Genomic DNA, 52838 nt, shown 5'->3' on the forward strand with positions numbered 1-52838 from the left:
GCCAACGCGTCCAGCGGCTCGCTGGCATTGGCGTGGCGCTGCAGCACCTGCCGCAGCAGCGCGATTTTGCGCGCCACCCCGTCGGCGTCCAACCCGCTGCCGGCGCCGGTGCAGTCGGCGATGTCCAACCCGGTGAGCCGGCTCATCAGCAGCGATGCGGCCGAGGTATTGCCGATGCCCATCTCGCCCAGCAACAGCGCGTTGCCGGGCAAACGGCGTACCAAATCCACCCCGTTGGCCAGCGCCTGCGCGCACTGCGCAACGGTCATCGCCGGTTGCTCGCTGCTGTCGGCCGTGCCCCAGCCGACTTTGGCGTCCACCAGGCCGGGGCGGGGCGCGAAGGTGCGGCGCACGCCGCAGTCCACCACCGTCAGCGCCAGGCCGTGCTGGCGCGCCAAGACACTGACCGCCGCGCCACCGGCTAAGAAGTTTTCCACCATCTGCCAGGTCACGTCGCTGGGGTAGGCCGACACGCCGCGCGCCGCCAGGCCGTGGTCGGCGGCACACACCAGCAGCTGAGGATCGCGCAGCAGCGGCGCCTCACTGCCCAGGATCAGGCCCAGACGCTGCGCCAGCGTCTCCAGCCGACCGAGCGAGCCCAGCGGCTTGGTTTTGTCGTCCAGCAGAGCTTGCAAGCGCTCGGCCAAGGTCGGATCGTGTATGTCGGGCACGTCGGGCAAGGTATCGAACATGGCAGGGACTCCTCGTCGTGGGTGGGAAAAGGCTGACTCAAGGGGCGCTCAGCGCATCGAGCGCGCCCGCGGTGAAGTGGGCCTCGACACAATCGGCCAGGGCATCGAACACCGCCTGCAGCGGGCGGGCACGCGCCCCGAAGAGGGCGTGCAGCACGCCCGCGTCTTCGAACAGCCCGTGCAGATACAGACCCAGCACGTTGCCGGCGGCGTTTTGCCAGGCCAGCGCGGGGATGACCTCGTGCGCGCGCTCGCCGCGCCCCCACAGCGCCGGGTGCGGCACGGTGCGGCCGTGGTGGATCTCGTACCCATGCACGGGCAGCCCGGACAAGGCGGCCCACGGCCCATGACAGACGCCAAAGCGCGCCGTGCTGCGACGCACGGTCTTGTCCGGCGCAAACGCGGTCACCAGCGGCAGCAGCCCCAAACCGGGGGCATTGCCATCGATGCCGTGGACATCGACGAGCGCTTCACCCAGCATCTGCAGGCCGCCGCATATGCCCAGCACGGGCCGGCCGCACGCGGCGTGCTGGGCAATCGCCGCATCCAGCCCCTGCGCGCGCAGCCAGGCCAGATCGGCCGCCGTTGCCTTGGAGCCAGGCAGGATGATCCAGTCGGCGCCCACGCAGTCGGCAGGGCGACGCGCCCATACTAGGCGCAACCCCTCGACGTTTTTCAGCGGCTGAAACTCGTCCAGATTGCTCAGACGCGGGTAGGCGATGATGGCCACGGTGGTGTGCACGGCGCCAGCGGCGCCGCAGCGGTCGTCGAAGACACCGTCTTCTTCCGGCAGACCATGCTGGCGCAGCAAGGGCAAGGTGGCCAGAGTAGGCACGCCGGTGAGCGCCCGCAGTTGCTGCGGCCCCGGGGCCAGCAGCGCCGCGTCACCGCGAAAACGGTTGAGCACGAAGCCGCGCAGCAGGGCGCGCACATCGTCGGGTAACAAGGCCCACGTACCGTACAGGTGGGCAAAGGCGCCGCCGCGGTCGATATCGGTCACCAGCAGGCAGCGCGCCTGGGTGTAGCGGGCCACGCGCAGATTGACGATGTCGCTGGCCTGCAAATTGATCTCGGCAGGCGAGCCCGCGCCTTCGACGACGATGAGGTCGTACTGCACGCGCAAGTCGTCCAGCGCCGCGGCAACGATGGGCCAGACGCGCTCGCTGCGCGCATGCCACGGCAGCGCGGCCAAGTCGGGCTGCATGCGCCCGAGCAACACCACCTGGCTGCGCGTGTCGGCCTCGGGCTTGAGCAACAGCGGATTCATGCGCACGTCCGGGGTAGCGCCGGCGGCCAGTGCCTGGAAATATTGGGCCGAGCCGATTTCGCCCTCACCACCACTGCCGGCAGCAATGCCCACAGGGCCAGTGCCCCCCGTGTCGCCACCCGCACCCCATTCCGAACCGACGCCGCCGGGCAGGGGCACCACGCGCGCGTTGTTGCTCATGTTCTGCGCCTTGAAAGGGGCCACGCGCAGTCCTTGGCGCGCGTAGTAACGGCACAGCGCGGTGGCCAGCCAACTTTTGCCCGCGCCACTGGAGGTCCCCAGCACCATGACGCAGCGTGCGCTCACGCCCGGCCCTCCCCGCGCGCATGCTGGACGCAATCCATGGAGACGCGCGCGCCACCCGCATCGAGGTGCGCCCGGGTCGCACACGCCTCGCGCGGCGCAGACGATATTGCGGCCTGCCAAGCAGCAACCAGGGCGTCGACCGCCTGCGGCGGCTGCGCACTCATGCGCCACCAGCCCGGCAGGCCAAAGGACGTGGCATCGCGCAAGCGCACACCATGGGTACGCAGGGCGGCGGCGTCCAGCGGCTGCGGCGGGCGGGCGCAGAAAAAGGGGGTCACGCTGGGCGCACAGATCCAGCCCAGTGGCTCCAATCGGGCACGCAGAGCCTCGGCCCAAGCAGCCAGGGTTTGGCGGCTGTCGGCCAGCCAGCGCTGCGTCTGCGGCTGCACCCAGGCGCGCAGCAGCGCGACGCCATGAGCTCCCACCGGCCACGATGGCGCCAGTGCCTCCATTCGGGTGACGTCCTCCTCAGCACCCTCCGGAGCGATGGCGTACGCGGCGCGCACCCCGGTCATGCCGAGGGCCTTGTTGGGAGTCCAAATTTGCCACACTCGCCGCAGCTCGTCCTTCGTCAGCGCGTCCGCCCCATACAAGCGCAGCGGCGCGTACGCGGCATCCAGCACCACACTGCGTTCGCTGGGGGCCTGTAGCGCCGCCTCCACGACGTCGCGCTTCTGCGGTTGCCCTTGTGGGCTACCCGGGTCACACAACCAAACCAGGTCGGCGTGCGCCGGTTGCTTGACTTCGCACAGGCCCCAGGCGCGAGCGGCATGACGGTAGTCGCCATACCCGTGCCGGGGCAGGTGCACATGCCGCGCCCCCCGCAGGCGAAAAGCGGCCGTCAGGCGCTGAATGCCCTCGCTGGCGCTGCCCAGCACCAGCACACGCTCAGGGATCACGCCGTGCCAGTCGGCCAGCGCACGGCGCAGCTCGGTGTAACTGGGGTCGGGATAGCGCGTGGCGTCGGCCTGTTGCACGGCCTGCCACGCGGTGGGGCACGGCCCACAGGCGTTGGCGTTGGTGGAGAAATCCCACGGCACGGCACCATGGACGTCGGGGCCGCCGTGTATGCGCACCCACGCTTCGCGCCCTCTCACGCCTGCCCTCCTGAGATTGCCGACGTTGGGCCAGCCACCAGCACCACGGCGGCTGCCGCTGCGGCAAGGACAGCGACCACCGCCGCGCAGCGCCGGATCGCCAGTGGCGTATCGGCCGGCAGTGGGGGCCGGCCACTGGGGTTGAGCGCGTACACCCCGCGCTTGCGCAGGCACACCCCTAGGGTCAGCGCCAAAGCTGCCATGGGCCAGCCCCCGTTGGGCGAGGGGGTTCGCGCCGACTCTGTACACAGGCGTGACCAGCGCATGCCCCACCACCACGCCGGAGCCAGCAGTAGCGCGGTCAAGCGTGCCGGCAGCCACGACAGCACATCATCCGCCCGCGCGGCCCAGCGGCCCGCCCACGTCCAGTCGCGACCATGGCGCGCGCCCAGGTAGCCCCACATGGCATCGGCCGTGTTGGCAAAACGGTACAGCGCGGCTCCGGGCAGGCCCAGCACCGCGAACCACAGCAACGGTGCCACGACCGAGTCGTTGAGATTTTCGGCCAGGGTCGATAGCGCTGCCTCGCGCACCGCCCCCTCGTCCAGCGAATCGACATCGCGGCTGACCAGCCGCGCCACCTGCGCGCGTCCTGCATCCAGCGACTGTGCAAGGGCAGCCTCCACCGCCGTGACCTCGTCGCGCAGCAGACGCCAAGCGAACAGTGGCTTGAGCCACAGCCCCAGCCACGCCGCCTGCACCCATGCCGGCCAGTCGCGCGCCAGGGCCTGCAGCGCGCCTGCCATGGCCACCACCACAATCGCTCCCATCAACCACGCCAGAACGCCGCGCAGCAAGGGGCCAAGAGATGATCTCCCCGTGGTCGCTTGCATGGTTGCCAGCGCGCGTGCCGCTGCTGATCTGTCCTCCGCGACTGCGGGGGGCGCTGCCCAGCGCCCCGCAGCGGCCAAAAAACGGCCCATACCAACCACGGGGTGCAGCCAGGCGGGAGGCTCGCCGCAGCAGCGGTCGATGGCCAACGCAATCAGCACGGCCCCGCCGATCACTGCGGGCGACAACGCTGCCCAAACTGCCATGGTCGCCGGGTCGGATATTCCGGCCTCCGCGGGTACGGACGCCAGCCACTGGCTCACGCTGCCCCCATGGAAGTGTGCATACCCAACCGCGCCAGCAGTGCCTGGTCGGCCTGCACGTCGGCGTTACCGGTCACCAGCAACTTATCGCCGTAGAAGATGGAGTTGGCACCTGCCAAAAAGCACAGCACCTGGGTCGATTCGTCCATTTGGCGCCGGCCGGCCGACAGACGCACCTTGGCGCGTGGCATGGTGATCCGCGCCGCCGCCACGGTGCGCACAAACTCCAGTGGGTCGAGGTCTGGCTGGTCGGCCAGCGGCGTGCCGGGCACCTTCACCAGGTGGTTGATGGGCACCGACTCCGGGTAGGGGGCGAGGTTAGCCAGCTGCGCAATCAGCCCGGCGCGGCCGGTGCGTGTTTCGCCCATCCCCACGATGCCGCCGCAACAGACGTGAATGCCGGCGTCGCGCACGTGCTGCAGCGTTTGCAGCCGGTCTTGGTAATCGCGCGTGGTGATGATGTTTCCGTACATCTCGGGTGCGGTGTCCAGGTTGTGGTTGTAGTAGTCCAACCCCGCCTCTTTGAGACGTTGCGCCTGCTCACGGCTGAGCATGCCCAGGGTGCAGCAGGCTTGCAGCCCCTCGTCCTTGACCACGCGCACCAACGCTTCGACCTTTTCGAGATCGCGGTCGTTGGGCGCGCGCCACGCTGCCCCCATGCAAAAACGCGTTGCCCCGGCCGCCTTGGCGGCCCGTACGGCTTCGAGCACCTCTTGCGGCGACATCACCTTGGTAGCCTTGACGCCCGTGTCGTAGTGCGCCGATTGCGGGCAATAGCCGCAGTCCTCGGGGCAGCCACCGGTTTTGATCGACAGCAACGTCGCCAGCTCCATGTGCGTGGGGTCGTGGTGCTGCCGGTGCACTGTCTGGGCACGGTACAACAGCTCGGGCAGAGGCAGATTCAGCAACGCAAGCACGTCTTCGACGTGCCAGCGCTGGGGCCTATCAGCTGCGGTGGCGGTGTCCGTCTCTGTCGCCTCTGACATCTCAGCCACGGTCGGTCGAAGCGTTTGCCGACAAAACACCGTTACTGGTTTTTCAATCGTTTCAGACATATGGGCAATCTCCTTCTCGGCAACAACCTTGCCTGCGTTCCGCATCCTCGGCGCACGGTCAATCTTCAATCCCGCGCTGTGCCGGGATACCGGCCTGGAAAGCGTGCTTGATCAGTTTCATCTCGGTCACGGTATCGGCCACCTCGATCAGCTCGGACGGGCAACGCCGCCCCGTCAGGCAAACGTGCACATCGCGAGGGCGCTTGCACAAGGTATGCAGTACCTCATCGAGCGACAACCAGCCGTATATCAGCGGGTAGGTAATCTCGTCCAGAACGACCAAAAAATGGTTTCCGTCGAGAATGGCCGCCTTGGCGCGCAGCCAGCCATCCCGGGCCAGTTGAGCGGATCGCTCCAGATCGCGGCTTTTCCAACTAAAGCCATCGCCCAGCCCCTCGATCGGCAAGCCAATTTGTTCGAACATGCGATGCTCTCCAAAGCGGGCTGTGGGCACCTTCATGAACTGGAAAATGCGCACCTTCCGCCCGTGCACATGGGCGCGGCCCAGCGCCCGCAACGCCAACCCGAAGGCCGCCGTGCTCTTGCCCTTGCCGTCGCCAGTATGAACGATGAGCAAACCTCGGCGTTCGCCTTCGGGCTTGTCGTAACGTTTTTCGGTAGGTGGAGACTCGAGCTGCATAAGGCAAAGCCTTTCCATTCACTGCAGCAGCGCCACCCAGCGGCCATCGACGGCCTGGATGCGCAGTCGGTGGTCGAAGACGGCCGACAACGCCTCGTGCGCCCGAGCATCGTCCACCGGCCCAGCGTACGCCACTGCACCCTCGCGCATCACCACCAGATCGTTGGCCATCAGGGCCAGAGAGACCTCATGCAGCACGCTGACGACGGTGCGTCCTTCGGTCACCAACGCCCGCACCAACGCCAACCAATCGGCCTGATGAGGCGGGTCCAGATGAGACAGCGGCTCGTCCATCAACAGCACCGGTGCCTGCACTGCCAGCAACCGTGCCAACAGCACGCGTTGCCGCTCGCCACCGGACAGCGTGCCGAACGCGCGCTCGCGCCAGTCCCACGCGTGGGTTTGACGCAACGCCGCCTCCACCGCAGCGTGATCAGCCGGGCTGGGGGCTGCCAACCACCCCTGGTGCGGCAGACGGCCCAGCATAACCACATCCCACACCCGTAAATCGTCAGCGCCTGCGTCGGCCACGCCACCCTGGGCCAGCCAGGCCAGCGAGCGCGCACGCTCACGCCAAGACCATTGCTCCAATGGCCGCCCCAGCAAAACGATCTCCCCGTGAGCCGGCGCCAGCCCTGCCAAGGCCCGCAGCAGGGTGGATTTGCCGGCACCGTTCGGGCCCACGATGGCGGTCCAGCGCCCGGCGGCAATGGCCACATCCAGCCCCGACACGGCCACCCGCCGGGCGTGAGGCGGCCCCACCGTGACAGTTAGCCCGCGCGCTTGCAGTGCCACCGGCCCCGCCGCAGCGCGGCCAACCGCGGGCGCAGCGGTTGCAGGCTGACGGGTCTGGGTACTCATGCCGCTCGCCGGTACATCAACCACAGCAAGTACCCTCCGCCCAGCACGGCGGTCAGCACACCCACCGGAATCTCCTGCGGGGCCAACAAACCACGCGCGAGCAAATCGGCCGCCAGTAGCAACACGCCGCCCATCAGGCTGGACAGCGCGAGCAGCCGCGCATAGGTGGCTTTGATGAGCGCGCGCACCATGTGCGGCGCGGCTAAACCCACGAACGCGATCAGCCCGGTCTGCGCCACCGCCGTGCCGGTGGCCAGCGCCAGCACCGCCACCAATGCGGCGCGTAACGCGGCCAGCGGCACCCCCAGGCTCTGCGCCGTGGCCTCGCCCAGCGTCAGCGCATCCAGCCCCCTGGCCAGCGCGGCCGCCGCCAGCAGGCAGACCACACCGGTCGTCATCATGATGCCCCAGGCCGACCACCCCACGTAGCCGGTAGAGCCGAGCAGGAAGGCCTGCATGGCCTGCAACACCTCCGGCACCAGCAGGGTGACCAGCGAGGTCAACGCCCCCAGCACCATGCCCACCACCACCCCGGCCAGCAGCAGCCGGTAGGTGTGCTGCACGCCACGCGCCAGGGTCAGCGTCAGCAGGACAGCGCCCACCGCGCCCACGAAGGCCGCGCCGGTCAGCCCCAGGCGCACCACCCACACCGTGGCAAACGGCGACACCCCTAACCCCACCAAAGCCAGCGCCACCGCCAGCGACGCGCCCGATGCGCTGCCCAGCAAAAACGGATCGGCCAGCGGGTTGCGGAACAGCCCCTGCGCCACCGCCCCCGCCAGCCCCAGCAAAGCGCCGGCCGCCCACGCCCCAAGCGTGCGCGGTGCGCGAATGTCCCATACGATGTGCGTCGCCACCGGATCGGCCAGCAGCGCCCATACCGGCTCCACGCCGGTGCTGCCCACCCCCAAGCCCAGCAGGGCCAGCACCGCCGCCACACCCACCAAGACCACGGCCAGCCCCCATCCCAGCCGATGCGCGGCCAGGGCCGCCGGGGCCTGCGACGACAGGGAACATGAGCCGGGCGCACTCATGGCTGGGCGTGCTTGCGCAGACAGTCGGCCAACAGGCGGGCGCCCTCGGCCAGGCGGGGCCCGGGGCGAATGATGGTGTCGGCCTGCTCGTTCGGGAACACACACAGCCGCCCCTCGCGCACGGCGCGAATGCGTCCCCAGCCAGGCCGCTCGGTCAGATCGGGAAAATTGCGCTCGCTGACCAGAATCACGTCCGGATTGGCGCGCACCACAAACTCCGGATTGAGCTTCGGAAACGGCCCCAACTCGGCAGGCACGATGTTTTGTGCCCCCAAGCGGGCCAACGTTTCCCCGATAAATGAGGACGCCCCGGCCGCGTACGGCGCGCGGTTGACCTCGAAGTACACGCGCAAGCGCCGCACTTCGGGCGGCAGCGACTGCGCCGCGGCCGACACCGCAGCGTCGATCTGGCGCCAGATCCGCTGCGCCTGCTGCGGCGGCAGGCCCAGCACCTGCGCCACCTTGCCCATGACGCGCTGCACGTCCGCATGCGTCTTGGGCTCCAGCGCCACCACTTTTACCCCCAGCGCCTCCAGCCGTTCGCTGCCGCGGCTGGACACGGCCACCAGCACCACGTCCGGGCGCAAAGCCACGATGGACTCGATGTTGGGGTCAATCCCGCCGCCCACGCGCGGCAGCGTGGCGATCGCTGCGGGCCAGTTGGAGTAACGGTCCACGCCCACCAGCCGGTGGCATTGCTGCAGCTCGCACACCGTCTCAGTCAGCGAGGGCAGAATCGACACCACCCGCTGCGGCGGCGCGGGCAGTGTCACGGTGCGGCCCCGGTCGTCGATCACCGTGATGGGCTGCGCCAGCGCCCACGCCACCCAGCCCCACGCCAGCAGCGTCAGCACGATGCGCCACAGGCACACCGGCAACAGGTGCCCAACGGTCATGCCGGCCCTCCTTTCGCCGCCAAGGGGCAACCGGCCACCATCAGCGTCACGCGCTCGCAGATCGCCGCCACCCGCTGGTTCAGCCGCCCCAGCGCATCGACGAAACCGCGCACCTCGGGTGCCAGGGGAATGACGCCCAAGCCGATTTCATTGCTCACCAGCACCACTGGGCCGGCAGTGGCGGACAGTGCCTGGACCAACGCCTCGGTGGCGGCTTCCCACGCGTTCGGGTCTGGGCGGTGATACGCTGGGGCGCGTGCAGGCCAACCCAGTTGCGTCAGCCACAGCGTCAGGCAGTCCACCACCAGCAGCGCCTGCGGCGAGCTTTGCCGCAGCAACTGCTCGGGCAGGTCAACCCCCACCTCCAGTGTCTGCAAGCCGGGCACGCGGGCCGCCCGCTCACGTTGATGGCGTTCGATGCGCGCCCGCATCTCCGCATCGCGCGCTTCGGCCGTGGCCAGCAGTAGCGCGCGCCGTCCACCGCCGGCCGCCAGCCACTGGGTGGCCAGCTGCTCGGCGCGGGCCGACTTGCCGCTCTTCTGTCCACCGACGATCAGCTCACGCACTGCGCTGTCAGCCATGGCGCACCATCCAGTCCCGCACGATGCGGTGCAGTTGCTCCAGCCCGTCGGTCAACGCCGCGGGGCCCGGCTGCAGAATGTCGGCAGATTTGATTTCAAACAGCGAACCGGTGCGGACTGCGGGCACCTCGGCCCAGCCCGGGCGCGCCGCCACCTTGTCCGGGCGAAACTTCTTGCCACACCACGAGCCAATGACGATATCCGGCGCACGCCGCACGATCTCAGTCGGGTCGGCGACGATGCGCTGCTTGCCCAGCGGCTGGGCCGCGAGTTCGGGGAAGATGTCCTCGCCGCCGGCCACGTCGATCAGCTCCGACACCCAGCGAATGGCACTGATCGGCGGCTCGTCCCATTCCTCGAAATACACGCGCGGACGCCGCCGCCCCTGCGCCAGCAGCGCCGCCACCTCGGCGTGAATCGCGTCGCGCCGCGCTCGCATCGCCGCCAGACGCGCCGCACCCTCCTCCGCACAACCCACCATCGCCGCCACCTGATACAGCATGGACTCGATCTGCGCCACGCTGCGCTGGTTGAACACCGTCACCTGAACGCCGGCGCGGATGAGCGCTGCGGCAATGTCGGCCTGCAGATCAGAAAAGCCGAACACGCAGTCCGGATCCAGCGCCAGGATCTTGTCGATCTTGGCGTTCAAAAAGGCGCTGACCTTGGGCTTTTCCTCCCGCGCCCGACGCGGGCGCACCGTGTAGCCGCTGATGCCCACGATGCGCCATTCCTGCCCCAGCAGATACAGCCACTCGGTGGTTTCCTCCGTCAGACAAACGATGTGCTGGGGGCCCCAGCGCATTTCGCTGGGAGAGTGAGCGCCAACCAAAGCCAGGCCCTCAGCCGCACTCATTGACCGACCTCCGCACCGAACAGCGCAGCCGTCGCTCGGGGCGACGATGCGAACCATGCATGGAAGTAGCTCGCCTGGATACTGCCGTGCCGGTACACCGCCTCCGTCCGACCATGGGCGCGGGCTGGCATGGTGTGGGCCACCGCCGTCAATGCGGTCTGCAATGTCGAGTAGTGAAACGTGTGCCCCCGCAGCTCGCCATGGGGCGTTCGCCACGCTTGCGGCCCCAGGGCCCCCAAGCGACTGTGCATCGACACTTCGCCCGGCAGCAGCCCCCACAGCGGCATGCGTACGCCGTCGACAAGCGTGATGCCGGCGCACAGCGCCAGCATACCACCACACTCGGCCCACACCGGTCGGCCCGCCCCGACGTGCGCGGCCAAGGTTTCGCGAGTACGCGTGGCCGCAGCCAGCGCGGCTGCATGCAACTCCGGATAGCCGCCCGGCAACCATACCGCATCGCACGGCGGCAGCGGCTCGTCGGCCAACGGCGAGAAAAACACCACCTCAGCCCCCAGCTCACGCAGCATCTGCACATTGGCCGGATAGATGAACGCAAAGGCCGCATCACGTGCCACTGCGACGGTGCGCCCGTACAAGAACTGAGGCGTAGGCTCGTTTGCCGAGGGCTCTGACGCAAATTCTGCTACCCAGCGTTGCCAACCTGCCTCGTCCATCAGACCCAACGGGGTGAACGCCAGCGCATCGGCCACCGCATCCAAACGGGCCAAGGCATCGGGCAATTCGGCAGCCACCGTCAGGCCCAGATGGCGCTCAGGCAGCACGAACGCCGCCTGCCGCGGCAACGCTCCCAACCACCCCACAGCTGTCTCACCGTCGGGGGCGGCCTCCACAGCGGCCCGCACCATCGCCGCGTGCCCATCGCTGGCCACCCGGTTGGCCAGCACACCTGCCCAGGGAAGCCGCGGGCGGTAGTGACGCAGACCATAGGCCAGCGCACCTACCGTCCCCACCATGGCACTGGCATCCACCACCGCCAGCACCGGAATGCGCCAGCGCATGGCCAGATCTGCCGCACTGGGTTCGCCATCGAACAGCCCCATTACCCCTTCGATCAGGATCGCGTCGTTCTCGCTGGCGGCAGCGTGCAGCCGCGCAGCCACATCCCGCTCGCCGTTGAGCCACAGATCAAGGTTGTCCACCGGCTGCCCACTGGCCAGCGCCAGCCAGTGCGGGTCCAGAAAATCCGGCCCGCACTTGAACACCCGCACCCGCCAGCCGCGCCGCGTCAACAGGCGCGCCAGCGCGGCCGTCACGGTCGTCTTACCCTGCCCCGAGGCCGGGGCAGCAATGAGTAGCGTGGGACAGCGGGCGGGCACGTTCGGCATCGGGTCAGTCGTTCCAGTTCAGCGAGACGAACAGATTGCGCCCAGGTGTGGTGAACCCATTGGCCAGCGAGTAGGTCTTGTCCGTCAGGTTGTTCAGCCGCGCCTGCAAGCTCAGGTTCGGACGAATGTGATAGGTAGCCCCCACATTCAACACCCCATAGCCAGGCAGCCTCACCCGTCCCGGCCATAAGGTATCCTCACGGTCGCTCGACAAGCGCAGTTCGGCGAAAGACTGCCAGGGCCCCTGCCGGTGGCTGACCTGGGTACGCAACACGTGGCGGGCCACCCGCACCACACGGTCGTTGCTGGGCTTGAGGCGCGGATCGGCATAGTCATAGGATACCGACAGCGCCGTCGCATCCCAGGACTGATCCCACGTCAGCGTCACGCCCTCTAGCACGGCCAAGTTGGACTGCACATTGGTCGAAGGGGTGATGAAGCCTTCGACCCGGTTGCGGTACAGCACGGCGCTGGCCCGGGTGGGTCCCTGCTGATAGCGCAAGCCCACTTCATGTGCCCGGCCTTTCTGAGGCGTCAGTTCGGGGTTGCCAAAGCCAGGGAAATACAACTGGTTGAAGCTGGGCGCCTGAAAGGTCGTGCCCATGCTGCCCACCAGCCGCAGCGACGGGCTGAGCTTGTAACCAGCCGACAGCGCCCAGGTATTGAAGCTGCCGAACTGGGAGTTGCGGTCATGTCGCACGGTAGCCAGTCCATCCCAATCTTGCCCTCTCATCGCATACGAGGCCGCCAGCCCCCGCACAGTGCGTGCCGAAACCGTGTAAAGGGTCGTGCTGTCCACCTCGTCCTCACGCTGCTCGGCGATCAGGCTCAGCGTGTCGCGCCCCCAACGGATGTCGTTTTGCCAGACGAGTTGGGTGCGGGTGGTGTTGAAACGGCTCGCGCCGGCGGGCGCTCCGTCAGCGATGCGCCAGTAGCGGTTGACCGAGACGTCCCGAGAGCGACCGTACGTCAAGGTCGATGTCCAGTCGGCGGTCCAGTCGGCCGTCCATTTCAGCACCTGCTGCTGCAGGCGAGGATGCGCCACGGCCCGGGCGGTGGCAGCATTCAGACCCAGGGGATTGGGTGATGGCGCACCATCGAAATCGTACTCACCGTCGCTGAACAGCACCTGGGCAGACACCGCATGCTGGGCATTGACCCGGTAGCGCAGGCTGGCGTCGAGGCTAGAGAATTTGAACCCGTCCGTATCGGGGTTGAAGCCGGAAGCGCCAGGCAGCTTGACGTTGATGCCCTTGGCCCGCTCATGGGTGGCCCCCAGGCTGTAGCCCCAGTCGCCGGTCTGCCCTTGCAACGAGGCTCCCAGCTTACGCTGCCCATCCGTCCCCGCTCCCACGGAAGCCGAACGCCTCAGTCCTTCCTGGGGCTCGCGGGTGAATACCTGAATCACGCCACCGACTGCATCGGGACCGTACAGCGCCGCAGCCGCGCCGCGCAGTACCTCGACGCGCTCGATCCGATCCAGCGGCAAGTTTTCCAGGGAGTAGCCCCCGGACGTCGCAGAGCCCACGCGCACCCCGTTGATCAGCAGAATGGTCTGGGAGGAGGTAGCCCCACGCAGAAACACCCCCGAATTGGAGCGGTAACTCCCATTGGAGGACACCTGCACGCCAGGCAGATTCGCCAGCACATCGATGAGCGACTGCATCCCGGCCTGTTCGAGTTGCGCTCGGTCGATGATCGACACATCGGCCAGCAGATCCGTCAGCGGCGTAGCCACCCGCGTCGCCGTCACCACCACTTCATCCATCTGCGTCACCTGAGCCGACGCAGACGCGTTAAACCCGCCGCACAAAGCCAACACGGCCGCAGGCACGCACGCCACACGGGCGCGATTCATTCCGTCGCACATGATAGAAACACGTTGCTGGTTACCCTCACTGCCTTCCCCGACAGTGACTGGGCACTACGGCCTCACGCACAGCGCGAGACCACCCCGTTGGCCGGTATCCGGGCTGATGGAAGCGACCTTCGCCGCCTTCCCAAAGGCTGAATGCCTTCAGTGGCGAGGTGGGCGAAAGCGGGGCGACCCGAGGGCCGCCCGTCCACTTACCGTTGCGGGGGCAGCGCTGGTTAGGCCGAGTGCGCGCGGCACCCAGCCCCCCAGCTTCCCGTTTAACTGCGATGCACAGAACGTACGCCGCGAGCACCAACGCCATGTCATTGTAATGAGGCCGCCTGCTGCGCCCGCACGATCGCTACCCCCGACCGCCCAGCCACTGGGCCGTGATCGCCCGCGGTGCGTGGCGGGCGTCCCATCACTCCAAGCCGCGTCGTCAGCCAGGCACGACGACCCGTTACGCACGGCTCACCAGGGCCTACAATCGGCCATCCATGACGCCGGCAATCATCGAACAACTGGCCCAGCGAGTCGAGCGGCTGCTGCTGCGGCACGAAGAGTTGCTGCGCACCCAGGCGCTGCTGCAAGCCGAGGTGGCGCGCCTGAGGCGGGAACGCGACCAGCTGCTGGCCCAATGTCAGCAGGCACGCCAGCGGCTCGACGCCCTCATCGAACGCCTGGACACCGCCGCGGAGGACGCCCCATGAACAAGCCCGCGATCAAACAGGTCGAGGTGCAAATCATGAGCCAGACCTACCTGCTGGCCTGCCCGGTGGACGGCGAGGAGGCGTTGCGCGAGGCGGCGGCCAAAGTGGACGCCGCGATGTGCCGCATCCGTGACGCCGGCAAGGTCAAGGCACGCGATCGCATCGCGGTGCTGGCCGCGCTCAACGTGGCCTTCGAGGCCTCCCAACGCGACCCGGCGTTGGTCTTTCGCAACTCTTCCTTTGGCACCCCCGACGGCAGCGACGGCGTTGCGGCGGACGGTACGGGGGCCGGGCTGCCCGCCGCCGCCGAGGACAAACTGCGCACCTTGATTGCCCGCATCGACGCGGCGCTGGCCGCCGATGACCGTTTGCTTTGACGCCCGATGGGAGGGTGCACCGAGGCATCGGCCGAGGTTGACCGGCCAGGTGCGCAGCGGCAGCGCGCGCGGCGGCAACGTCAGCCGCGCCTCGACACACCGATCGCACAGTCGAGTCGCCGCGAATTTTCGGGCGTACAATGAAGCCGTCTGCCAATCGTCGGGCTTTATATTCCTTGAACCAATGCTCATAGAGCTCGGGCTTGGTACATCGCGCAGTGGGCGTGATCGTCTCGCGTCAGACGAACCCGAAGCTGTGCTGCCCTCGCCCACCTGAACCCCCGCGTTCAGGATGCCGGCTCGGCGGCTTGGCAGACACCCTCATCACACTTCGACGCCGCCCCTCGACATCGTGCGTTTTGCTTTCGGCGTCGGGCGTTGCACGCGCTGTCGAGGCGGCGTCCGTGGCGCTGCCTCGACCGCACGCCCAGGCCTTGCTGCCGATGTTGGGTCGGCGTGGCGTGGTTGACAGCCCGGCCTGCACCGACAGCGACCGCGCCGTGTGTTGCGCCACGTCCGCTCGCTGGCATCGTTCCATCATGCTCGATCCCCTGCTGTTCATCGAATTGGCCGGCATCGGCCTCATCACCGGCTTCTTGGCTGGGTTGCTCGGCATCGGCGGCGGCATGATGCTGGTGCCCGTCATCACCTTCGTGCTCGACGCCCGCGGCGTCGTCCCCGACCTCGCCGTCAAGATGGCCATTGCCACCTCGATGGCGACGATCGTCTTTACCTCGATCGCCAGCGTGCGTGCGCACCACCGCCGCGGCGGCGTGCGCTGGGATTTGGTGGCGCGCCTGACCCCTGGCATCGTCCTGGGAGCCGCGCTGGCCAGTGCGGGGGTGTTTCGGATTTTGCAAGGCCGCTGGCTGGCGCTGCTGTTCGGCGCGTTCATCGGGTTCACCGCTTTGCAGATGCTGCGCGCGCGGCCAGTGGCGCCGACGCGCACCCTGCCCGGCACCGCCGGGCTGGTCGGCGCCGGCAGCGTCATCGGGTTCGCGTCCGGGCTGGTTGGGGCGGGCGGCGGCTTTCTGAGTGTGCCGTTCATGACGTGGTGCAACGTGGCGATGCACCAGGCAGTGGCCACCAGCGCCGCACTGGGTTTTCCGATCGCGCTGGCCAATGTGGTCGGCTACATCTGGGCCGGCGCCGACGTGGCGGGCCGCCCCGCCGGCTCGCTGGGCTATGTCTATCTACCGGCTTTGGTGGCGGTAGCCAGCACCAGCGTACTAGCCGCGCCGCTGGGCGTGCGCGCCGCGCACGCGCTGCCCGTGCCCACCCTCAAGCGCGTATTCGCCGTGGCCTTGCTCTGGGTGGCCGCGGCGATGATTTACCGGGCATGGAGCGGCTGAGCCGCCACCAGGACGCCGTCGGCGTCGGCGTATAACCAATCGCCCGGGCGCACCCACACTCCCTGAATCTGCACGCTGACGTCACGCTGCCCTTGGCCGCGTTTTTCGGTCGGCAGCGGCATGGCCGCCAGCGCCAAAATGCCCACCTCGGCGGCCGCCAACTCGGCCACGTCGCGCACACAGCCATCGACCACGATACCGACCCAGCCGTTGCGTGCGGCGGCCGCAGCCAAATTACCGCCGACGAGCGCGCGGCGCAACGAGGCACCACCGTCGACCACCAGCACCCGTCCCTGGCCGGGCTCATCCAGCGCCGCCTTGACGAGCGTATTGTCCTCGTGACACTTGACCGTGCTCACCGGACCGGCAAAGTACGTGCGCCCGCCGAACGAACGCCACACCGGCGGCAACACGCGCACCGCACCGCTGTCGTCGCCCTTGTGGGCGTCACACAAATCGCAGGTCGAAAAAGCCAAGTTCATGTCATGTGGGCTCCAAAGGTCGTACACGCCCCGGGTTAGGCACCACGGCAGCCACCCCAACCCGGCCTTCGCACAACCGAGCAAGGGGTCACGCCCGGTCGCGCGCTCCCGACTGGGCACCGATGATAGATGATGCGCACCCACCACCCCTTGCCATGCCGCCGACGCCGGCCCGTGCGCCAAACGCGGCCACTGTCGGCCGCGCGCAACGCTGCCGAGCCCACGGGACCGGGAAAACCCGCGCTCTGCCCCAAACCCCCTGCGGCCATCTGGAAAAAGCCGCGCTTTGGGGTTACGATGCTGCCCAACCATGCGAGCGCACGGCGCTCCGTGGCGAGCTTGCAACCAACCAAAGGACGATTCCATGGCCACTGCAAAAAAAGCTGCCACTGCCAAAGCCGCGCCTGCGGCCAAGACGACCAAGTCTGCTGCCCCGGCCGCTGCGGCGCCCAAACGTACCCCGAACGCGGCCTTCATGAAGCCGATGACGCCCAGCGCCGAACTGGCCGCCATCGTCGGCGCCAAGCCGCTGCCGCGCACCGAGGTGACGAAAAAGGTGTGGGAGTACATCAAAAAGAACAAACTGCAGGACGCCACCAACAAGCGCATGATCAACGCCGACGCCAAGCTCAAAGCCGTGTTGAAAAAGCCCCAGGTGTCGATGTTCGAGATGACCAAGATCATCAGCGCCCACCTGTCGTGATGAGCGCAGCCGAGGCGGGCAGAGGCGCCGAGCCCGCCATCGTCTAGATGGCGCCGCGGTTGCCGTTCACCCCGATGGGACACTGCTCAGCCAGCCCATCGGCGTCAGCCACTCAAGCGCCGCTGTCGCACCCCGCCTTGGACGGCGGGGTGTTTTTTTGGCGGTCCACAGACACAAAAAACCCCGCCGCAGCGGGGTTTGAATCAACGCGTCGGGCTGGATCAGCGGATGACCGCGATTTCGGACCGCTGGCCACCCTTGTAGGTATACAGCGTCAGCGCACCGTTCTTGATGTCGCCCTTTTCGTCGAACTCGATCAGACCGGTGACACCCTTGTAGCTGATCGCCTTGAGCGCCGGTAGGTACTTGGCCGGATCGGGCGAATTGGCGTTTTGCATCGCCTTGACCATCACGTGCACGGCATCGTACACATACGGTGCATAGACCTGCACATCGGTACCGAACTTCGCCTTGAAGTCGGCGCGGAACTTCTCCATCGCCGCCTTTTGTTCGCCTTCGACACCGCCGGCCTCGGCGCAGTAGACCTGCTCGTCGGCCATACCGTCGCCAGCCAGCTTGGGCAATTCGCTGGTGCAAATGCCGTCCCCGCCCATGAACTTGGCGTTGATGCCCAGTTGCTTCATCTGCTTGAGCATCGGCCCGGCCACCGCGTCCATACCACCAAAGAACACCACATCGGGCTTCTTGGCTTTGATCTTGGTGAGAATCGCATTGAAATCGGTGGCTTTGTCGTTGGTGAACTCACGATCGACGACTTCGCCACCGGCGGCCTTGACACCCTTCTCGAACTCGTCGGCCACGCCTTGGCCATAGGCGGTGCGGTCGTCGATCACCGCCACCTTTTTGGCGCCCAGCTTCTCGACCGCGTATTTGCCCAGCGTGCCACCCAGGTGCGTGTCGTCGGCCACGACGCGGAACACATTATTGAAGCCCTGACGGGTGTATTTCGGGTTCGTGGCCGAGGGCGAAATCTGCGGAATACCGGCAGCGTTGTACAACTGCGAGGCCGGAATGGTGGTGCCCGAGTTGAGGTGCCCGATCACACCGTGCACCTTGGCGTCGACCAGCTTCTGCGCCGCGGCGGTGCCCTGCTTCGGGTCGGCCGCATCGTCTTCGGCCAGCAGCTCGAACTTCACCGGCTTGCCTTCGAGCTGGATGCCGGCGGCATTGAGCTCCTCGATGGCCATGCGGGCGCCGTTTTCATTGTCCTTGCCCAAGTGCGCGATCGGGCCGCTGGTGGGGCCAACGTGGCCGATCTTGACCACCAGGGTCTCGACCGCCGGCCCCTGCGTGGTGGCTGCTGGTTGTGTTTCTTCTTTCTTGCCGCAGGCCGCCACGGCGAGAGCGGCGGCCGCCACGATGGCGAGTTTGAGGTGCATGTGCATGATGACCCTTCGTCTGGAATGAACGTTACGATGGTTTGCGCAACACGGATTTTTCGCGCAGGGCTTTACGATACACGAAAAAAATGTCCCTTTACGGAACCCTGACGGCGTTTTCCGATCGACCTAGGGTTGTCCCTAATCGATACGGATCACGGCCCGATGAAACGGTGCCCGCAGCCGGATCGATCAGAGGCCGCACCCCGATGCGCCCGCCGATGTCTCGCACACACGCCAGTCACGGCACCCGTGGCGGATCTCGGGTCGGTGCGTCGGCGCCGTTGTGCGCCAACACGGCCTGAATGTCGCGCGCCAGTGCGTCGCGCAAGGTATCGCTGAGGTCGGCCGCCAAGGCAGCGCGCTGGCGCAACCACCAAGCGTCCAGCACGGCCGCCACGCGCGGCTCCAAGGTGGTGAGCAAGGCATCCAGCACCTGCTCGACCCGGTCCGGGGGCACCGACCCATCGCTCGGGTCGTCGACCCCAGCGCTGGCAGACACGACGCGCGGCGAGGACGCGGCAGGGCCGACGGTGTGCCGGCCCGACCACACGGCCGCGGGTTGGGCGGTCGTATCGGCCCCGGACCCCGAGGAGGCCGCCTGAGCCCCACTGGCGTGCGCAGTCGCCGAACTCGCTGGGGCGCGCGACGGCGTCGCCACTGTAGACGGCTCGGGACCCGCCTGCACCACGTCGGTCAGCGTGGGCACGACCGCAGGGGGGACGCGCCCCGTTGGACTCATGTCCCTCCTCCCTCGACCGCCGCGCGCGCGGCCCGGTCGTGGGCCACGGGCTGCAGACCCATGCCCTGAAAGCGCCGCCAGCGCTGCCGCGCCGCCTGTTTGTCGGCTTCATCGGTGGTTACGACATCGATGACACGCGCAAATGGTGGCGCGGCCGCATCCAACACGGGCAGCCACTCCGGCTGGGCATTGACCAACACTTGGCGCGGCCCCACCACCGCATCCTGGGCGGTGGCGATGACGATGGGCGAATGCCGCACCAACAGCTCAGGCCCGCCGCCCACGCGCACATGCGGCACGAAATCGTCGGCCAGCACCGTCCACAGCGCCTCATCCAAAGGTGAGGCTTCGTCTGGCGAGACCACTACCCAAACGCGCGCGCGGGCGGCGTAGGCCTTGGCCAGCAACCGGCACAGATACCGGCTGCGCGCCGGCCAGGCCGCAGGCACATTGAGATGGAACGCCACCTGCATCGCAGGCCCCGGGTTCAGGACGACCGCGCCGCCGCACGGCGTTTGCGCGCCGGGGCTGGACGATCGCTGCCTTCGCTGGCTTGCTGCATCAGAAAGCGCACCAGCAGCGGCACTGGTCGTCCGGTCGCCCCCTTGTCCTTGCCACTGGTCCATGCGGTACCAGCGATGTCCAGATGGGCCCACGGGGTGTCGCCCACGAAGCGCTGCAAAAACTTGGCGGCCGTGACCGCCCCGGCCGCGCGCCCACCGACGTTGGCCACGTCGGCAAAGTTCGATTTCAGCGCCTCGCCGTAGTCATCGTCCAGGGGCATTCGCCAGCACGGATCGGACACTGCTTCGCCAGCCTGCAGCAGTGACTGCGCCAAGGCATCGTCGTTGGCGAACAGCCCCGAGCGCACATGCCCGAGCGCGATCACGCAGGCGCCGGTGAGGGTGGCGACATCGACGATGGCGCGCGGTTGAAAGCGCTGCCGCGCGTAGGTGAGCGTGTCGCACAGAATCAGCCGCCCTTCCGCGTCGGTGTTGAGGATCTCGATCGTCTGGCCACTCAAGCTGCGCACCACGTCGCCCGGTTTGATGGCGCGTCCCCCCGGCATGTTCTCGCAGGCCGGGATCAGGCCCACCACATTGAGCGTCGGGCGCAGGCGTGCCAGCGCCGCAAACGTCCCCAGCACGCTGGCCGCGCCACTCATGTCGAACTTCATCTCGTCCATGTCGGCAGCAGGCTTGAGCGAAATGCCGCCCGTGTCGAACGTGATGCCCTTGCCCACCAACGCCAGCGGTGCGGCGCGCTTGCCCGCGCCCCGGTACTGCAGCACGATCAAGCGCAGCGGCTGCGCCGACCCCTGGGCCACGGCGAGCAAAGCGCCCATACCGAGCTTGGTCACCTCTTTGGGCCCGAGCACGTCCACCTCGATACCGTCGCGGCGCAGCGCCAGCGCGGCGTCGGCCAAATCGGTGGGCGTGGCGTGGTTGGCGGGACGGTTGGCCCACTCGCGCGCCAGCTCCTGACCGTGTACGATGGCCACCGCCTCGTCGAACGCCTGCTGCACCGATGCGGCGTCGGCCACCCCCAATGTGACGCGGCGCAGGCTGCGCGGCTTGCCCTGGGTAAGCGTGGTCACGTAGCGATAGCTGGCGTGTGCAATGGCCAGCACCGCCGCGGTGACGGCGGCCGGCGGCAGCGCCCCCAGATGCAACAGCAACGTGCCCACGGGGCCGCCCGCCTTCAGCGCACCCCACGCCGCCGTCACCGCCTGCCGCACCCGCCGCGCACTGCCGTCGCCGCAGCGCACCAGCACCAAACGGCGCGCGCGCGCCCCTGGCAGACGGTACGCCGCCACCCACTGGCCCGGCTCGGCGCCCAGGTCACCTTCGGTGAGTGCTTGCCGTGCCCACAGCGTCAGCGGATCGGCCACGGCGGCGTCTGCCTGGTCGGCGGCGTCGGTCCACAACAGCATCAGCGCGTCAGCGTCCTGCGACGCGGCATCGTGCACGCTCAGCGTTCGAAGTTCAACGTCCATAATGCAGCCCATCGTCAGTGGTTGCCGTCGATGTTATTCGAAACCTCGCTTCGTCGCGAACTGGGCCGCAGCTTTGGTGCCGCGCTGGTGGTCATGCTCACGGTCGTCATCACCATCACCTTGGTGCGCACGCTGGGGCAGGCCAGCCGTGGCGAAGTCGATCCGCAGGCCCTGGCGCTGTTCATGACGTACGGCATTCTGGGGTCGCTCGACTTGGTGCTGACCATGGCCTTGTTTGCCGCCGTGGTCGGCACCTTGTCGCGCTGGTACCGCGACAGTGAAATGGTGATTTGGCACAGCAGCGGCGTGGCCTTGACACGCCTGCTGGCACCGGTGGCACGCTTTGCCTGGCCCATGTGGCTGGCCATTGCGGCGTTGACCACCGTCGTCGGCCCCTGGGCGCAAGGGCAGCGCGACGCGCTGCGCACCCGCTACGAACAGCGGGGCGATCTGCAGCGCGTCACACCGGGGCAATTCCAGGAGTCACGCGACGGGCGGCGCGTGCTCTTCATCGACCGGCAGGCGGTCAATGCGAACGATGGCCGCAATGTGTTCGTCGCCAGCCACGAGCCCGACGGCGGCGAGAGTGTCGTCTCGGCGCAACGGGCGCGTCTGCATACCCAGGATGGCGTGCTCTACCTGGTGCTGGAAAGTGGCGAGCGCCTGTGGCGTGGCATGCGCGACGGCGTGATCGAGTGGCAATGGAGCCGATTCGAGCAGCACTGGGTGCGGCTGCGCGATGCCGAACCGACCGCCGACGAGGCGCTGCGCTTGGGTGCGCGCTCGACCTGGAGTCTGTGGCACGATCCGGCGCCAGCCAGCCTCGCCGAGCTGAGCTGGCGCATCGGCATGGTGCTGGCGGCCGTCAACCTGGTGGGGCTGGCAGTGGCGGTTTCCTCGGCTCGGCCACGCGCCGGCCGCAGCGGCGCTCAGCTCTTCATGCTGTTGGCGTTCATCACGTATCACAATATGTTGGGCGCAAGCCGCGCCTGGATTGCCAACGGGCGCATCGACGCTAGTGTGCTATTGTTGGCCTTGCACGGCAGCGTGGCCCTGCTGACGGCGCTGTGGTTGTTACACCGCGAGCATCCATGGCCGGATCGGCTGCGCCGCTGGCGGGCCACACCCGCACGGGAGTCGGCATGAAAACGGTGCGCCGCCTGCTCTATGGCGAGGTGCTGGGGGCCGTGCTGCTCGTGCTGCTCGGCTTTCTGGCGCTGTTTGCCTTCTTCGATCTGATCGACGAACTGCGCGCGCTCGGCCGCCCGTCACTGCTGCGCCCGGACCACCGCTACGGGTGGAGTGAGGCGCTGCTGTTCGTTGCGCTGACGCTGCCGGCACGTCTGTACGAGCTGATGCCGTTTGCGGTCCTGATTGGCACGGTCTATGCGCTGGCGCGGCTGGCACAGGGGTCGGAGTTCACCATTTTGCGCATCAGTGGCCTGGGGCCGTGGCGCGCGCTGCGCCTGGTGCTGGGGCTGGGCGCGCTGTTTGCGCTGCTGACCTTCGTCGTCGGCGACTATGTCGCACCGACGGCCACCCGCCAAGCGCAACTGCTCAAAGCCGAGTATCGCGGCGCCCTGAGCATCGGCCACACGGGCGCATGGCTGCGCGAGCGCGACACCCAGACCCTGACGGCGGTGAACGTGCGCGCGGTCGAACCCGACGGATCGCTGCGTGGCGTGCGCTTGTTCGAATTCAGCGCCGACGGTCGCATCCGCGCCACCGTGCAGGCGGCGCGCGGCGATATCGATGCGCGCGCCGGGTTGTGGCGGCTGCACGAGGTGCAGCGGCTCGATGTCGGCGACGCCGAGCGGCTGCTGCCGCAACATCTGCCGCACTGGGACTGGCCGACGACGCTGACGCTGGATATGCTGCATGTGGCGCTGCTCAAGCCCGAGCGCATGCGCACGCTGGAGCTGTGGCAGTACGTCCGGCACCTGCAAGCCAACGACCAGGCCGCCCAGCGCTACGAAATCGAGTTCTGGCGCAAGCTGTTTTACCCGCTCAGTTGCATCGTGATGGTCACCCTGGCACTGCCCTTTGCCTATTTGCACCTGCGCGAGCGCGGCATGTCGGCCTATGTATTCGTCGGCATTTTGATCGGCGTCAGCTTCGTGCTGCTCAACGCCATCTTCGGCCACATTGGCCTCTTGCAGGGCTGGATGCCGTGGGTGGCTGCGGCCGCCCCGTCGGCCCTGTATTGGGCGGCCTCTTTGGCGGCTTTTGCCTGGCGCGTGCTGCGCCGCTGAATCCCCCCACCGATTCTCCGCCATGAACCTGCATCAATTTCGTTTCGTTCAGGAGGCGGTGCGCCGCAACCTCAACCTCACCGAAGCAGCCAAGGCGCTGCACACCTCGCAGCCGGGCGTCTCCAAAGCCATCCTGGAGCTCGAAGACGAACTCGGCGTCGACATCTTCGCGCGCCACGGCAAGCGCATCAAGCGCCTGACGGAGCCGGGCCGCGAGGTGGTGCGCTGCATCGACATCATTTTGCGCGAGGTGCAAAACCTCAAGCGCATCGGGCAGGAATACGCGGCGCAAGACAGCGGCACGCTGTCCATCGCCACCACGCACACGCAGGCGCGCTATGTGCTGCCAGCGCCGGTGGCGCGGCTGCGGCAAACGTACCCGAAGGTCACGGTCAGCCTGCACCAAGGCGCGCCCGACCAGGTGGCGCGTTGGGTATTGGAGGATGTGGCCGACATCGGCATCGCCACCGAGTCGCTGACCCAATACCCGGACCTGGTGACACTGCCCTGTTACGACTGGCAGCACGCCTTGGTACTGCCGCCTGGCCATCCGCTGCTGGCGCGCGAGCGCATCACGCTGGAGGATCTGGCGGCGTATCCGCTCATCACCTACCACCCGACGTTCACCGGGCGCACCCGCATCGATCAAGCCTTTGCGCAGCGTGGCCTGACGCCGCAGATCGTGCTGGAGGCCATCGACTCCGACGTCATCAAGACCTATGTGCGGCTGGGCATGGGCGTGGGCATCGTGGCCGAAATGGCGGTGCAAGGCGATGAGCGCAGCCCCGACCTGGTGGCGCGCCCGGCCGGCCATCTGTTCGGGCACAACGTGGCGCGCGTGGCCTTCAAGCGCGGAGCCTACCTGCGCCAGTTCGTGCTGCGCTTTGCCGAGTTTTTGAGCGAACGGCTCACGCGCGAGCTGATCCTGCGCACCATGGAAGGCGGCGGCCAGGATTATCAGATGTAGTGTCACCCTACAACGTTGCCATGCCAGCGACATCGACCCATACAACCCCATCCGACAGCGGCGGCACGCCGCAGCCCCGCAGCCGTCTGCCCACCGTCGGCACGACGATTTTTAGCGTCATGTCGGCCTTGGCGCAGGCGTGCGACGCCGTCAACCTGGGCCAGGGCTTCCCCGACTTCGATTGCGACCAACGGCTGGTGCAAGCGGTCAGCGCAGCCATGCTCGGCGGGCACAATCAATACCCACCCATGGCCGGCGTGCCGGCCCTGCGCGCCGCCATTGCGGCCAAAATCGCGACACTGTACGGGCGTACCTGCGACCCCGATCGCGAGATCACCGTCACCGCAGGCGCCACCCAGGCCATCTTCACGGCCATCCTGGCCCTGGTGCAGCCAGGCGACGAGGTGATCGTTCTGGAGCCGTGTTACGACAGCTACGTGCCCAACATCGAATTGGCCGGCGCGCGGGTGGTGCGGGTGGCCCTCGATCCACAGACCCTGCGCCCGGATATCGACCGGATCGCTGCGGCGCTGACGCCGCGCACGCGCGGCCTCGTGGTCAACACGCCGCACAACCCCAGCGGCACCGTCTGGCGCGCCGACGACTGGCACGGTTTGGCCGACGCGTTGGCTGGCAGCGATGTGGTCGTCATCAGCGATGAGGTGTATGAGCACATGGTGTACGACGGCCAGCCGCACCACAGCGCGCTGGCGCACCCGGCCATCGCCGCGCGCAGCGTGGTCGTCAGCAGCTTTGGCAAGACGTACCACGTCACCGGCTGGAAGGTGGGTTACGCGGTGGCGCCGGCGGCGCTGATGGCCGAGTTTCGCAAGGTGCACCAGTTCAACGTCTTCACCGTCAACACGCCGATGCAGTATGGTCTGGCCGCGTATATGGCCGACCCGGCCCCGTACCAAACGCTGTCGTCTTTTTATCAGGCCAAGCGCGACCGCTTCCGGGCTGGCTTGGCGCGCACCCGCTTTCGCCTGCTGCCATGCGAAGGCACGTACTTTCAGTGCGTGGACTACGGCGGCTTGGCCGTGCCCGAGCGCACCTTGCCCGAGGCCGCGTTTTGCGAGTGGCTCACGCGCGAAATCGGCGTGGCCGCGATTCCACTGTCGGCGTTTTACGGCAGTCCCACCGAGCAGCAGCGCATTCGCTTCTGCTTTGCCAAGCGTGACGAGACGCTGCAGGCAGCGCTGCAGCGCCTCGGCGCCCTGTAGTGGCGAGCACGGCGCGCACCACGGGCCACGCCACGCGCCGAGCGACGACACACCGATGGGCGCGGCGCGCTGGGCCGTGTGGGCGCTGTGCGCAACGCTGCCGCTGCCCAAGCCGCCAAGCTCAGGCCGCGTCGATCTGCGCCCAGGCTTTCTCCAGCCGCTTGAGGCTGACCGGGTAGGGGGTGCGCAGTTCTTGCGCGAAAAAGCTCACGCGCAGCTCCTCCAACATCCAACGCAGGCTCGCCAAGCGCTCATCCCACTGTCCTTTGCGCTGCGCCACTAGGCGCCACAGACGCTGCTCGTGTGGCTGTAGTTCGGCCAGCCGTGCAGCGTCGCGTGCGGGGTCGGTGCGCGCCTTGTCCAGCCGCAGCTGCACTGCCTTCAAATAACGCGGCAGGTGAGCCTGTTGCGCCCAGGGAATGTCGAGTACGAAGCGCTTGCCCAGCAAGCGCTGCAGGTGCTGCTGCTCGTCGGCCACGGTGGCCGCCGGCGCCTTGGCGTCGCGCAGCTTGCGCTGCGCCGCGGCCCATTCGGTCACGATGGTGGCGGCCTGGCGCGCCACTTCCTGCGCGATCAGCCCCAGGCGCTGGCGGCCTTCGTGCAGCCGCTGGGCGAATGCGTCGGCATCGCGCGGCCAAGGCTCGGTCAAATAGGCGCGCTCCAGTGCCAAATCGAGCACCTGGCCGCGCAATTCCTCCAGCGTACCCAGTGGCATGAACAGCACCGCCGCACGCTGCAAGTCGCTCAAACTGCGCTCCAAACCTTTGAGGGTGTCGCGCAGCTGCAAGGCGAACAGCCGGCGCAAGCCTTGGCGATGCACGCGCAGCGCCTCCTCGGGTTCATCGAACACCGTCACCGTCACGGCGTCACCCGCATCCCGCAAGGCCGGGTAACCGAACAGGGTCTGCCGCCCCTGGCGAATTTCCATCAGCTCCGGCCAGGCCCCAAAGTCCCAGCGCGTGTGGCGCGTACTGGCGTCGAGGACGGCCGCGCCGCCGTCTGCCGCTGCGCTGGCCGGTGCGGCGGCGCTGGCCCTCCCCTGTGGCGCCACAGGCGCCGGGCGATGCGGCGCGGGCGCGTGACCTGCCCCGCCGCCGGCAGCCGTCACTGGGCCGGCAGCCCGGCCAGCGGCGGCGACCGGCGGGCGAGCAGCAGCGCCAGAACCCGCAGCGGCGGCTGGCGCGTCGCTGGCCTGCGCTGGCGCGGCACGCAGCGCCGCCAGCGCCTGAAACGCCCCGCGCGCCTGCGCGCCCCAGGCCGCTTTAAGCGCGGCCAGATCGCGCCCCATGGCCAGCTGTCGCCCGTGTTCATCGACGAGGCGAAAGTTCATGCGCAGATGCGCCGGCAAGGTCTCGAGCTTGAAATCGGTGCGCTGCACCGGCAAGCCGGTGCGCTCGCGCACCGCTGCCAGCACCGCATCGAGCAGGTCGCCCTGGGCCCAGCGCTCGGGCGCACGCAGCGCATCGGCAATCGCCTGCGCCGTCTCCGGCAACGGCACCAAGCGCGCACGCGGCTTCTGCGGCAGGCTTTTGAGCAAGGCGTGGACTTTTTCGCGCAGCAGGCCAGGGACCAGCCATTCGGCACGCTGCGCCGAGACCTGGTTGAGCGCAAACAGCGGCACCTCGACGGTGACGCCGTCGCGCGCATCGCCCGGCTCGTGGTGGTAGCTGACGCGGCAATCCACGCCACCCACGCGCAACAGCGGCGGGTAGGCGTCGGTGGTGATGCCGGCGGCCTCGTGCCGCATCAGTTCTTCACGGCTGAGCATCAGCAGACCCGGCTGCGTGCGCACCGCCTCGCGCCACCAACGCTCCAGCGACCGCCCATCGCAGACGTCGGCCGGAATCTGACGGTCGTAAAATGCGTAAATCAGCGCTTCGTCCACCAGCACGTCTTGGCGGCGCGCCTTGTGCTCCAACGCCTGCACCTCGCGCAGCACGCGCCGGTTGTGGTTCCAAAAGGGCAGCCGGGTGTCCCAGGTGTCTTCGGTGAGGCCGGCCACCAGCGCCTCGCGGATGAAGATCTCGCGCGCTGCGGCCGGGTCGATGCGTGCGTACGCGACGCGCCGCTGGCTATACACCGTCAAGCCATAGAGCGTGCCTCGCTCGTAGGCCACCACCTCGGCGCTGCGCTTTTCCCAATGCGGGTCGCCCACTTGGCGCTTGATCAGATGCGCGCCGACCTGCTCGATCCAAGCCGGCTCGATGGTGGCCAGGCCGCGGCCGAACAGGCGCGAGGTCTCCACCAGCTCCGCGCACACCACCCAGCGGCCGGGGCGTTTTTTCAAGCGTGCCCCCGGGTGCGGTACGAATTTGATGCCGCGCGCGCCCAGATAGACGTCGTCCGTGTCGTGCTTGCAGCCCACATGCCCCAGCAGCCCAGCCAGCAGGCTCAGGTGGATTTGCTCGTAGCTGGCCGGCTGCGTGTTGGGCTTCCAGCCGTGCTCGGCGGCCACCGTGTGCAGTTGTTGGTGAATGTCGCGCCACTCACGCACGCGCTTGACGTGGATGTAGCGCTCGCGCAGCAGCGCCTCATACTGCCGCTGCGACAGGCGGTGCGTCGGCGGCTCGCCGGGCGCGTGCACGCCGCCGCGCGCCTTTTCCAGCCAATCCCACAGCTTGAGCAAGCCGACGAATTCGCTGCGCTCGTCGTCGAAGGCGGCGTGCGCCTGATCGGCCTTGGCCTGCGCCTCCAGCGGCCGCTCGCGCACGTCTTGCACGCTCAGGGCACTGGCGATCACCAGCACCTCGGCCAAGGCGCCGCGGTCGCGCGCGGCCACGATCATGCGCCCCACGCGCGGATCGAGCGGCAGGCGCGCCAACTCCCGCCCCACCGCGGTCAACTCCCCTTGTGCATCCAGCGCGCCCAGCTCTTGCAGCAGCTGCACACCGTCGGTGACGGCACGCCGCGACGGCGGATCGACGAACGGGAACGCCTCCACATCGCCCAGTCCCAGCGCCTTCATGCGCAGAATCACCCCGGCCAGCGATGAACGCAGGATTTCGGGGTCGGTGTAGCGTGGGCGAGCGGCAAAGTCGCGCTCGTCATACAGGCGAATGCAGATCCCCTCGGCCACCCGCCCGCAGCGCCCGGCGCGCTGATTGGCCGCTGCCTGGCTGATCGGCTCCACCAGCAGCTGCTCGACCTTGCTGCGCAGGCTGTAGCGTTTGATGCGCGCCAAGCCCGAATCGATGACGTAGCGAATGCCGGGCACGGTCAGCGACGTCTCGGCCACGTTGGTGGCCAGCACGATGCGCCGCCGCCCGCTGGGGTGAAAAATGCGGTTTTGCTCGGTGGCGCTCAGCCGGGCGTACAGCGGCAGCACCTCGGTGTCACGCAAGGCGGGTTGTGGCGCCAGATGACGGCGCAGGTGATCGGCGGCTTCGCGGATTTCGCGCTCGCCGGGCAAGAAAACCAAAATATCGCCGTCGTGCGCACCGCCGCGCCACAGCTCGTCGACGGCATCGGCCATCGCCTCGTTCAAGCCGTAGTCGCGGCTTTCCTCGAACGGGCGCCAGCGCACCTCCACCGGGTAGGTGCGGCCGCTGACTTCGATGATCGGCGCCGGCCCGGCAGCGCTGGCAAAGTGCTCGGCAAAGCGCTGGGCATCCATCGTGGCCGAGGTGATGATGACTTTCAGATCCGGCCGGCGCGGCAGCAGCTGCTTCAGATACCCCAACAAAAAGTCGATGTTGAGGCTGCGCTCGTGCGCCTCGTCGATGATCAGGGTGTCGTAGGCACGCAGCAGAGGATCGCGCTGCGTCTGCGCCAGCAATATGCCGTCCGTCATCAGCTTGATGGCGGCACCGGGCTGCACCCGGTCATGAAAACGAATCTGGTAGCCGACCAGTTCACCCAGCGGGGTCTGCGTTTCTTCGGCCAACCGCGCCGCCACCGCGGTGGCGGCCAAGCGACGCGGCTGGGTGTGGCCGATCAAGGGGCGCCGCCGCCCCGGCCCCGGCGGCCAGTGCGGGCCGCCGCCGCGCCCCATGGCCAGCGCGATTTTGGGCAGCTGCGTGGTCTTGCCCGAACCCGTTTCACCACAGACGATGATGACCGGATGGGCGCGCAGTGCGGCCTCGATATCGGCGCGCCGCGCCGACACCGGCAAGGCCTCGGGAAATTCGATCACCGGCGGTGGCGCCGGCTGATGGCACACTTCGTTCTGTGACATGAGGGCGCGATTATCCCGCCGCAGCGGCGGTACCGCTGCGCCCTTGCCCACCTCGCCAGCCAAGCCTGCCGCCGATGTCCACCGTCTTCAATTTCACCTTCGTGCCGTGGTTTCGCGCCGTGGCACCGTACATCCACAAATTTCGCCATCAGACCTTCGTGGTGGGCATTCCGGGCGAGGCCATTGCCGCCGGCAAGCTGCCCAACCTGGTGCAGGACCTAGCGTTGATTCAGAGCATGGGGGTGCGCATCGTGCTGGTGCATGGGTTTCGCCCCCAAGTCGATGAACAACTGCGCGCCAAAGGCCATGTTGCGCGCTTTCACAACGGCGTGCGCATCACCGACCCGATCACGCTCGACTGCGCCCAGGAAGCCGCCGGCCAGCTGCGGTTCGAAATCGAAGCCGCCTTCAGCATGGGGCTGCCCAACACGCCAATGGCCGGCGCCACGGTACGCGTGATCTCGGGCAACTTCATCACCGCGCGTCCGGTGGGCATCGTCGATGGAATCGACTTTCAGCACTCGGGCGTGGTGCGCAAGGTCGATGTGGCGGGCATTCAGCGCGCGCTGGACATGGGGGCGTTGGTGCTGTTGTCGCCGTTTGGCTTTTCCCCCACGGGCGAAGCCTTCAATCTGAGCATGGAAGAAGTGGCCACCAGCGTCGCCGTGGCCCTGCGCGCCGACAAGCTGGTGTTCGTGACCGAAGTGCCGGGTATTCGCACGCGCCCGTTCGACCCACCCGGCGAGGACAACCCGATCGACACCGAACTCTCGCTGGCGGACGCCGAGCGCATCCTGGCCGCCGCGCCACCGCCGGCCCAACCCACCGAACCGGCGTTTTATTTGCAATATTGTGTGCGCGCCTGCAAAGGCGGGGTCGGTCGCAGCCACATCATCCCGTTCGCGGTGGATGGCTCGTTGCTGCTGGAGATCTATGTGCACGACGGTATCGGCACGATGGTGGTGGATGAAAAGCTGGAAAACCTGCGCGAAGCCACGCCGGACGACGTTGGCGGCATCTTGCAACTGATCGAGCCCTACGAAAAAGACGGTACCTTGGTCAAACGCAGCCGCACCGAAATCGAACGCGATATCGCCAACTACACCATCATCGAGCACGACGGTGTGATTTTTGGTTGCGCCGCGCTCTACCCCTACCCCGAGGCGCACACCGGCGAGCTGGCCTCGCTGACCGTCTCCCCCCACGCACAGGGCCAAGGCGATGGCGAGCGGCTGCTCAAGCGCATCGAGCAGCGCGCGCGTCTGATGGGACTGCAGAGCCTGTTCGTGCTGACCACGCGCACGATGCACTGGTTCATCAAGCGGGGCTTCACCCCGGTGTCGCCCGACTGGCTACCCGAAGCGCGCAAGCGCAAATACAACTGGGACCGGCGCAGCCAAGTGCTGGTCAAACGGCTCGGCTGAGGCTGCTGGCGGCTGCTGCGGACGGCGCGGCAGGCGTGTCCGACGTGTGCTTCATGGACGGTCAGTTGCTCGGCACACCGCTTTTCTACTATGATGGATATTGCGTGTGTAGGCGAAAATACCGTGAAACCCTCCGAAGCCTTGGCGGCTCATCGCGCCACGATCCGGCGTGTGGTCGAATCCCACCGCGCCCGCAACGCGCGGGTCTTTGGCTCTGTCGTGCGCGGCCAGGATGCTGACGACAGCGACCTCGATATCCTCATCGACCCAACACCGCAGACGACGCTGATGGACGTGGCGGCGATTCAGGTGGAACTGGAACGTCTGCTCGGGGTGCGGGTTGATGTGCTGACGCCCGGCGCGTTGCCCGACTCTTTTCGCCTTCAGGTCATCGCTGAGGCCGTCCCGATATAACCAAGGCGCTGCGCGTCCTGGACTACCTCGGTCACATTCTCAAGGCCATCGAGCGTATCGAGCGCTACACGGCCAGTCTGGATGAGGCGACCTTCCTGAGCAGTGAACTCGTGCAGGACGCCGTGCTGCGCAACTTCGAGATCATAGGTGAGGCTGCCAACAAACTTCAGCGTGCAGATCCCGTATTTGCCGCGCAAAACGCCCACATACCTTGGCAGGCTCTGTACACGATGCGCAATCGCGTCTCGCATGGCTACGATCAAGTCGACTTGGTCATCGTCTGGAAGACCATTCAACACGATTTGCCTCGGCTGTGCCAGCAGATACGGGCAATCCCCGGCACAGCGCCAGACATCGACCCCGGCTCGGCGATGTAGAGCGGCATCGTTCTCCTGCTCCTATCGACAGGGATATGACCGCGAGCGCCTCGTCTGGCTGCTAGCCAAACTCGAGCCCACAGACATTCGCCGGTATCCGGAGGGGCCAAGCGCGCAAGCGCAAATACAACTGGGACGGCGCAGCCAAGTGCTGGTCAAACAGCTCGGCTCAAGCCGGCACGGCCCACAGCGGGCGGCGACGGGGGCGCGCCCGGCGTGCGCCCGAATGGACGTGCGTGGTGTATGCCCGGCCCCGGCCGTCCCCGAGAAAGACGACACGGACAGCGGCCAGCGCTGCGAATGCCGGGTGGGCGTCAGCAAAAAAAACCGCCCCACGCATGGGGCGGTTTTGCCAGTGGCTTACGCCAGCGAGCAGTAACCACCGCGCAGTACCGATGAGCGGGCTGCCCGGTGGCGCCCAGCATCACTGCTTCTGTTCGGCGGGCTTTTGCTCACCAGCGGGCTGTTGGGCCTGATCGGCCGCCGCCGGTTGCGCTTGGCCAGTGGCGCCAGGCTGGGCTTGGTCGGCCGCGGCCGGCTGCGCCGGTTGCTGCGCCTGCTCGGCCGGCGCGGCGGCCGGAGCGGGCGCCGGCGCAGCGGCAGGCGCGGGTTCTTCCTTCTTGCCGCAAGCGGTCAGCGCGGCAGCGGCAAGGAGCGCAGCAATAAACGTGGTCTGTTTCATCATTGTTATCGGTGAAGGGTAGGTGGGGTTGGACAATGCCGGAAAACCGTGTTACGCGTTTGTCGCTTTCTCCGGCCTCCTGCAACAAACGAGCATCATGCACCGACCGAGCCGGCCGAGCACGACCACTATCTCAATTGTACGCAAAAAACAGGGTTTACCCCAATCCGACCCCACGAACATCGCCAACGGTGCCCGTCGCCGTGAGCGTCGGCAGCACCGTGCAGGCGCACCCGGCGTAGCGCCACCGGCAGCGTCATCGGGTCACACCAACGGTCGTGCGGCGGGCGTTTTAGTCATTGCTGCGATGCAGCCAGCCGTCGTCGTACCACTGGCGTAAAACGCGGCGCGCCGCCGCGCTGGCTCGGCGCACCTCGGCAGCGCTCAATGCTCGCGCGTCGGCCAACCGTCGCATCAGGGCGGCATCCCGTCCACTCGCGCGCAGCGCTTCGCCATTGATAAAAATATACTCATCGTCGTAGGCCATACGGGTACGGCGGTCCAGCACCAGCGCACCGTGCGTCCAGGGTTCACTGGGGGGTTCGAACCAGACATGCGGCTTGGGTTCGGTTAGCACCTCGCCCAGGGCGCAGTGCAGCGCCGCGCCATCGGCCAGCAACCGAGCCACGCTCTCGCGTGCAAACGCCTGCAGCGCCGCGGGTACGCGCGCCGGGTGAGCGGTTGCCTCTTGTCCCGCGTCCCGGTAGAGCACGTCGTCCTCCCACTCATCGGCCAGGCGCTGCACCAGCTCGGCCGCCAGGGCACCCCGCTGGGGCACACGAAAGCCGATCGAGATCGTGATGCACTCCCCACCCACCGCCACACCCTCGTGCGCCCAGCGCGGAGGCAGATACAGCATGTCACCCGGCTCCAGCACCCACTCCTGCTGCGGCTCGAAGTGCTGCAGGATCTTGCATGGCAACTCCGGGCGCAGGCGCAGATCCTTCTGGCGTCCGATACGCCAACGCCGCCGCCCCTGCGCTTGCAGGAGAAAAACGTCGTAGCTGTCGTAGTGCGGACCGACGCCGCCGCCGTCGCTGGCCCACGAAATCATCACATCGTCCAGCCGCACGTCCGGCACGAAGCGAAAGCGCTGCATCAAGGCATGCACCCGGTCGTCATGCAGGTCCACCCCTTGCACCAGCAACGTCCAGCCCGGACGTGTGCGCGCAGGCAGCGCCCGCGCGCCACGCCGAGCTGCCGGGTCGAACGGACCATGCCGCAGCCGCCAAGTCTGTGCCGGGTCGGTGGCTGCCGGATCCTGCTCGACGACGCGCGACTCGACATCGTCCCGTGCCGCCAAGGCCACCAATGCGGCGCGATCCAGCGGCGCCACGAAACCCGGCAGTGCCTGCCGAATCAGCAGCGGACGGCGTTGCCAATGCCGCCGCATGAACTGGCGCGGGCTCAAGCCGCCCAGCAGCGGGGTGGGGACATCGGGCGCGATGGCTTGCGCCGACGCATCGGCGGTATGGGGTTGCCCAGCCGCACTGGTGGCTGCGGCTGGCGGTGTGACACGGGTTGCGTCGTTCATGGGACAATTGTCCAATGAAAGTGACCCCTTCCTGCGTCGTCAGCCTGAGCTGGACCCTGAAAGACACCACGGGCGAGGTACTCGACCAGTGTGACGAGCCGGTGGAGTGCTTGGTCGGCGGGCGTGACTTGCTCGCCAGCATCGAACAGGCGCTGCAAGGTCGCCAAGCGGGTGACCGCCTCGAGCTGCACCTGGAGCCGGAGCAGGCCTTCGGTGACTTCGACGATCAACTGATTTTTTTGGAGCCGCGCTCGGCGTTTCCGCCGAGCCTGGAAGTCGGCATGATCTTCGAAGGCCTGCCGTCGGGCTGCTCCTCGAATGCCCCACGCGATCGGCTCTACTTCGTCAGCGACATCTACCCGGAGCACGTGGTGCTGGATGGCAATCATCCGTTGGCGGGGATGGCGCTGCGGCTGTCGCTGCGCATTCACGACGTGCGCGAGGCCTCGGCCGAAGAGGTCGGCCGGGGCAGCGCCGGCGCCGGTTTTTTTCAGCTGCGCACCGCACCCTGACGGCGCATTCCCCGGCGGTACCGGCGCGCGCTCAGCCCCGGCCGGTGGAGCCGTAGCCGCCCTCGCCGCGCAGCGTGGCCTGCGCAAAGCTGTCGACGATGCGAAATTGCGCCTGCACTACCGGGACGATGACCAGCTGGGCGATGCGCTCCAGTGGCTCGATCGTAAACGGCACCGGGCTGCGGTTCCAGGCACTGACCATCAATTGCCCCTGGTAGTCGCTGTCGATCAGACCCACCAGATTGCCCAGTACCAGCCCGTGCTTGTGTCCAAGCCCGGAGCGTGGCAGGATCAGCGCCGCGTAGCCCGGGTGGGCCAAATGGATGGCCAACCCCGTGGGCACCAACTCCCATGCGTTGGGCGCCAGCGTCAGCGGGCCGTCGAGGCAGGCGCGCAAATCGATGCCGGCGCTGCCCGGGGTGGCGTAGCTGGGCAGCCGCTCGCGCAAGCGTTCGTCCAGGATCCGCACATCGACCTGCAGCCGCGCTGCCGTGCTTTCGGCGGCACCGTTCACGGCTTGCGCTCCTGCATCTCGCGCTTGAGCGCCTCCATCGGATCGTCTTGCTGCGGCGCAGCGTCTTCGGCCGCCGGGGCTGGGTCGGCGCCGTCACCCTCGGCTGTCGGTTCGGTGGTTTCCTCACCCCACGGGTTGGCCCCGTCCTCCTCGTTGCCGACCGGCATCTCCAACAGTTGCTGGCGCACCGCGTCCATGTCGCCTTCGACGGCCTTCTGGATATTGCCGGTGACGAGCTGTGGCTGCCATATCAACACCGCCACCATGATCAGCTGCAGCACGATGAAGGCGATCGAGCCCTGGTAGATCTGCGTGGTTTTGACGGCTGGGATGCGGCGGCCGGTCACGGCGTCGGTGTAGTCCTCGCGGGCGGCGACGCTGCGCAGATAAAACAGCGCAAAACCAAACGGCGGCGTCAGAAACGATGTCTGCAGGTTCATCGCCAGGATCGCGCCGAACCAGATCAGGTCGATACCCATCTTGTCGGCCACCGGCGCCAGCAGCGGCACCACGATGAACGCGATCTCAAAGAAGTCGATGAAAAACCCCAGCACGAACACCAGCAGGTTGACCACCACCAGGAAGCCGATCACACCGCCCGGAATGGCATCGAACAGATGCTCGACCCAAATGTGGCCGTCGGCCGCATTGAAAGTAAAGCTGAAGACGGTGGAGCCAATCAGGATGAACAGCACGAAAATCGAGAGCTTGGTGCTGTTCTCCAGCGCCTGACGCACGATCGTCCAGCTCAGCCGGCGCTTCAGCGCCGCCATGATGAGCGCGCCGACCGCCCCCATGGCGCCCCCTTCGGTGGGCGTGGCCACGCCCAAGAAAATCGTTCCCAGCACCAGGAAGATCAAGACCAATGGCGGAATCAACACGAAGGTAAATTGCTCCGCCAGCCGCGACAGCAAGCCCAGACGCAACAGGCGGTTCAGACCCGCCAACAGCAGCGCTAACAGGGCCGCCACGGTGGTGGACAACACCACCACCTCATCGGTGGGCGCGGCGACGTCGGCGGCCCGCCCCAGCAGCGGGTTGAGCACTTGGCCATGCACCTGTGCCCACCCCCAGCCGGCCAGTGTCACCAGCACCAACAGCACCAGCAGCGAACGGTGGCCGCTGGCACCGTTGTCTTCCCGGTAGATGCGCGCCTCGGGTGGTAAGGCGGGCACCCACGATGGCCGCAGCAGCGCCACCGCGGCGATGAAGATCAGATACAGCCCGATCAGCAGCAGCGACGGCACCAACGCGCCGGCGTACATATCGCCCACCGAACGGCCAAGCTGATCGGCCAGCACGATCAACACCAGCGATGGCGGCACCACCTGCGCCAGTGTCCCCGAGGCGGTGATGACCCCGGTGGCGATGGCGCGGTTGTAGCCGTAGCGCAGCATGATGGGCAGTGAGATCAACCCCATCGAGATCACCGCTGCCGCCACCACCCCGGTGGTGGCCGCCAGCAGCGCGCCCACCAGCACCACGGCAAACGCCAGGCCGCCGCGCACAGGACCGAATACCTGCCCGACGGTGTCCAGCAGATCTTCGGCCATGCGGCTGCGCTCCAGCACGATGCCCATCAGGGTGAAAAACGGGATCGCCAGCAGCGTGTCGTTTTGCATGATGCCAACCACACGCAGCGGCAGGGCCTGGAACAGGTTGTCCGGAAACAACCCGATTTCCATGCCGATGAAGCCAAAAAAGAGCCCCGTGGCGGCCAAGGCAAAGGCCACGGGAAAGCCGGTGAGCAAAAAAAACAGCAGCCCGGCAAACATCACCGGGACGAAGTTGTCGTGCAGAAATGCGGCCATGACGAGCCGTCCTCAAACGGGTGCGGGTGCCCTCTCAGCGGGCGGCGACGGTGGTGTGCTGCGCCCGCTGCGCTTCGGCCGCCGCGATTTCTTTGGCCAGCATCTCGGCCTCGCTCGGGCCGGTGTGGTCGAGCGGATCGCGCTCGCGACCGAGCAAAAACGCCACGCGCTTGATCAACTCCGAGAGGCTTTGCAAGGCCAGCAAGGCAAAACCGACCGGAATCAGCAGGTACACCGGCCAGCGAACCAGTCCCCCGGCGTTGGATGACATTTCTCCGCTGACCCAGGCGCGCTCGAACAGCGGCCAACCCAGCTTGATCATCATCGCGCACAGCGGCAGCACAAACACCACGATGCCGATGACGTCGATCCAGTTGCGCCCCCGCGCACTGAGCTTGGCCGAGACGAAATCGATACGCACGTGGGCATTGCGCAAAAAGGCGTAGCCGCCACCGAGCATGAAAACGGCGGCGAACAGGTACCACTGCACCTCCAGCCAGGCGTTGGAACTGACGTTGAACACACGCCGCACCACCGCGTTGCCGGCACTGATCAGCGTCGCCGCCAGAATCAACCACATCACGCTCCAGCCGACGGCCCGGTTCAGGCCGTCGATGCCGCGCGCCACACGCAACAACAGGTTCATGTCGTCTTCTCCACGGTCGCCGCCCGGTTTGGGCGGGCCCGAAGTCTAGCCGAAGCGGCGCCGGTCGGCGCCGCTGGGCGACACAAAAAACCCCCCGCCGCGGCGGGGTCCAGCGCCGTGGTTATGCCGCAGCGCCACTGCGGCACACGCCCGCAGGCGTCACAGCTTGACCGACTGCATGTAGCTATCGAAGCGCGCCTCGGTGAAGCGGAACCACAGGTTGGCGTCGCGCTGGAAGTTGCGATAGTCGGTGTAGACCTTCTTCCAGTTCGGGTTGCTCGCGCTGAGCTCCTCGTACAGCTCCATGGCCTGTTTGAAGGCCTCGTCCATCACCGACTTCGGGAACGCCTGCACCTTGACGCCGTTGGCCACCAGACGCTTGAGAGCGGCCGGGTTGCGCGCGTCGTACATGGCCTGCATGGTCGTGTGGGCGTGCGATGCCGCCGCCTCCACCATCGCCTTGTAGTCGTTGGGCAGGTCGTTATAGGCCTTTTTGTTGATGTAGAAGTCGAGTTGGGCACCGCCTTCCCACCAGCCGGGGTAGTAGTAGTTCTTGGCCACTTTGTAGAAGCCGAGCTTCTCGTCATCGTACGGCCCGACCCATTCGGTGGCGTCGATGGTGCCCTTTTCCAGCGCTTGGTAGATTTCGCCACCCGGGATGTTTTGCGGTACCCCGCCCAGACGGCTGAGCACCTTGCCGGCAAAGCCGCCGACGCGGAACTTCAGACCCTTGATGTCGGCCGGGCTCTTGATTTCCTTGCGGTACCAGCCGCCCATCTGGGCGCCGGTGTTGCCGCCGGGGAAGTTCACGATGTTGTACTGATCGTAGAACTCGCGCATCAGCTTCATGCCGTTGCCGTCGTAGAACCATGCCGTCAACTGCCGGCTGTTCATGCCGAACGGAATGGCGGTGCCGATGGCAAAGGTGTCGTCCTTGCCGAAGTAGTAGTACGGGGCCGTATGACCCGCTTCGACCGTGCCTTGCTGCACCGCGTCCACCACCCCGAACGCCGGCACCAGTTCACCGGGCACGTGCACCGACACCTGAAACTTGCCACCGGACATCTCGCCGATCTTCTTGGCGAACACGTCGGCCGCGCCGTGGATGGTGTCGAGCGACTTGGGGAAGCTGGAGGTCAGACGCCAACGGATGGTCGGCTGCGCCTGCACGGCGGGCGCCGCGCCTGCGGCCAGAATACCGGCCAGGCCGGCGTGTTTGATGACGGAACGACGATCCATGAAAGGAGCTCCTGAGTCTGAAAAATGACGTACCGCGTGCCCATTCGCTTCGGTGCACACACACGAAGCGTTCCGCAGTGTAGCGGAGCGCCGAAGCGCCACAGGGGCGGGTTTTCCCCAAGTAAACGTCGTCCCACCCCGCTTTTTGAAGACTTTTCACGGGCGCCGATACTTTCTTCAAGCCCGCCAAAAGCGGTGGCGATGAACGGGGGTGGCAGCCCGGGCACCCCGTAGGCAGCGTCGTTGCGCGGCCAGTGCCTGGACTGCCCGCGCCCGCGCCAGGGCCAAAGCGGGTCGTGGACTGCGAGCGCGCGGCGGCGCACCGCATTTTAGGCCGCTGGCGGCACCACTACCAATGTCGGGCGCGCCTGCAGGTAGGCCCCCAGGCGCGCCCGTACCGTGCGCTCGATGCCATCGGCATCCAGCCCGAGCCGCGCCAATAGCTGCGCCGGATCGCCATGCTCGATGAAGCGATCGGGCAGACCCAGCTGCAGGGTGGGCCGCAGCAACCCCTCCTGCGCCAGCCACTCCAACACCGCCGCCCCCGCCCCACCGGCCACCGCGCCCTCCTCCAGCGTCACCAGGGCCTCGTGGTTACTGGCCAACTCACGTAGCAAATCGGTGTCGAGTGGCTTGGCCCAGCGCATATTGGCCACCGTCGCCCCCAACGCCTCGCCGGCCTGCAGCGCCGGATACAGCAGTGTGCCGAAGGCCAAAATCGCCACCCCGCGCCCCTGCCGCCGCACTTCGCCGCGGCCAAAGGGCAAGGCGCGCGGCTCGGCCGGCAACGCCGTCCCCACCCCAGCACCGCGCGGGTAGCGCACCGCCACGGGGTGCGACTGCTCGAATGCCGTGGTCAACAGTTGATAGCACTCGGCCTCATCGGCCGGGCAGGCAATCGAGACGTTGGGCACGCAGCGCAAAAACGCGATGTCAAAGGCGCCACAGTGGGTGGGGCCGTCGGCACCGACGATGCCGGCGCGATCCAGCGCAAACACCACCGGCAAATTCTGCAACGCTACGTCGTGAATGACTTGGTCGTAGGCGCGCTGCAAGAAGGTCGAGTAGATGGCCACCACCGGTTTGAGGCCTTCGCAGGCCAACCCGGCAGCAAACGTGACGGCGTGCTGCTCGGCGATGCCGACATCGTGGTAGCGGTCGGGGAAGCGCTGATGAAACTCGACCATGCCCGAGCCTTCGCGCATCGCCGGGGTGATGCCGACGAGCCGTTTGTCGCGCTCGGCCATGTCACACAGCCAGCGTCCAAACACGGCGCTGAACGTTGGCTTGGGCGGCTGTGCCGGCGGCACCAAGCCGACGGCGGGGTCGAAACGGCCCGGCCCATGGTAGGCGATGGGGTCGGCTTCGGCCAACTTGTAGCCGTACCCTTTGTGCGTAACCACGTGCAAAAACTGCGGCCCGGCACCGTCATCGAGCAAGCGGCGAATGTTTTCCAGCGTCGGCACCAGCGCATCCAAATCGTGCCCATCGATCGGGCCGATGTAGTTGAAGCCGAATTTTTCGAACAGCGTGGCCGGTACCACCATGCCCTTGGCGTGCTCCTCCAGCCGCTTGGCCAGCTCCAACAGGGGCGGCGCCACGCTGAGCACCTGTTTGCCCACCTGTTTGGCGGCGGCGTAGAAGCGCCCACTCATCAGTTGCGCCAAGTAGCGGTTGAGTGCCCCTACCGGCGGGCTGATCGACATGTCGTTGTCGTTGAGCACGACCAGCAACGGCAGCCGCGTGACACCCGCATTGTTCAGCGCCTCGAAGGCCATCCCCGCCGTCATCGCGCCGTCGCCGATGACGGCGATGGCGCGCCGCCGCTCGCCTTTGAGATGCGCTGCCACCGCCATGCCCAGCACCGCCGAGATGCTGGTGGACGAGTGCGCGGTGCCAAAGGCGTCGTATTCGCTTTCGCTGCGCACCGGAAAACCACTCAATCCCCCAAGCTGGCGCAGCGTATGCATGCGCTCACGCCGCCCGGTCAGGATCTTGTGGGGGTAGGTTTGGTGGCCCACGTCCCACACCAGCCGGTCGTGCGGGGTATCGAAGACGTAGTGCAGCGCGACGGTCAATTCCACCGTACCGAGGTTGGAACTAAAGTGTCCGCCCGTGCGCGCCACGCTTTGCACCAAAAACGTGCGCAACTCATCGGACAGCGCCCGCAGGTCCTCACGCGGCAACCGGCGCAGGTCGGCAGGTGTGTCGATCGAAGTCAGCAATCCGCTCATCTGGCGATTTCCCTTCATTACCCAGCCGCGCCACGCAGGCGCGGGGGCATCAATGCCTGCGCCGGATCACCCAGTGCGCCACATCCACCAGGCGCTGCACGCGCGCGGCGGGCAACGCCTGCAACGCGGCCAGCGCCTGCTCCAACTGCGCCTCGGCGCACGCCCGCGCCGCCTCCAAACCCAGCAGCGACACATAGGTGGGCTTGTCGGCCGCCGCATCCTTGCCGGCGGTCTTACCCAGCGCCTGGGTATCGCCCGTGGCGTCGAGTACGTCATCGACGATCTGAAACGCCAGCCCCAGTGCGCGGGCGTAGGCGCTGACTGCCTCCAAGGCCGCTGAGTCCGCCTGACCGGCCAGCGCCCCCATGCGCGCACTGGCCAGCAGCAGCGCACCGGTCTTGCGCCGGTGCATGTCCTCCAGCGCCGCCCGATCGATGCGCCGGCCCACGCAGGCCAGATCGATGGCCTGACCGCCGGCCATGCCGTGGGCACCGGCCGCTTGCGCCAACTCGCGCACCAACGCCACCGCCAGCGCCGGCCGCTGCGCCGCCCACGGTGGCGCGGTCAACCACTCGAAGGCCAGGGCCTGCAGCGCATCCCCGGCCAGCAAAGCCTGCGCTTGGCCGAAGCGCACGTGCACGGTGGGCTTGCCGCGGCGCAGCACATCGTTGTCCATGCAAGGCAAATCGTCGTGCACCAGCGAGTAGGCGTGAATCAGCTCCACCGCCCCGGCCGCCGCCCACACTACGTCGGTTGGCTCCGGGTCCGCTTGTTCGTCGCCAGGCACGACCGCCTCCCAGGCGGCCAGGGCCAACAACGGGCGCAGTCGTTTGCCGCCATCGAGGACGGCGTAGCGCATCGCCTGCGCCAGCCCCGCCGGGGCGTCCGCCGGCAGATGCGCGGCCAGCCACGCCTCCATTTGGCGCAGACGCTGCGCCACCCAATCGTCCCAGGCCAGCGCCGTGCCCGTGGGCGCGAACCGGATCATCGTCATGTGCCCGGCTCCCACGGCCGGCTGCGTTCGCCATCGATGATACGGATCTGGTCCTCCACCGCCTGCAGCTGCGCCCGGCAGTACGTCAACAGCTCGTTGGCGCGCTGGTAAGCGCCCAGCAGCTCTTGCAGCGGCATCTGGCCCGATTCCAAGCGGCTGATGAGGGATTCGAGCTCCTGCACCGCCGCCTCGTAGCTGGGCGTGGCCGGAGTCGAGAGGGAAGCGTCGGGCATGGCAGCGATGGGCGTCGATGGAGGGCGCGGGGGCCGGCATCACAGGCCGAGGACCCCGCCTCGAAAAGCACGAAGGGCAGTCGACGCCGCGCAGCGCACGGGGCGTCGGACAAACAAGAGTCCCCTATGCCATTGATACACATTTTAGGACAGCCACGCCATCTTGCCCGCCAACCCGCTTTGGCACTACAATCGCATATCCCCCGCGGCTGAACGTTCGGCTGGCGGGGGATCGTCCTTTCTCCCCACAAGGAGGTGTCCCCACCCAACCCGCGTCGTCTCCGTTCGCACACGAGTCACGCACATTCGCCCCGCCGCGGGGCTGTTCGAGGTCCAGGTCATCATGTCCGATTTGAGCCTTTCCTTGCAGCAGGCACGCAGCCAGCTGCCGGTGTCCGTGTATTTCGATGAAGCGCTGCTGCAGCGCGAGCGAGAGACGATCTTTCAGTCCGGCCCTCGCTATGTGGGCCACGCCAACGCGGTGCCCCACGTGGGAGACTATTTCGCGCTGCCTCACGAGGGCGATGGCCGCGTGCTGATTCGCACCGAACGCGGGGTGGAGCTGGTCAGCAACGTCTGCCGCCACCGTCAGGCCGTCATGCTCAAGGGCCGTGGCAATCTGTTGCAAGAGGGCAAGGCGCACGCCGGCGGTCACATCGTGTGCCCGCTGCACCGCTGGACGTACAGCGGCGGGCTCGGCCACAACCTGCCCACCGGTACGTTGATTGGCGCCCCCCACTTCGCGCAGGACCCATGCCTGAACCTGCAGCGCTGGCCGTTGCGTGAGTGGAACGGTCTGCTGTTCGAAGACAACGGCCGCGACATCGCCGCCGACTTGGCCGATATGCAGGTGGGCGATGCCTTCAACTTCGAAGGCATGGTGCTGGGGCACGTGGAGCTGCACGAGTGCAACTACAACTGGAAGACCTTCATCGAGGTCTATCTGGAGGACTACCACGTGGTGCCCTTCCACCCCGGGCTGGGCAACTTCGTCACCTGCGACGACCTGCGCTGGCAGTTCGGGCGCGAATACTCGGTGCAGACGGTGGGGGTGCAAGATCTCGCCACCAAAGCGGGCAGCCCGGTGTACCAGCGCTGGCACGAGGTGCTGATGCGCCACCGCGAAGGCCGGCTGCCGGAGCACGGCGCGGTGTGGCTGACCTACTACCCGCACATCATGGTCGAGTGGTACCCGCACGTGCTCACGATCTCCACACTGCATCCGATCGCGGTAGACAAAACCCTCAATTTGGTCGAGTTTTACTATCCGGAAGAAATCGCCGCGTTCGAGCCCGAGTTCATGGAAGCACAGCGCGCGGCCTACATGGAAACGGCGGTCGAAGACGACGAAATCGCCGAGCGTATGGACGCCGGGCGCAAAGCCCTGATGCAGCGCGGCACCAGTGAGGTGGGTCCGTACCAGAGCCCGATGGAAGATGGCATGCAGCACTTCCATGAGTGGTACCGCGCCAAGATGGGCTGGCCCACGCAAGGTGACCTGGCGGGGTAAGCCCTGAGCCGCCACCGCACCATCGATCGCGCCGCAGCGCGTGGCGCACCCGGCAGCGGCGCTGCCGGTTCGGACACCGGCGCCACCGACACCGGCCACACGGCCGATGTCGGCCGCCGTTGGCGCGCGCACCCCCCCTCGGCCCCGCGCCCCACCCAAGCCCTGTGGATGGTGCTGGGCGCGTTTTTGTTTGCGTCGATGGGGGTGTGCATCAAATTTGCCTCGGCCCACTTCCACAGCTTCGAGGTGGTGGGCTACCGCGGGCTCATCGGCGTCATTTTTTTGGCCGTGCTGGCCCGTCTGCGCGGGGTGCCGCTGGCCACGCGCGTGCCCGGCATGCACTTGTGGCGCACCATCGTCGGCACCCTGTCGCTGCTGGCGTGGTTTTATGCCATCGCGCAGCTACCGCTGGCTACCGCCATGACACTCAACTACATGAGCAGCGTGTGGGTGGCCGCCTTTTTACTGGGCGGGGCATTGCTGTGGCAGCGCGGCGCGCAACCATGGCGCGACCAAGCCCCGTTGTTTGCCACCGTATTGATCGGCTTTGGCGGCGTCGCCCTGGTGCTGCGGCCCACCTTCGATGGCACGGCGGCGCTGGGCGGGCTGGCCGGGCTGCTCTCCGGCCTGACCTCGGCTCTGGCCTACCTGCAAGTCGCCGCCTTGGCCCGCGCCGGCGAGCCGGAAACCCGCACTGTGTTTTACTTTTCGCTGGGGGCGACCGCCGCGGGCTTTGCCGGTACCGCCGTCATCGGCGGCCATGGGCTGTGGACGCCGCAGGCCGCGTGGTTGCTGCCCATCGGCTTGTTCGCCGTGCTGGGTCAGCTGTGCATGACGCGCGCTTACGCCAGCGGTGCCACGTTGGTGGTGGCCAATCTGCAATACTTCGGCATCGCCTTTGCAGCGCTGTATGGATGGATCATCTTCGATGACCGGCTGCCGCTGATCGGCTGGCTGGGCATGCTGCTCATCGTCGGCAGCGGCGTAGCCGCCACCTTTCTGCGCGAACGGGCGGTCCCCAAACTACCTGCCGAAGAACACGCATGAGCGTTGCCAACCCCGCCTTCCCGACGACCGGACTGATCGACGCCGCCACCCTGCGCGCCGCCTTGGCCGCCGGCGCTGCCTGGCGGGTGTTCGACTGCAGTTTCGACCTCGCCGACCCCGCAGCCGGGCGCGTGCAGTATGGGCATGCGCACATCCCCGGTGCGCATTACCTGCATCTGGACGATGATCTGAGTGCTGGCGCCGACGCGGCTCTGTGTGGTGGTCGCCATCCACTGCCCACGCCGGCGGTGATGGCGCAGCGCCTTGCCGCCTGGGGTATCGGCCCCGACAACCCTGTGGTGGCCTATGACCGACAGGGCGGCATGACCAGCGCCCGCCTGTGGTGGCTGCTGCGCTGGTGTGGGCACACCGCGGTGGCCGTGTTGGACGGTGGCTGGAACGCCTGGCTGGCCAGCGCAGGGGAGACGGAAAGCGGCGATGCACCGGCCGCCGCCCCGGCGCCTGCCTACCCGGTCAAGCCGGCAGCACTGCCACTGTGCAGCGCTGCCGACGTCAGCGCCGCGCTGGGCCGCCCCAAACAAACCTTGGTGGACGCACGCGCGCCCGCACGCTACCGCGGCGAGCAAGAGCCGCTGGATCCGGTGGCTGGCCACATCCCGGGAGCGCTGAATCGGCCATGGACCGACAACTTCACCCCAGACGGCCGCTACAAACCGGCGGCGACACTGCGCGCCAAGTGGGAGACTCTACTGGCGGGACGTGATCCCGGCAGCGTGGTGGTGTACTGTGGCAGTGGCGTCAGCGCCACCCCCCACGTCCTGGCGATGACGCTGGCCGGCTGGTCGCCCCCGGCCCTGTACGCCGGCAGCTGGAGTGAGTGGTGCGCCGACCCCGCGCGCCCGTGCGCGCGCTCGGTCTGATGCCCGACCGTACACCCCACCCACGGTGGGGGGCTATTCAGCGATCCGGCCCGCGCGTCATACGACGCCGTGCTGCCGCAGCCAATCCAGGCAACGGCGCCAGCCGTCTTGCGCGGGTTCGGCGCGGTAACTCGGGCGATAGTCGGCGTGGAAGGCGTGCGGCGCGTCCGGATAGACCACGAAGGTGCTCGCGCGCGCCGCCGGGCTGCCTTGCGCCAGCGCCGCTTTCATGCGCTCCACCGAAGCCAGCGGGATGCCCGTGTCTGCCGCACCATAAAGCCCCAGAACCGGCGCCTTGAGCACACCGACCACGTCGATGGGATGCTGCGGCTGCAGCGCGTTGCGCTCGCCTTCCAGGCGTCCGTACCAGGCCACGGCCGCCTTGACGCGCGGGCTGTGCGCGGCGTACAGCCACGTTTGCCGTCCGCCCCAGCAAAATCCGGTCACGGCCAAGCGCGCGACATCGCCCCCGTTGGCCGCCGCCCAGTCCACGCAGGCGTCCAAATCGCCCATCACTTGGGCGTCGGGCACCTTGGCGATCAGTTCACTGAGCAGGCGGGCCAGCTCGCCGTAGCTTTGCGGGTCGCCCTGGCGCACGAACAAATCCGGCGCCAGCGCCAAATAGCCCGCACGGGCAAAGCGGCGCGCCGTGTCGGCGATGTACTCATGCACGCCGAAGATTTCCGATATCACCAAAATCACCGGCAAACCCGTGCGCCCCGCCGGTGCGGCCCGATACACCGGCACGGAGGTGCCGCCGACGGCCATCGACACTTCGCCCGCGACCAAGCCGTCGGCGGGGGTACGGATGGCGGTTTGTGCCACCAGCGGCGCAGCCGCTGCACAATACCCGACACCGAGCGCGGCACGCAAAACGGCTCGCCGGTTCGGGGCGGCCGCGGGCACGTCGGGTGCAGCATCGAGCAGTGCCTGCAGATCACGGGTTTGGGTCGTCGTCAGGGCCATGGGGGTCTCCTTGGTTGCCGCAGCACCAGCGCCACGGCGGTTGCGCGATCATATGATTAGCGTATAAAGAGAAGGCATAAAACCACCATGTGCAGGGTCAACCCACCGCGTGCGTCGCATGATCGTCACCGCAAGCACGAGGCCCCGGCGAGCGACTCCGCTGATCCACGCGAGCGCTAATGCTGCTGCCACGCGTGCTCAATGCGCCTGCTCCCAGTTTGCGCCCACACCCACTTCGGCGACCAGAGGCACGCGCAGGCTCGCCACCTGCGCCATCAGGCGCGGCACTTCGCGCCGCACCCAGTCCAGTTCGTCTTGCGGCACTTCGAACACCAGTTCGTCGTGCACTTGCAAGACCATGCGCGTGCGGCAGCCGGCGGCATCCAGCGCCTGCTGCACCGCCACCATGCTCATCTTGATGAGATCGGCCGCTGTGCCCTGCATCGGCGCATTGATGGCGGCGCGCTCGGCCGCCGACCGCCGCGGGCCATTGGGTGAGCGAATGTCGGGCAGGTACAGGCGGCGCCCGAACACCGTTTCCACATAGCCCAGGCTGCGCGCCTGGGCGCGTGTGCGCTCCATGTAGGCCTGCACGCCGGCGAAGCGGGCGAAATAGCGGTCGATATAGGCCTTGGCAGCGCTGGCGTCGATGCCCAGCGCCTTGGCCAAGCCGTAGGGGCTCATCCCATAGATGAGGCCGAAGTTGATCGTCTTGGCATAGCGGCGCTGCTCGGGCGTGACCTGGCTGGCATCGACCCCGAACACCTCGGCGGCGGTGGCACGGTGCACGTCCTGGCCTTCGGCGAAGGCGCGCAGCAGCGCCGGGTCTTCGCTCAGGTGCGCCATGATGCGCAGCTCGATTTGCGAGTAGTCGGCGCTGACGATGCAGCAGCCCGGCGGCGCGATGAAGGCTTGCCGGATCCGCCGCCCCTCAGGAGTACGAATGGGGATATTTTGCAAATTGGGGTCGCTGCTGGCCAAGCGCCCGGTGACGGCAACGGCTTGCGCGAAGCGGGTGTGCACCCGCCCGGTGGCCGGGTTGACCATGGCCGGTAGTTTGTCGGTGTAGGTGCCTTTGAGCTTGGCGAGCGTGCGGTGCTGCAGGATCAAGGCGGGCAGCGGATAGTCCTCAGCCAGTTTTTCCAGCACCTCCTCGTCGGTGCTGGGGGCGCCGGCGGGGGTTTTTTTCAGTACCGGCAGCCCCAGCCGCTCAAAGCACACCTCGGCGATTTGCTTCGGCGAGCCCAGGTTGAAGGCAACTCCGGCCAGCGCGTGCGCTTCGGCCTCCAGCGCGCGGATGCGCTGCCCCAGTTCCACGCTTTGGCGCTGCAACTCGCCCGCGTCGATCAACACGCCGTGGCGCTCCATGCGCCACAGGACGGCGCTGACCGCCATCTCCAGCTCGTAAATGCGCAGCAGGGCGGGCGCCGCCTGCAGGCGCGGCCACAGCACCTCGTGCACGGCCAGGCACATCTCGGCGTCCTCTCCCGCGTAGGTGGCGGCACGCGGCAGCGGCACCGCAGCAAAGGGAATCTGCGCTGCCCCTTTGCCGCAGACGTCCTCATAACTGAGGCCACGCCGCCCCAGATGGCGCTCGACCAGGCTGTCCAGGCTGTGCGGTTTGTGGGCCTCCAACACATAGCTTTGCAGCAGCGTGTCGTGCACATACCCTTGCACCTGAATGCCGTGGTTGGCGAAGACGTGGCGGTCGTACTTGGTGTGCTGGCCGCACTTGGGGGCGGCCGCATCCTCCAGCCACGGGCGCAACGCCGCCAAGACACGGGCCAGCGGCAACTGACGACCCACCGCTTCGGCACCGGTATGCCCCAGCGGGATATAGGCCGCCTGCCCTGACTCGACGCCGACCGAAATCCCCACCAGCCGCGCCTGCAACTCGTCCAGCGACGTGGTTTCGGTATCCAGCGCCACCAGCGGCGCCGCGCGCAGCCGCTGCAACCAGCGCTGCAGCGTCGCTTCATCGCTGACGATGTCCACCTGCAGCGGCGCCGCCTGCAGCCCACCGCGCTCGGTGGTGGCCGCGCCAGGGCCGCCATCGCCCTCGAGCGCCAGGCTGGCCCGATCGCCCGCCGCTGGCGCCGCCGTGGCCGCGCCCGCCTGCACGCGGTCGCCGTCTTCGGCCTCGGCCAACGCGCGCACCAGCCCTTTGAACCCATAACGTTCGTAAAACGCCCGCAGCGCAGCGGCATCGGGCGCGCGCACGCGTAACGCATCCAGTGCCGGCAAGCCCGGGACGTGATCGCGCAAATCGCAGTCGGTGCGAATCGTCAGCAGCTGACGCGCCGTGGGCAGCCACGACAAGGCGCGGCGCAGATTCGCCCCGGCGGCGCCGCCAATCTCGTCGGCATGCGCCACGATCGCGTCCAGCGAGCCGTATTGCTGCAGCCATTTCGCGGCCGTCTTGGGCCCCACCTTGTCCACCCCTGGGACGTTGTCGACGGCATCGCCGACCAGGGCTTGGTAGTCCACCATCAAATGCGGCGGCACGCCAAACTCGGTCTGCACCCCCGCGCGGTCGCGTACCTTGCCGCTCATCGTATCGATCACCGTGATGCGCTCATCGACCAACTGGCTGAGGTCCTTGTCGCCACTGATGATGAGCACCCGCCACCCCTGCTGCGCCGCACAGCGCGCCAGAGTTCCAATGACGTCGTCAGCCTCCACCCCCGGCACCACCAGCACCGGCAACCCGCTCAAGCGCACCCACTCCTGGATGGCCTCGATTTGCGCGCGCAGGTCTGGCGGCATCGGCGCGCGGTGCGCCTTGTACTCGGGGTAGAGCTGCTCCCGAAACGTCGGCCCGGCGGCATCGAACACCACCGCCAGATGATCGGTGGGGTGGCTCTTGCGCAGGGCCTGCACCATATTGACCATGCCACGGATGGCCCCGGTAGGCGCGCTGTCAGGGTCGCCAGGCACGGCGCGCAAATCGGGCATGGCGTGATACGCTCGGTACAGATAACTGGAGCCATCCACCAGCACCAGCAGCGGTTCGGAAGAAGCGGTCTGCGTCATGGTGCTATTGTGGCGGCAGCGGGGGCTGCCGTGGCGCGGGCGCAGCAACAAAAACACGGCGCTGTCGATGGCCGCCTCCGCGCCAGCGGCAAGTGCGTGCACGCCTGGCCGGCCGCAACCAACAGCAGCAGGCTACAAGGCAGCACCGCGCACAGCCGCGAGCGCGTCGGCAGCATACAATTGGGCGGTTATGCCTCGCATCTCCCGTCATCTCCGTGGTCGGCCGCTGCCTTCGGTGCACACGTCCATCGTAACCGCTGCCGACCGTCCAGCTCGGCCCGGTTGTCGTGTGGCGGCTGCGGCCATCACCGGCTTGTGCGCGGCCACCCTGGCCTGCGCACAGCCAGCCCCCAGCGCTGAGGCGTCGGCCGCACGCTTTCCCGAGCCGAAGGTCGAACGACTGATACATGCCGACGGGCACAGCCGGGTCGAAGAATGGCGCATCGGCGGACAGACCCGCAGCATCGAAGTACAGACGCGCTCGGCCCTGCCGGGCTATGATGTGCGCCCGATCGACGGCGCGCGCCCGGACGAACTCTCCGGCGCCGGCACACGCCGCTGGCGCGTTTTGCGGTTCTGATCCGCCATGGCCGTCTTCACCGAGGTGAGCCGCGACGAGGCGGCCGACCTGATGCAGCGGCTCGGGCTGGGTCGCCTGATCGACATGGCCGGCTGCGCCGGCGGCATCGAAAATACCAATTACTTCGTCAGCACCGAGCGCGAGGGCCAGCGTCTGGAGTGGGTGCTGACGTTGTTCGAACGCTTGAGCGCCGAGCAGTTGCCGTTTTATTTGCACCTGATGAAGCATCTGGCGGGCAAAGGCATTCCGGTGCCCGACCCGCAGGCGGACGCAGCCGGCGCCATTTTGCATACCGTCAAGGGCAAGCCGGCAGCGGTGGTCAACCGTTTGCAGGGGGCCAGCGTGTTGGCCCCCGAGCCAGCCCATTGCGCGCAGGTGGGGGCGATGCTGGCACGCATGCACCTGGCCGCGCGGGATTACGACCGCGAACAACCCAATTTGCGCGGGCTGGCGTGGTGGAACGAAACGGTGCCGGTCATCCTGCCGCACCTGCAGCCCGAGCAGGCACGGCTGCTGCAGGCCGAGCTGGCGTATCAAAACCACATCGCCGCCAGCCCGGCGTACCAAGGGCTGCCGCGCGGGCCGGTACATGCCGACCTGTTCCGCGACAACGTGATGTTCGACGGTGAGCGGCTCAGCGGCGTGTTCGACTTCTACTTCGCCGGTTGCGATACCTGGTTGTTCGATTTGGCCGTGTGTTTGAACGACTGGTGCATCGACCTGAGTACGGGGGCGGCGGACCCGGCGCGTACCGACGCCCTGCTGGATGCGTACGAAGCCGTGCGGCCGCTGACCGCCAGCGAGCGGCAGCTGCTGCCGGCGCTGCGCCGCGCCGGCGCCCTGCGGTTTTGGATTTCGCGCTTGTGGGACTGGTATTTGCCGCGGCAGGCAGCGGTGCTCAAGCCGCACGATCCAGCGCACTTTGAACGCGTGCTGCGCGCGCGGCTGGCAGAATGTTGAAGCGTTCGGGCCTGACCATGCCGCCCGCATCTTGGCCAACGACGAGCGCTGCTGCGGGATGCCGCACCGCCGGTAGTGCCGGCGTCATGACGCCGGTGTCTGCGGCACCCTGTTTGGCTCCGACCGTATCTTCGCGCCGTTTCCGACACCGCCGATGAAACTGCACCACGTTCCCGCCCGCACCGGCCTGCACTGGGTTCGGCTGGGGCTGCGCACCTTTGCGCGCCAACCCTTGGCCATGGGCGGGCTGTTTTTCATGTTCATTTTGGCCGTGAGTGTGCTGGCCATGGTGCCGCTGGTGGGCGCGCCGCTGGCCTTGGCGCTGCTGCCGGCCGCCACCCTGGGTCTGATGGCGGCGGCCAAAGAGGCCGACCGTGGTCAATTTCCGATGCCCATCGTTCTGGCCAGTGCCTTTCGCGCCGGACGCGAGCGCGCCCGCGCGATGCTGCTGCTGGGCGCGTTGTACGCGGTGGGCTCGCTGATCGTGATGGCGCTGGCGGGCTGGCTGTCGGGTGCACCCACGCTGACACTGGAAAGCCAAGACGGCCAGCCCAAGCTGGAAGAAGGGGCGTTGCTGCGCAACCTGGCCTGGCAGGGGGTGCTGTACATACCGCTCGGTCTGTTGTTTTGGCACGCCCCGGCGCTGGTGCATTGGCATGGCGTGCACCCGGTCAAGAGCCTTTTTTTCAGCTGGGTGGCCTGCTGGACCAACAAAGGCGCGCTGCTGGTGTTCATGCTGGGGTGGAGCGCGGTTTTTCTGGCGGTGTCGTTGGTACTGGTGCTGCTGGCGCAATGGCTCGGCGGCGCGAGCGTGTTGCAGGTGCTGATGTTTCCGGTGGCGGCCTTGCTCAGCGCCGCGTTCTTCACCTCGCTGTACTTCACGTTTCGCGACAGCTTCCTGACCAACGACGGCCAGCCACCGGCTTGAGCGGTGCGCTGCGACTCGCTCCCGGCCACTTCCCAAGCGATTGGCAGCACGCCGCGGCGTCTCACTCCACCGGGGTGAGCTTGGCCACTGCCAACGCCAGCCATTTGGTGCCATGGCGGCGAAAATCGACCTGGGCGCGCGCATCGCTGCCCCGTCCTTCGATCGCCAGCACCCGCCCTTCGCCAAACTTGGCGTGAAAGACCGTCATGCCGGCGCGAATTTCGGCGCCGCTGGCGCTGACTGCCGGCTCGGCGCGGCCCGGCGCACGCGCTGCGGGTCCCACCCCCGGCAACCAGGTGCCAGGTGCCTCCTCACCCAGCGCACTGCGCCCCCAGGCGGGCTGGGGCATCCCGCCCCC

At 67.5% G+C, this 52838-nt stretch carries 48 protein-coding genes, 1 pseudogene and 1 riboswitch (1 of these 50 cut by a window edge); of the genes and pseudogenes, 18 read left to right on the top strand and 31 right to left on the bottom strand.

Annotation, left to right across the window (positions count from 1 at the left end; genetic code table 11):
- The 13 genes from cobT to Tchar_RS00605 all read right to left on the bottom strand — a co-directional run.
- Positions 1-692, bottom strand: the 5' portion of a protein-coding gene (gene cobT, locus Tchar_RS00545; RefSeq protein WP_144327149.1) for a nicotinate-nucleotide--dimethylbenzimidazole phosphoribosyltransferase. The gene continues 361 nt to the left of window position 1, outside the view; the window shows 692 of its 1053 coding nt (coding positions 1-692); its start codon is at positions 690-692; the stop codon falls past the left edge of the window.
- 37 nt (positions 693-729) lie between these two features.
- Positions 730-2265: a cobyric acid synthase gene (locus tag Tchar_RS00550; protein WP_236640067.1), complete on the bottom strand. Its 1536-nt coding sequence runs from the start codon at positions 2263-2265 to the stop codon at positions 730-732.
- On the bottom strand, positions 2262-3362 hold the full coding sequence (locus Tchar_RS00555; RefSeq protein ID WP_236640068.1) for an aminotransferase class I/II-fold pyridoxal phosphate-dependent enzyme: 1101 nt from the start codon (positions 3360-3362) through the stop codon (positions 2262-2264). Before Tchar_RS00555 ends, Tchar_RS00550 begins: the two co-directional genes overlap by 4 nt.
- The gene (locus tag Tchar_RS00560) at positions 3359-4399 is read right to left on the bottom strand and encodes a CobD/CbiB family cobalamin biosynthesis protein (protein WP_144327150.1); all 1041 of its coding nucleotides are present in this window, start codon (positions 4397-4399) and stop codon (positions 3359-3361) included. The genes Tchar_RS00555 and Tchar_RS00560 overlap by 4 nt, the downstream gene beginning before the upstream one ends.
- A 53-nt stretch (positions 4400-4452) precedes the next feature.
- Entirely contained in the window at positions 4453-5442 is a 990-nt protein-coding gene (gene bioB / locus Tchar_RS00565) for a biotin synthase BioB (RefSeq protein WP_144327196.1), read from the bottom strand.
- 127 nt (positions 5443-5569) lie between these two features.
- Complete coding sequence (gene cobO, locus Tchar_RS00570) at positions 5570-6151, bottom strand: cob(I)yrinic acid a,c-diamide adenosyltransferase (RefSeq protein ID WP_144327151.1); 582 nt, start codon at positions 6149-6151, stop codon at positions 5570-5572.
- Positions 6152-6169: 18 nt separating this feature from the next.
- Positions 6170-7012, bottom strand: coding sequence for an ABC transporter ATP-binding protein (locus tag Tchar_RS00575; RefSeq protein WP_144327152.1), 843 nt, complete (start codon positions 7010-7012; stop codon positions 6170-6172).
- Complete coding sequence (locus Tchar_RS00580; protein WP_144327153.1) at positions 7009-8046, bottom strand: FecCD family ABC transporter permease; 1038 nt, start codon at positions 8044-8046, stop codon at positions 7009-7011. The genes Tchar_RS00575 and Tchar_RS00580 overlap by 4 nt, the downstream gene beginning before the upstream one ends.
- Positions 8043-8942, bottom strand: coding sequence for an ABC transporter substrate-binding protein (locus Tchar_RS00585; RefSeq protein WP_144327154.1), 900 nt, complete (start codon positions 8940-8942; stop codon positions 8043-8045). Before Tchar_RS00585 ends, Tchar_RS00580 begins: the two co-directional genes overlap by 4 nt.
- Entirely contained in the window at positions 8939-9523 is a 585-nt protein-coding gene (locus Tchar_RS00590) for a bifunctional adenosylcobinamide kinase/adenosylcobinamide-phosphate guanylyltransferase (protein WP_144327155.1), read from the bottom strand. Before Tchar_RS00590 ends, Tchar_RS00585 begins: the two co-directional genes overlap by 4 nt.
- A complete protein-coding gene (locus tag Tchar_RS00595) occupies positions 9516-10328 on the bottom strand; it encodes an ABC transporter substrate-binding protein (RefSeq protein WP_144327156.1) in 813 nt (270 codons plus the stop codon). Before Tchar_RS00595 ends, Tchar_RS00590 begins: the two co-directional genes overlap by 8 nt.
- A 47-nt stretch (positions 10329-10375) precedes the next feature.
- Positions 10376-11728 (bottom strand): cobyrinate a,c-diamide synthase, encoded by a 1353-nt coding sequence (locus Tchar_RS00600; RefSeq protein ID WP_144327157.1) that lies wholly within the window; start codon positions 11726-11728, stop codon positions 10376-10378.
- Positions 11729-11732: 4 nt separating this feature from the next.
- Positions 11733-13496 (bottom strand): TonB-dependent receptor plug domain-containing protein, encoded by a 1764-nt coding sequence (locus Tchar_RS00605; RefSeq protein ID WP_161595422.1) that lies wholly within the window; start codon positions 13494-13496, stop codon positions 11733-11735.
- Positions 13497-13670: 174 nt separating this feature from the next.
- Positions 13671-13915: riboswitch (cobalamin riboswitch) on the bottom strand.
- A gap of 165 nt (positions 13916-14080) precedes the next feature.
- On the opposite strand from Tchar_RS00605, the gene Tchar_RS00610 reads away from it, so the two are divergent.
- The 3 genes from Tchar_RS00610 (at position 14081) to Tchar_RS00620 (ending at position 16022) form a co-directional block, all read left to right on the top strand.
- Entirely contained in the window at positions 14081-14293 is a 213-nt protein-coding gene (locus Tchar_RS00610) for a DUF904 domain-containing protein (protein WP_144327159.1), read from the top strand.
- An 11-nt stretch (positions 14294-14304) separates the two neighbouring features.
- Positions 14305-14670, top strand: a complete 366-nt coding sequence (locus Tchar_RS00615; protein ID WP_144327197.1) for a cell division protein ZapA — start codon at positions 14305-14307, stop codon at positions 14668-14670.
- A 539-nt stretch (positions 14671-15209) separates the two neighbouring features.
- The gene (locus tag Tchar_RS00620; RefSeq protein WP_144327160.1) at positions 15210-16022 is read left to right on the top strand and encodes a sulfite exporter TauE/SafE family protein; all 813 of its coding nucleotides are present in this window, start codon (positions 15210-15212) and stop codon (positions 16020-16022) included.
- On the opposite strand, the gene rraA is transcribed toward Tchar_RS00620, so the two are convergent.
- Positions 16001-16504, bottom strand: coding sequence for a ribonuclease E activity regulator RraA (gene rraA / locus Tchar_RS00625; RefSeq protein ID WP_144327161.1), 504 nt, complete (start codon positions 16502-16504; stop codon positions 16001-16003). The genes Tchar_RS00620 and rraA overlap by 22 nt on opposite strands.
- Before the next feature lie 310 nt (positions 16505-16814).
- Here rraA and Tchar_RS00630 point away from each other — a divergent pair, with 310 nt between their 5' ends.
- Positions 16815-17207, top strand: a complete 393-nt coding sequence (locus tag Tchar_RS00630; protein ID WP_408033517.1) for an SWIB/MDM2 domain-containing protein — start codon at positions 16815-16817, stop codon at positions 17205-17207.
- A gap of 221 nt (positions 17208-17428) precedes the next feature.
- Here the strand turns inward: Tchar_RS00630 and Tchar_RS00635 are convergent, their stop codons facing one another.
- The 4 genes from Tchar_RS00635 to Tchar_RS00650 all read right to left on the bottom strand — a co-directional run bounded on the left by Tchar_RS00635 (position 17429) and on the right by Tchar_RS00650 (position 21345).
- The gene (locus Tchar_RS00635; protein ID WP_144327198.1) at positions 17429-18607 is read right to left on the bottom strand and encodes a branched-chain amino acid ABC transporter substrate-binding protein; all 1179 of its coding nucleotides are present in this window, start codon (positions 18605-18607) and stop codon (positions 17429-17431) included.
- A 241-nt stretch (positions 18608-18848) separates the two neighbouring features.
- A complete protein-coding gene (locus tag Tchar_RS00640; protein ID WP_144327163.1) occupies positions 18849-19349 on the bottom strand; it encodes a hypothetical protein in 501 nt (166 codons plus the stop codon).
- Complete coding sequence (locus Tchar_RS00645) at positions 19346-19822, bottom strand: DNA polymerase III subunit chi (protein WP_144327164.1); 477 nt, start codon at positions 19820-19822, stop codon at positions 19346-19348. Before Tchar_RS00645 ends, Tchar_RS00640 begins: the two co-directional genes overlap by 4 nt.
- A 14-nt stretch (positions 19823-19836) precedes the next feature.
- Complete coding sequence (locus Tchar_RS00650) at positions 19837-21345, bottom strand: leucyl aminopeptidase (RefSeq protein WP_144327165.1); 1509 nt, start codon at positions 21343-21345, stop codon at positions 19837-19839.
- A 30-nt stretch (positions 21346-21375) separates the two neighbouring features.
- Between Tchar_RS00650 and lptF the strand changes: the two genes are divergently transcribed.
- The 4 genes from lptF to Tchar_RS00670 are packed head-to-tail and all read left to right on the top strand — an operon-like array spanning position 21376 to position 25787.
- Complete coding sequence (gene lptF / locus Tchar_RS00655) at positions 21376-22491, top strand: LPS export ABC transporter permease LptF (protein ID WP_144327166.1); 1116 nt, start codon at positions 21376-21378, stop codon at positions 22489-22491.
- Complete coding sequence (lptG, locus tag Tchar_RS00660) at positions 22488-23597, top strand: LPS export ABC transporter permease LptG (RefSeq protein ID WP_144327199.1); 1110 nt, start codon at positions 22488-22490, stop codon at positions 23595-23597. Before lptF ends, lptG begins: the two co-directional genes overlap by 4 nt.
- 22 nt (positions 23598-23619) lie before the next feature.
- Entirely contained in the window at positions 23620-24564 is a 945-nt protein-coding gene (locus tag Tchar_RS00665) for a CysB family HTH-type transcriptional regulator (RefSeq protein WP_144327167.1), read from the top strand.
- A 20-nt stretch (positions 24565-24584) separates the two neighbouring features.
- A complete protein-coding gene (locus Tchar_RS00670) occupies positions 24585-25787 on the top strand; it encodes a pyridoxal phosphate-dependent aminotransferase (protein ID WP_144327168.1) in 1203 nt (400 codons plus the stop codon).
- A gap of 121 nt (positions 25788-25908) precedes the next feature.
- Here Tchar_RS00670 and hrpA read toward each other — a convergent pair whose 3' ends face one another.
- Positions 25909-29961, bottom strand: coding sequence for an ATP-dependent RNA helicase HrpA (hrpA, locus tag Tchar_RS00675; protein WP_144327169.1), 4053 nt, complete (start codon positions 29959-29961; stop codon positions 25909-25911).
- Positions 29962-30035: 74 nt separating this feature from the next.
- On the opposite strand from hrpA, the gene argA reads away from it, so the two are divergent.
- The 3 genes from argA (at position 30036) to Tchar_RS00690 (ending at position 32176) form a co-directional block, all read left to right on the top strand.
- Positions 30036-31385 carry an amino-acid N-acetyltransferase gene (gene argA / locus Tchar_RS00680; protein ID WP_144327170.1) on the top strand — a complete coding sequence of 450 codons (1350 nt, stop codon included), beginning with the start codon at positions 30036-30038 and terminating at the stop codon, positions 31383-31385.
- Positions 31386-31508: 123 nt separating this feature from the next.
- Positions 31509-31799: a nucleotidyltransferase family protein gene (locus tag Tchar_RS00685; protein WP_144327200.1), complete on the top strand. Its 291-nt coding sequence runs from the start codon at positions 31509-31511 to the stop codon at positions 31797-31799.
- A 95-nt stretch (positions 31800-31894) separates the two neighbouring features.
- Positions 31895-32176 (top strand): HepT-like ribonuclease domain-containing protein, encoded by a 282-nt coding sequence (locus Tchar_RS00690; protein ID WP_328592022.1) that lies wholly within the window; start codon positions 31895-31897, stop codon positions 32174-32176.
- A gap of 424 nt (positions 32177-32600) precedes the next feature.
- Here Tchar_RS00690 and Tchar_RS00695 read toward each other — a convergent pair whose 3' ends face one another.
- Together Tchar_RS00695 and Tchar_RS00700 are read right to left on the bottom strand one after the other, a co-directional pair.
- Positions 32601-32858 carry a hypothetical protein gene (locus tag Tchar_RS00695; RefSeq protein WP_144327171.1) on the bottom strand — a complete coding sequence of 86 codons (258 nt, stop codon included), beginning with the start codon at positions 32856-32858 and terminating at the stop codon, positions 32601-32603.
- 292 nt (positions 32859-33150) lie between these two features.
- Positions 33151-34392 (bottom strand): JmjC domain-containing protein, encoded by a 1242-nt coding sequence (locus Tchar_RS00700; protein WP_144327172.1) that lies wholly within the window; start codon positions 34390-34392, stop codon positions 33151-33153.
- A gap of 14 nt (positions 34393-34406) precedes the next feature.
- Here Tchar_RS00700 and Tchar_RS00705 point away from each other — a divergent pair, with 14 nt between their 5' ends.
- Positions 34407-34904: an FKBP-type peptidyl-prolyl cis-trans isomerase gene (locus Tchar_RS00705; protein ID WP_144327173.1), complete on the top strand. Its 498-nt coding sequence runs from the start codon at positions 34407-34409 to the stop codon at positions 34902-34904.
- Positions 34905-34935: 31 nt separating this feature from the next.
- On the opposite strand, the gene dut is transcribed toward Tchar_RS00705, so the two are convergent.
- The 7 genes from dut to xseB form a co-directional block, all read right to left on the bottom strand.
- Positions 34936-35385 (bottom strand): dUTP diphosphatase, encoded by a 450-nt coding sequence (dut, locus tag Tchar_RS00710; RefSeq protein ID WP_144327202.1) that lies wholly within the window; start codon positions 35383-35385, stop codon positions 34936-34938.
- A gap of 29 nt (positions 35386-35414) precedes the next feature.
- Positions 35415-37229 carry a TRAP transporter large permease gene (locus tag Tchar_RS00715; protein ID WP_144327174.1) on the bottom strand — a complete coding sequence of 605 codons (1815 nt, stop codon included), beginning with the start codon at positions 37227-37229 and terminating at the stop codon, positions 35415-35417.
- 34 nt (positions 37230-37263) lie between these two features.
- Entirely contained in the window at positions 37264-37875 is a 612-nt protein-coding gene (locus Tchar_RS00720; RefSeq protein ID WP_144327175.1) for a TRAP transporter small permease subunit, read from the bottom strand.
- A 159-nt stretch (positions 37876-38034) separates the two neighbouring features.
- Positions 38035-39114: a TRAP transporter substrate-binding protein gene (locus Tchar_RS00725; RefSeq protein ID WP_144327176.1), complete on the bottom strand. Its 1080-nt coding sequence runs from the start codon at positions 39112-39114 to the stop codon at positions 38035-38037.
- Between the two features lie 329 nt (positions 39115-39443).
- Entirely contained in the window at positions 39444-41348 is a 1905-nt protein-coding gene (dxs, locus tag Tchar_RS00730) for a 1-deoxy-D-xylulose-5-phosphate synthase (RefSeq protein ID WP_144327177.1), read from the bottom strand.
- A gap of 49 nt (positions 41349-41397) precedes the next feature.
- Positions 41398-42342, bottom strand: a complete 945-nt coding sequence (locus Tchar_RS00735; protein WP_408033518.1) for a polyprenyl synthetase family protein — start codon at positions 42340-42342, stop codon at positions 41398-41400.
- Positions 42339-42575, bottom strand: coding sequence for an exodeoxyribonuclease VII small subunit (gene xseB, locus Tchar_RS00740; RefSeq protein ID WP_144327178.1), 237 nt, complete (start codon positions 42573-42575; stop codon positions 42339-42341). The genes Tchar_RS00735 and xseB overlap by 4 nt, the downstream gene beginning before the upstream one ends.
- Before the next feature lie 343 nt (positions 42576-42918).
- Here xseB and Tchar_RS00745 point away from each other — a divergent pair, with 343 nt between their 5' ends.
- The 3 genes from Tchar_RS00745 to Tchar_RS00755 all read left to right on the top strand — a co-directional run bounded on the left by Tchar_RS00745 (position 42919) and on the right by Tchar_RS00755 (position 46013).
- On the top strand, positions 42919-44085 hold the full coding sequence (locus tag Tchar_RS00745; protein WP_144327179.1) for an aromatic ring-hydroxylating oxygenase subunit alpha: 1167 nt from the start codon (positions 42919-42921) through the stop codon (positions 44083-44085).
- Positions 44086-44253: 168 nt separating this feature from the next.
- Positions 44254-45132: a DMT family transporter gene (locus tag Tchar_RS00750; RefSeq protein ID WP_144327180.1), complete on the top strand. Its 879-nt coding sequence runs from the start codon at positions 44254-44256 to the stop codon at positions 45130-45132.
- A complete protein-coding gene (locus tag Tchar_RS00755) occupies positions 45129-46013 on the top strand; it encodes a sulfurtransferase (protein WP_144327181.1) in 885 nt (294 codons plus the stop codon). Before Tchar_RS00750 ends, Tchar_RS00755 begins: the two co-directional genes overlap by 4 nt.
- A gap of 57 nt (positions 46014-46070) precedes the next feature.
- Here Tchar_RS00755 and Tchar_RS00760 read toward each other — a convergent pair whose 3' ends face one another.
- A complete protein-coding gene (locus Tchar_RS00760; protein ID WP_144327182.1) occupies positions 46071-46979 on the bottom strand; it encodes a dienelactone hydrolase family protein in 909 nt (302 codons plus the stop codon).
- 198 nt (positions 46980-47177) lie between these two features.
- Positions 47178-50012, bottom strand: coding sequence for a DNA polymerase I (polA, locus tag Tchar_RS00765; RefSeq protein WP_144327183.1), 2835 nt, complete (start codon positions 50010-50012; stop codon positions 47178-47180).
- A 235-nt stretch (positions 50013-50247) separates the two neighbouring features.
- Here polA and Tchar_RS00770 point away from each other — a divergent pair, with 235 nt between their 5' ends.
- The 3 genes from Tchar_RS00770 (at position 50248) to Tchar_RS00780 (ending at position 52480) form a co-directional block, all read left to right on the top strand.
- A complete protein-coding gene (locus Tchar_RS00770) occupies positions 50248-50592 on the top strand; it encodes a hypothetical protein (RefSeq protein ID WP_144327184.1) in 345 nt (114 codons plus the stop codon).
- Between the two features lie 6 nt (positions 50593-50598).
- Positions 50599-51552 (top strand): homoserine kinase, encoded by a 954-nt coding sequence (locus Tchar_RS00775; protein ID WP_144327185.1) that lies wholly within the window; start codon positions 50599-50601, stop codon positions 51550-51552.
- 154 nt (positions 51553-51706) lie between these two features.
- Positions 51707-52480, top strand: coding sequence for a BPSS1780 family membrane protein (locus tag Tchar_RS00780; RefSeq protein WP_144327186.1), 774 nt, complete (start codon positions 51707-51709; stop codon positions 52478-52480).
- 61 nt (positions 52481-52541) lie between these two features.
- On the opposite strand, the pseudogene Tchar_RS00785 reads toward Tchar_RS00780, so the two are convergent.
- Positions 52542-52838 (bottom strand): annotated as a pseudogene (locus Tchar_RS00785) (DNA helicase II); the annotation flags it as partial.

This window comes from Tepidimonas charontis, from assembly GCF_007556685.1.
In the GTDB taxonomy this organism is placed as follows: domain Bacteria; phylum Pseudomonadota; class Gammaproteobacteria; order Burkholderiales; family Burkholderiaceae_C; genus Tepidimonas; species Tepidimonas charontis.

Coding starts and splice junctions, on each gene's coding strand:
- hrpA (WP_144327169.1), bottom strand. CDS start 29,961: ATGTCACAGAACGAAGTGTGCCATCAGCCGGCGCCACCGCCGGTGATC.
- Tchar_RS00585 (WP_144327154.1), bottom strand. CDS start 8,942: ATGACCGTTGGGCACCTGTTGCCGGTGTGCCTGTGGCGCATCGTGCTG.
- Tchar_RS00665 (WP_144327167.1), top strand. CDS start 23,620: ATGAACCTGCATCAATTTCGTTTCGTTCAGGAGGCGGTGCGCCGCAAC.
- Tchar_RS00705 (WP_144327173.1), top strand. CDS start 34,407: ATGAAAGTGACCCCTTCCTGCGTCGTCAGCCTGAGCTGGACCCTGAAA.
- Tchar_RS00605 (WP_161595422.1), bottom strand. CDS start 13,496: ATGGATGAAGTGGTGGTGACGGCGACGCGGGTGGCTACGCCGCTGACG.
- bioB (WP_144327196.1), bottom strand. CDS start 5,442: ATGTCAGAGGCGACAGAGACGGACACCGCCACCGCAGCTGATAGGCCC.
- Tchar_RS00575 (WP_144327152.1), bottom strand. CDS start 7,012: ATGAGTACCCAGACCCGTCAGCCTGCAACCGCTGCGCCCGCGGTTGGC.
- Tchar_RS00560 (WP_144327150.1), bottom strand. CDS start 4,399: ATGGCAGTTTGGGCAGCGTTGTCGCCCGCAGTGATCGGCGGGGCCGTG.
- Tchar_RS00725 (WP_144327176.1), bottom strand. CDS start 39,114: ATGGATCGTCGTTCCGTCATCAAACACGCCGGCCTGGCCGGTATTCTG.
- Tchar_RS00780 (WP_144327186.1), top strand. CDS start 51,707: ATGAAACTGCACCACGTTCCCGCCCGCACCGGCCTGCACTGGGTTCGG.
- Tchar_RS00670 (WP_144327168.1), top strand. CDS start 24,585: ATGCCAGCGACATCGACCCATACAACCCCATCCGACAGCGGCGGCACG.
- Tchar_RS00645 (WP_144327164.1), bottom strand. CDS start 19,822: ATGCAGGTGGCGTTCCATCTCAATGTGCCTGCGGCCTGGCCGGCGCGC.
- Tchar_RS00715 (WP_144327174.1), bottom strand. CDS start 37,229: ATGGCCGCATTTCTGCACGACAACTTCGTCCCGGTGATGTTTGCCGGG.
- Tchar_RS00635 (WP_144327198.1), bottom strand. CDS start 18,607: ATGCACCTCAAACTCGCCATCGTGGCGGCCGCCGCTCTCGCCGTGGCG.
- Tchar_RS00595 (WP_144327156.1), bottom strand. CDS start 10,328: ATGCGCTGGGGCCCCCAGCACATCGTTTGTCTGACGGAGGAAACCACC.
- Tchar_RS00775 (WP_144327185.1), top strand. CDS start 50,599: ATGGCCGTCTTCACCGAGGTGAGCCGCGACGAGGCGGCCGACCTGATG.
- Tchar_RS00620 (WP_144327160.1), top strand. CDS start 15,210: ATGCTCGATCCCCTGCTGTTCATCGAATTGGCCGGCATCGGCCTCATC.
- Tchar_RS00735 (WP_408033518.1), bottom strand. CDS start 42,342: ATGACGATGATCCGGTTCGCGCCCACGGGCACGGCGCTGGCCTGGGAC.
- polA (WP_144327183.1), bottom strand. CDS start 50,012: ATGACGCAGACCGCTTCTTCCGAACCGCTGCTGGTGCTGGTGGATGGC.
- Tchar_RS00640 (WP_144327163.1), bottom strand. CDS start 19,349: ATGAGTCCAACGGGGCGCGTCCCCCCTGCGGTCGTGCCCACGCTGACC.
- lptF (WP_144327166.1), top strand. CDS start 21,376: ATGTTATTCGAAACCTCGCTTCGTCGCGAACTGGGCCGCAGCTTTGGT.
- Tchar_RS00650 (WP_144327165.1), bottom strand. CDS start 21,345: ATGGACGTTGAACTTCGAACGCTGAGCGTGCACGATGCCGCGTCGCAG.
- Tchar_RS00610 (WP_144327159.1), top strand. CDS start 14,081: ATGACGCCGGCAATCATCGAACAACTGGCCCAGCGAGTCGAGCGGCTG.
- Tchar_RS00750 (WP_144327180.1), top strand. CDS start 44,254: ATGGTGCTGGGCGCGTTTTTGTTTGCGTCGATGGGGGTGTGCATCAAA.
- Tchar_RS00630 (WP_408033517.1), top strand. CDS start 16,815: ATGCGAGCGCACGGCGCTCCGTGGCGAGCTTGCAACCAACCAAAGGAC.
- Tchar_RS00760 (WP_144327182.1), bottom strand. CDS start 46,979: ATGGCCCTGACGACGACCCAAACCCGTGATCTGCAGGCACTGCTCGAT.
- Tchar_RS00700 (WP_144327172.1), bottom strand. CDS start 34,392: ATGAACGACGCAACCCGTGTCACACCGCCAGCCGCAGCCACCAGTGCG.
- Tchar_RS00755 (WP_144327181.1), top strand. CDS start 45,129: ATGAGCGTTGCCAACCCCGCCTTCCCGACGACCGGACTGATCGACGCC.
- Tchar_RS00600 (WP_144327157.1), bottom strand. CDS start 11,728: ATGCCGAACGTGCCCGCCCGCTGTCCCACGCTACTCATTGCTGCCCCG.
- Tchar_RS00695 (WP_144327171.1), bottom strand. CDS start 32,858: ATGAAACAGACCACGTTTATTGCTGCGCTCCTTGCCGCTGCCGCGCTG.
- argA (WP_144327170.1), top strand. CDS start 30,036: ATGTCCACCGTCTTCAATTTCACCTTCGTGCCGTGGTTTCGCGCCGTG.
- rraA (WP_144327161.1), bottom strand. CDS start 16,504: ATGAACTTGGCTTTTTCGACCTGCGATTTGTGTGACGCCCACAAGGGC.
- Tchar_RS00720 (WP_144327175.1), bottom strand. CDS start 37,875: ATGAACCTGTTGTTGCGTGTGGCGCGCGGCATCGACGGCCTGAACCGG.
- Tchar_RS00745 (WP_144327179.1), top strand. CDS start 42,919: ATGTCCGATTTGAGCCTTTCCTTGCAGCAGGCACGCAGCCAGCTGCCG.
- cobO (WP_144327151.1), bottom strand. CDS start 6,151: ATGCAGCTCGAGTCTCCACCTACCGAAAAACGTTACGACAAGCCCGAA.
- xseB (WP_144327178.1), bottom strand. CDS start 42,575: ATGCCCGACGCTTCCCTCTCGACTCCGGCCACGCCCAGCTACGAGGCG.
- dxs (WP_144327177.1), bottom strand. CDS start 41,348: ATGAGCGGATTGCTGACTTCGATCGACACACCTGCCGACCTGCGCCGG.
- Tchar_RS00580 (WP_144327153.1), bottom strand. CDS start 8,046: ATGAGTGCGCCCGGCTCATGTTCCCTGTCGTCGCAGGCCCCGGCGGCC.
- Tchar_RS00590 (WP_144327155.1), bottom strand. CDS start 9,523: ATGGCTGACAGCGCAGTGCGTGAGCTGATCGTCGGTGGACAGAAGAGC.
- lptG (WP_144327199.1), top strand. CDS start 22,488: ATGAAAACGGTGCGCCGCCTGCTCTATGGCGAGGTGCTGGGGGCCGTG.